The following is a 57,671-nucleotide window of genomic DNA, read 5'->3' on the forward strand; positions in this document are numbered from 1 at the left end:
TAAAGCCAAAAAAAACACTTCCTATTTTTAATCCTTCTGATGTAAATCCGGAATTAGTAGACAGTACGATTCAGTATAAAAGTAAATACCATACCATTGCTGATTTTTCGTTTGTCAACCAAAACGGAAAAACCATCACCCAAAAAGACTATGAAGGAAAAATATATGTGGCTGATTTTTTCTTTACCACTTGCGGCTCCATTTGTCCAAAAATGACCACCAATTTATCGGATATCCAGAAAGTTTTTGCCAATGACCCCAAGGTGAAGTTATTGTCGCATACTGTTTTTCCGGAGACGGACAGCGTTCCGGTTTTGAAGGCTTACGCCAAAAAATATAAGGTAGATGCTTCAAAATGGAATTTAGTCACCGGCGATAAAAAAGAAATTTATGAGATGGCCAGAAAATCGTATTTGGCCGTTAAACTGGGAGAACCAAGCGAATTATACGACATGGTTCACACGGAAAATTTTGTATTGGTAGATACTAAAAAAAGAGTTCGTGGGTTTTATGACGGTACTAACAAAGAAGACATGAAACGATTAATCGACGACATTCATTTTTTGAGTGCCGAATAAGATTAATTGACCTTTAATTTCTTCGCCTTTTCTGATAAATCCCATCCCAATCCATGCATTTTTTTTGTCTTAATTAAGGTTTAAATGTGATATTTATCATTTTTATTTGTATTAAAATGTGTATTTTTGCAATCTTAATTCAATCTAAATAAGGTTTGCAAACAACGATAAATTCTCTCAAAAAAGGCGAAAAGGCCATTATAAAAGACTTTGACATTGATACAGTTCCATTAAAATTATTGGAAATGGGTTGCTTACCGGGCAATCTGGTAGAATTACTTCAAATTGCTCCTTTTGGCGATCCTTTATATTTAAACATCAATGGTTCACACGTTGCTATCCGATTGGAAACTGCCCGTGAGATTGAAGTTGAAATACTAAAAACCAATTTATAATGACCAATCAAAATATCAATGTTGCTTTAATTGGAAATCCTAACACCGGAAAAACCTCTGTTTTTAATCAATTGACGGGTTTGAATCAACAAGTAGGGAATTACCCTGGAATTACCGTTGAAAAAAAGATGGGTTTTTGCAAATTACCCAATAACATCAAGGCTAATATCTTGGATTTACCGGGAACCTACAGCCTAAATGCCAGTTCGATTGATGAAAACGTTGTCATTGAATTATTACTGAATAAAAACGATAAATTATACCCTGATGTAGCCCTTGTAGTTACGGATGTGGAGAATCTAAAACGAAATTTATTACTTTTTACCCAAATAAAAGACCTTGAAATTCCAACCATATTAGTCATCAACATGGCCGATAGAATGAAATTCAAAGGAATTACGCTGGATATTCCGTATCTTGAAGCGCACTTAAAAACAAAAATTGCGCTGATCAGTTCGAGAAAAGGTTTTGGAATTGATGAACTAAAAAAATTGATAGTCAACTACAAATCCCTTTCGAATGAACCCTGCTTGAATGCCTCAAGCATTGATCCGGAATATTTTAATACTTTAAGAAAAACATTTCCCAACCAGCTCTTGTATAAATTATGGCTGGTCATTACTCAAGACGTCAATTTCCTGAATTTAGACCGAAATGAAATCCGAAATTCATTTACTAAATCGCATTCGGATCTAAAGCGTTTGCAACAAAAAGAAACCATAAAACGCTACCAATTCATCAATGACGTCTTGAAAACAGGATTAAAAGTCGATGAGACAATTGCTAAAGATTTTCGCAGCAAACTGGATCGCGTCCTGACTCACAAGATTTGGGGTTATGTGATTTTCTTCATGATTTTGTTTGTTATTTTTCAATCTATTTTCGAATGGTCTAAAATTCCAATGGATTTCATTGACGGTACCTTTGCTACAATAAGCGCTCTTGCTGCCGAGCAATTACCGGCCGGCGTTTTAACCAATCTAATTTCGCAGGGAATAATTCCTGGAATTGGAGGTATTTTGATCTTCATCCCTCAAATTGCTTTCCTATTTATGTTTATTTCAATTCTTGAAGAAAGCGGTTACATGAGCCGAGTTGTTTTCCTGATGGATAAAATTATGCGTAAATTTGGATTATCAGGGAAAAGTGTAGTCCCACTTATTTCCGGTACGGCCTGTGCGATTCCGGCAATTATGGCAACCCGAAACATTGAAAACTGGAAAGAACGATTGATCACCATCCTGGTCACCCCATTCACGACCTGCTCCGCCAGATTACCTGTTTATGCCATAATCATTGCTCTGGTAATTCCGGATACTCGTGTTTTGGGTTTTCTGAACATGCAAGGAATGACCTTGATGCTGTTGTATCTTTTGGGTTTTGGAACGGCTATTTTTTCAGCGTACATATTGAATAAAATCCTTAAAATAAAAGGAAAAACATACTTTGTGGTAGAAATGCCCAATTATAAATTACCGCTTTTCAAAAACGTAGGTATTAATGTGATCGAAAAAACAAAAGCCTTTGTTTTTGGTGCCGGAAAAATCATACTGGCTATTTCTATAGTTTTATGGTTCTTAGCTTCGTACGGACCAGGAGAAAAATTCAATGATGCAGAAACCATTGTCACTGAAAACACCAAAAATAATCCGTTACCTGAAGCTGAATTTGAGAATGCAGTGGCCTCCCAAAAACTGGAAAACTCTTATATCGGAATCATGGGAAAAGCCATTGAACCTGCTATTTCTCCTCTGGGTTACGACTGGAAAATAGGAATTGCCATCATCAGTTCCTTTGCCGCCAGGGAGGTTTTTGTGGGAACATTAGCCACTATTTACAGTGTGGGTGGTAGCGATAATGAAGTTACTATTAAAAATAAAATGGCTGCCGAGATTAATCCGGTTACCGGAGAAAAGGTTTTTAATTTTGCTTCCGGAATATCACTATTACTTTTTTATGCTTTTGCTTTGCAATGCGCCAGTACACTCGCCGTTACTAAAAAAGAAACCAATTCCTGGAAATGGCCGGCAGGACAATTGATCTTTATGTCCGGATTTGCGTATGTTGTTGCTTTAATTGCATACCAAATTTTAAAGTAATCACACACTACAATGGTTTTAAAATCACTCGTATGAGTGTGAGTGAAAAAAGCTAAAATTTAAAAAAATTAAAATGCAGATCTTAGCCTTTTGCCGTGCGATTTGATTACTTATTAAATAACTCCAAGTTGGATAAACAATTTGCGAATTAGCAGCAAAAGAAATTAAGAAGATCAAGCAAAATAGGATAAAGCACTTGGTTATACATGCTTTTAAGACTCATAAATTTAATTCCTTTATGAGAACTAAGTAATAGGAACGATATATTGTCACATATTATAATGTCAAACCTTCAATAAAGACTGAGGTTGAGTTAAAAACAAATACGACATTATTTTAATCTCATTACTTATATGTCAACAAAAGTTAAAATGTCAAATTTTTATTATTTTTAATTTGTCTAAATAAGATTTAGGTTCTACATTTGCAGTGTAGAATTAATCTAAATAAAAATGAAAAATATTATAATTATCGGCTCGCTATTAATTACGTCCGTTTTGTTTGCACAAGAAAAGGAACTTACAAAAACTCAAAAAGATAGTATTGAAAGTTTAAACGAAGTTATTATTACCACCGATGCGATCATTGGAAGTAAATTTAAAGCCAAAAATAAAGCCGGATCAACATATTTTATCTCTCCAAAAGAATTAAAAACCTTTAATTATGATGATGTTTCCAGGATTCTAAGAACCGTTCCCGGCATCAATATTCAGGAAGAAGAAGGGTTTGGACTCCGCCCAAATATTGGTATGAGAGGAACCAGCCCAGATCGTTCGAGTAAAATTACACTAATGGAGGATGGCGTTCTAATAGCACCTGCTCCTTATGCCGCTCCTGCCGCGTATTATTTCCCAACAGTAAACAGAATGCAGTCTTTCGAAATTGTAAAAGGAGGAAGTCAAATACAATACGGTCCTTATACTACCGGCGGCGCCATCAATATGGTTTCTACTCAAATCCCAAATCGTTTCAAAGCCCGAGTTGTAGCCAGCATTGGTAGTTTCAATACCAAAAAAACATACGTAAATATTGGAGATGAACGCAAAAATTTTGGTTACGTTTTAGAATACAACAACCGAAATTCAGACGGATTTAAAAAAATAGACAACAGTTCTAAAAACACCGGTTTTCAGGGAAATGATTATGTTGCTAAATTTAGAATTAATACGGATCTCGATGCCAAAATCTTTCAATCCTTAACCGCTAAAGTCCAGTTTGGCGAAGATTTTGCCAATGAAACTTACCTTGGTTTGACCGAAGACGATTACAACAAGAGTCCTTACAGAAGGTATGCCGGATCAAATGAAGATTATCTTGATACGGAGCACAAACAAATCATGTTGACCCATTTTATTCAACCCTCAAAAAATTTCAACATCACCACAAAGGCCTACAAGAATGATTTTGCCAGAAATTGGTATAAACTTGATGCCTTAAAACTTGGAACTACAAAAGTAGGAATCAATTCTATATTAATTGATCCAATAAAGTATAATGCGGAATATTTAGCTTTAACAGGAGCTAATAACACTGCTGATAATGCTTTATTAGTTAAAGCCAACAATCGGATGTACGAGGCCAAAGGAATCCAATCAGTAGCCAATTATAATTTTGCAACAGGAGCGCTGAAACACGATTTTGATTTTGGATTTCGCTACCACGAAGATTATGAAGATCGCTTTCAATGGGTTGACGGATACGCCATACAAAATGGAGTGATGAATAGAACTTCAAACGGAACTCCAGGCACAGATGCAAATAGGATTACCTACGCCGAAGCAATTGCCGCTCATGTGCTTTATACGATTACCTATGACAAATTTACGTTCTCGCCAGGAGTCCGATATGAAAATATCAATTTAGAATCGATTAATTACGGGAGCAACGATATTACAAGAACCGGGACAAATATCGTAAATGCAAATAACCGTTCTGATGTTTGGATACCGGGAATGGGAATTCTGTATAAAATAAATGAAGATTACAATGTGTTTACGAGTGTTCACAAAGGGTTTTCTCCTCCGGGCGCTAAAGTTGGAGAAGATGCCGAAAACAGTATCAACTCAGAACTGGGTTTTCGCTTTCAAAAAAATGCCTTTTACGGAGAATTGATTGGCTATTACAATGATTTTTCTAATTTACAAGGTTCGGATAACATGTCCGGTGGCGGAACTGGAACTGGAGATTTATTCAATGCAGGTGCTGCAATCGTAAAGGGAATTGAATTTTTGGCCACGTATGAAATCCTGAAAAATTCAGAAAAAGGATATAAACTACCGCTTAGCTTTTCCTATACTCTGACGGATACGAAATTAAATAGTAACTTTAACAGCCCAATATGGGGAAATGTAACACGTGGAGATGAGATTCCGTACATCGCCAAAAATCAATTTGCTCTGACTGCCGCTTTCGAAACAGAAAAATTCAATTTGGCCATCAGTGGAAAATATGTAGATGCGTTTAGAACATTGGCAGGAACGGGAACTATTCCGTCCCAAAACAAAGTAAACAATAATTTTATTGTAGATTTCTCAGCAAGATACCACCTTAGTCAAAAAGTGAGCCTGATGTCGAATATCATTAATTTAATGAATGAAAAGTATGCCGTTTCAAGAGTTCCAGCAGGATTAAGACCTGGAATGCCTTTTAACATCAATTTTGGAATTATGGCACAGTTGTAAAAAACTTTCTCATTAGTTTAACTCAAAAAAGCAACCTCTTTTGGTTGCTTTTTCTTATTTTTACAATATGGATATTCAAGAAATTTTAGCTTTTTTTGCCCTTGGAATAGCACTTGCTTTTTTGATTAAAAAATTCTTCCTCAAAAAGAAAAAATCAGATAAAAATTGTGGCAGTGGTGGTGATTGCGGCTGCCATTAAAATTTTATTTCGTATTTAAACGTTAAAAAAGAGCCCATGTAAAATGTTTGGTAGTAGTCTGAACTATCTTAAAAAACAATAAGTCTGTGCTTTCTTTAAAATATAAAAAAAGTGCGGTACTTTAATAGAATGAATTTTTAGACTCAATATCAACAGTTTACGTTTGTATGTTTTAGAAAATGTTTTCAAATTTGAACTCGTATCTAATTTGACTTTGAACATGATTTTAGTTTTATCCCTACAAAAATTGAAATTATGGTACTATTATGAATTAGTAATCCGTATGCGATTAGACCATCATAATTTTAACAAAAATCTGATATATAAGTTATATATATTTAATCCCAATGAAAATATTTTTCATTTTGCTATAGTGATATGCAGTCATTCAGTAGTGATATAAAAAGTTATTTTAAATACCCAATTTTCACATAGTATTCACTCGGGTTGATTTTGACACCTTCTTTTGGATACGGAAGAACACTATAGTTTTTTATGTTTTTTTGCTTTTTAGGCAAATATTTAGAAAACCACTCTTTATTTTCTTTTTCGTTTTTCATCGAAAAAACCAATATCTTGTTTTCAATTAATTTTGAATCTTTGTAAACAGAAACGACTCCCGAAACTTCCCCTTCCCAAATACAAGTAACCCCTTCCGGACAACGGGAATCGGAAGAAATCGATTTTAGAACCAACTGAAAACCTTTTTGATTGGGACATATTTTCTGATGTATTGTACTGTATTTGACCTTTTGGGATTTTGGGATTTGCGCCAAAACTGCACTGCTGATAATCATACAAAGGAATACTACTGACTTTTTCATAAACGCGGTTTAAAAGATAAAGCTACGCTTCTTTTTAATAACAAATGGCAAAAATTAAAAACCCTATCCCAAAGCCACATCCAGAACCATCATCACTATAAATCCGCCAACAAATCCCAGTGTGGCAATATCGGTATTTTTATCCTGTTGCGTTTCCGGTATCACTTCTTCCACAACTACAAAAATCATTGCGCCTGCGGCAAAAGCCAAAGCGTACGGTAAAATTGGGGTAAAAAACGTGACTGCAAAAGCGCCTAAAACAGCAGCAACAGGTTCTACCAAAGCTGATGATTGTCCGTACATAAAGCTTTTTCTTCTACTCATTCCCATACGACGCAACGGCATGGCCACGGCAATTCCTTCGGGGAAATTCTGAATTCCAATACCAATGGCCAAGGTAACAGCGCCCGCAATGGAAGCCTCCGGAATCCCGGCAGCCACTCCCCCAAAAAGAACCCCTACGGCCAATCCTTCAGGTATATTGTGCAGTGTAATTGCCGAAACCAGTAATGTAGTACGCTGCCAAGGCGATTTAATTCCCTCCGTAACTTTAAAATTAATGTGAAGATGTGGCAATACTTTATCAATCCCAAAAATGAACAAGGCACCAAGAAAAAAACCAAAAGCTGCGGGAATCACTTTTTGAAAACCTTCGCCGCCGGTCATTTCTATAGCTGGAGCCAATAAACTCCAAAAACTTGCAGCAACCATTACGCCCCCGGTAAATCCGAGCATTCCGTCCAGTACCGTCCGGTTCATGGTTTTAAACAAAAAAACAAACGAGGCTCCTAAGGCCGTAAGAAACCAAGTGAATAAACTCGCATACAAAGCGGCTAATATTGGGTCGATACTCGTAAAATAATCTACTACAGATTGAAACATAATTATTTGATGTATATATTACTGGCTATTTTATTTGAAACCGTTATTTCTTTTGTTCCAACCCGAATTCTCAAAGAGGAATCAAAACTTTCCTTTTCGATAATTTCAATTTGGGAACCCAAAGCGATTTCTTGTTTGTCTAAATATTTTAAAAAATCAGAAGATGTATCTTTGACACCCATACAAATCCCGATTTGGTTTTTCTCGAATTCAGAAAGCAGTTGTTTGTCTACTTTTATAATTCTTCCGTTAGCATCCGGAATCGGATCTCCATGTGGATCTTCAGTGGGATTTCCCAGAAAATCATCTAACTTATTGATGAGTTTTTCAGATTTGATGTGTTCCAATTGTTCCGCAAGATCATGCACTTCATCCCATGAAAAATCTAATTTTTCAACTAAAAAAGTTTCCCAAAGCCGGTGCTTTCGAACAATCATTTTAGCGGCTAATTGTCCCTGATCAGTAAGGGAAACACCTTGGTATTTGATGTAGTTGACTAACTCTTTTTCGGCGAGTTTCTTGAGCATATCGGTAACGGATGACGCCTTGATTTCTATTTTTTCGGCAATCGCATTGGTGCTGATATCCACCTCTGAAACAGCCGTAAGGTGGTAAATGGTCTTGAGATAATTTTCTTCTGAAAAGGTCATGCTATGTTTTTTGAATACTCTTTTTAAATTTTAATACAAATCAATTTATTGATTTCTTCTTGAAGACTTCTCACTAAACCAATTAAGTTATTGATACAAATGTAATTAAAAAATTGGTTTTGCAAAATATAATTTTTAGTTTTGCCTAAATTTAATTTAAGCATCGTGAAAAAATTATGTTCATTATTAGTTTTCCTTATGTTTCACTTTGGCTACAGCCAAGAAAAAACAAATCTTTCTGGATTTATTTCATCAGAAAAAAAAGGGGTTTCGGAGGCTCGAGTTTTTTTAATTGGAACAAAATACGCCACCCAAACGGATAGTTTAGGAAATTACAGTATAGCGAATATTGCTGAAGGGAATTACAAAATACAAATTGTTGCAGAAGGTTTTCAAACTTTAAAAAAGAATATAACGGTCAAAATTAATGAAAACACTATTCTGGATTTGGAACTTTCAAATAATGAAAACCAACTTAACGAAGTTGTGGTTTCCGGAACTTTAAAACCCGTAAAAAGACTGGAAAGTCCCGTTCCTGTCGAGGTTTATTCCCCAATATTTTTCAAGAAAAATCCAACGGCCAGTATTTATGAAGCATTACAGAATGTAAATGGTGTTAGACCACAGCTTAATTGTGGCGTTTGCAATACGGGCGACATTCATATTAATGGGCTTGAAGGTCCGTATACTTTAGTTCTAATTGACGGAATGCCCATCGTGAGCAGTTTATCCACGGTGTACGGATTATCTGGAATTCCGAATTCACTGGTCGAACGAATTGAAATCGTAAAAGGTCCCGCTTCGTCTTTATACGGTAGTGAGGCTGTTGGAGGTTTGATTAATATTATTACCAAAAATCCAACAAACGCTCCCCTATTCTCCGCAGATGTGTTTTCTACTTCTTGGTTGGAAACTAATGTTGATTTAGGAGTAAAACTCAATGTTGGACAGAAAGCTACGGCACTTCTAGGTTTAAATTATTTTAGCTACAATCAAAAAATAGACAACGATGGCGACAATTTTACTGATGTTACCCTTTCAGACCGAATTTCGCTTTTTCAAAAATGGACTTTCAACAGAAAAGAAAACCGTTTGTTCACTATTGCGGCGCGTGGGGTTTATGAAGACCGTTTTGGCGGCGATGTGCGTTGGGAGAAAAAACACCGTGGCGGAGACGAGATCTATGGCGAAAGCATTTATACAAAACGAGCGGAACTAATAGGAAGTTACCAATTGCCTTTTCAGGAAAAACTAATGCTTTCCTTTTCAGGAAATGTACATTTTCAAGACAGTCGCTACGGGACAACCAGTTATATTGCCAATCAAAAAATTGGTTTTGTACAACTAACTTGGGACAAGAAAACAGGGAGGAATGATTTACTAACCGGAATTGCTACCCGATACAATTATTACGATGACAATACACCGGCAACATTAAAACAGGGAAATAACAATCCCGAGAAAACCTGGCTGCCGGGAATTTTTGTTCAGGACGAAATTACATTTACCGAAAAACACAAGATACTCTTGGGACTGCGTTACGATTACAACTCGTTTCACGGAAGTATCTTGACGCCAAGAATTGCCTATAAATGGAAATTGAACGATAATAATATTATTCGACTGAACGCCGGAACAGGTTTTAGAGTGGTAAATTTATTTACCGAAGATCATGCTGCCTTGACTGGCGCTCGTGAAATTGTAATCGTAAATAATTTGAAGCCGGAACAATCCATCAATGCTAATTTGAATTATATTAAGAAAATAAATTTTGATAACGGAACCTTTATTGGCATTGAAACTTCCCTTTTTCATACCAGATTTAGCAATAAAATTGTTTCGGATTATGTTACTGATCCCAACCAAATCATCTACGACAACATTAATGGTTATGCGATAAGTCAAGGAATCAGTATGAATGTCGATTTCAATTTTCCTAATGGATTAAAAATTATCACCGGCGCTTCTTTGTTAGACAACAAAAACGTTCAAAATGGCCTAAAAGAAACACCTTTTCTAACCGAAAAATTTACAGCAACTTGGAGTGTTTCCTATAAAATTCAAGCTATCGATTTAAATATTGATTACACCGGAAATCTATACAGCCCTATGCGACTCCCACTTTTAAGCGCTTTAGATCCCCGTGCTCCAGAATCACCTTGGTACAGTTTACAAAACATTCAATTCACCTATTCTGGTTTACCTGATTTTGAAATTTATGTCGGAATTAAAAACCTGTTGAACTTTTTGCCTAAACAAAATAACCCGTTTTTAATTGCAAGAACAAATGATCCTTTTGATAAAAATGTAACCTACGACACAAACGGACAAGCGCAGGCCACTCCCCAAAATCCCTATGGACTAACCTTTGACACTACCTATGTATATGGGCCCAACCAGGGAATCAGAAGCTTTTTCGGACTCCGATATACCTTGAGATAATGAAAAAAAAACTGTATTTACTGGTACTCCTATGCTTTGCGATTCCTTCTGGATTCGCACAGTTGCATTCGGTTTCGTTTGAACAAATTGACAGTTTGCAAAATAACAAAAAGAGAAAAACGATAGTTTTTATTCAAACCGATTGGTGCCAATTTTGCCATGCGATGAAAAACACCACTTTTAAAAACGAGGAAATCATCAAGGAGCTTAACGCTGCTTTTTATTTCATTGATTTCAATGCCGAGGAAAAACGAACGGTTATTTTCAATAAAACTACTTTTCAATATAAGCCGACTGGAAATAATTTTGGAACCCATGAGCTCGCCATCGCATTAGGAACAGTAAATAAGCAACTGAACTTTCCTGTTTTGTGTGTTTTGAACAGTGAAAATGAGATTATTTTTCAGCACAACGGCTACTTAAACCCAAAAGAATTTAAGCTGATTTTAGCCAAACTAAAAGAATAAAATTGTCTATTTTTGGAGAAATGTCAAATTCTCAAATGAAACACTTCGATTACATCTTTACCGGCGCAGGACTATCGGCTTTGATGACCGTATATAAAATGGTGCAATCCGGTTCATTTGCCGATAGCAGTATTTTGTTATTGGATGAAAATACCAAAAAAACCAACGCCAGAACGTGGTGTTTCTGGAAAACTAGTGATTCAGTTTGGGAACAATCTATTTCCAAAAAATGGGATTCGGCTTTGTTTGCCAATGAAAACTTTCGCAGGGATTTAGACTTGCAACCGTACCACTACAATATGGTGAAAGGGTTGGATTTTTACACGCAGGTATTTGATTTGATTTCAAAACAAGAAAACATCACGTTCATCAACCAGAAAGTTTTGGAAATCGAAGAATCTGAAACCATAATTATGGTACAAACCGAAAGCGAATCCTTTTCCTGCTCCAAGTTATTCAACAGCATTTACAACAAAGAAAAAGCAGAAAACCAGACAAAATATCCTGTTTTACAACAGCATTTTATAGGTTGGTTTATCAAAAGCGAACAGCCTGTTTTCAATCCCGAACAAGCTACTTTCATGGATTTTTCGGTGGAACAAAAAGGGAATACCCGCTTTATGTATATGTTGCCCACTTCCAAAACTGAAGCTTTGTTGGAATACACGTTGTTTTCGCACTGCCATTTGAAGACCGAGGAATACGAAAACGAAATCCAGCAATACATCGAAAAACTTGGGATTACAAACTATGAAATCGTCGAAAAAGAGCAAGGTAGTATTCCTATGACGTGTTATCCTTTTTGGAAAGCCAATACGAAAAACGCAATCAATATTGGCACTTCAGGCGGCTGGACGAAAGCCAGTACGGGCTATACTTTTAAAAATTCTGACACCAAATCAACAGAACTGGTTGCCTTTCTACAAAGAGAAACCGATTTTACTAAGTTTCACAAAAGCACTAAATTCTGGTTTTACGATTTACTTCTGTTAGACATCTTAGACCGAAAAAATGAATTGGGTTCTTCTATCTTCTCTTCGATGTTCAAAAAAGGCAATCCAACATTAATTTTTAAATTTCTGGATGAGGAAACTTCACTCAAGGAAGACATTACCGTTATTCTAAAATGTCCCAAAATGCTATTTATAAAAGCTATTTTTCATGTGGCTTCAAAAGCAATTAAATAGAAATCAAACTATAACAAAACTTTATAATTCAACTTCTATACTTGATTGTAAACTTTGTAACTTTGCAATTCAAAATTAGTATTGATTTAAAATAAAAAAATATGTATCCACAAGAAATGGTAAAACCAATGCAAGCCGAATTAACCGCTGCAGGTTTTCAAGATTTACATAGTGCCGAAGCGGTAGAAAACGCAATGAAATTAGAAGGAACAACACTTGTAGTTGTAAATTCGGTTTGTGGTTGTGCTGCCAGAAACGCACGTCCGGGAGCAAAAATGAGTTTGGATGGTGCTAAGAAACCAGACCATTTAATCACTGTTTTTGCAGGAGTTGACAAAGATGCAGTTGATGCTGCAAGACAACACATGTTTCCTTTTCCTCCATCATCGCCAAGTATGGCTTTGTTCAAAAACGGAGAATTAGTGCACATGCTAGAGCGTCATCACATTGAAGGTCGCCCAGCAGAACTAATTGCTGAAAACTTGAAAGACGCATTTAACGAGTATTGTTAATCCCAGTCAAAGCATAGAATATAAAACCACGTTTCGGCGTGGTTTTTTTGTTTATTGATGGTGATTATTATTTGCATTTAAGACAAAGTTGTCACTCTGACTAAGGAAGAGTCCTTATAAATTGCTCAACAGATAAAGATTCTTCGTTCCTCAGAATGACAAAATAAACACAGGAAGGTCAATCCAAAATTGTCCCCCGCTTCCGCACGAATCCTTTCGTGTGGCTTGAAGAGCTAATTACAATTCTGAGAAACTAAACCTTCTATTCACCACAACTACCCTAGCCCAGATGGAAACGGCATCCTGTTGTGGCGGGGTTCGCCACAACAGATATAGTGAACAGCAGGAAAGAGCTCCTAAAAAATTAAATAACCAAGACATTACCGTAAATTAAGCAAGCATTGTTTTTGATTGTGAACCTTAGTTCCTTGAAAACTTTGCCTCTCTTAACCTTTTTGTTTACTTTTGCAAAAAATATATTTCTCAACTTAAAACTGTTTATAGCATGCAACTGTATAACACATTAAGCGCAGAGGAAAGAGCCATCATGATTGATGATGCCGGAAAACAACGTCTTACTTTGTCTTTCTATGCTTATGCGCAAATCTCAAATCCAACACAATTTCGTAACGAATTATTTCTGGCGTGGAACTCACTTGAAGTTTTGGGTCGGATTTATGTAGCCAGTGAGGGAATCAACGCCCAATTATCATTGCCTGCGGATCATTTCTATGCATTCAAAGATTCCATCGAGGTCTACGATTTTATGAAAGGAATCCGATTAAATATTGCCGTAGAACAAGACGATCATTCGTTCTTGAAACTCACCGTAAAAGTCCGTGATAAGATTGTGGCTGACGGTTTAGTCGATGAAACTTTTGATGTGACGAATATTGGAATTCACCTAAAAGCAAGGGAATTCAACGAACTTCTCGAAGATCCAAACACGATTGTAGTCGATATGCGAAATCATTACGAAAGTGAAATTGGACATTTCACCAAAGCTATCAAACCAGATGTGGATACTTTTCGGGAATCATTACCCATTATCGAAGAGCAGCTTACGGAACACAAACAAGACAAAAAACTATTGATGTATTGCACCGGAGGAATTCGCTGCGAAAAAGCCAGTGCTTATTTCAAACATAAAGGTTTTGAAAACGTGTACCAACTTGAAGGCGGAATTATTGAATACACCCGCCAGGTAAAAGCAGAAGGTTTAGAAAGTAAATTCATTGGAAAAAACTTCGTGTTTGATCATCGCTTGGGCGAAAGAATTACAGACGATATTGTTTCGCAATGCCATCAATGTGGCGCACCTTGTGACGTACATACCAATTGCGTGAACGAAGGTTGTCATTTACTTTTTATTCAATGTGACTCTTGCAAGGGAAAAATGGAAAACTGTTGTTCTGCTGAATGTGTAACTATAATTCATTTGCCGGAAGAAGAACAGAAAGCTATTAGACGAGGAATTAAAAACGGAAATAAGATCTTCAAAAAAGGGAAATCAGACGTTTTGACTTTCAAAAATAATCAAGATCCATTAGCAGGAGTTCCGAATCTTAGTGAATTGGCTGAGTCAAAAATTGCTCGCAGAGTAGCTACCGTTCTCAAAAAAGAAATAAAGATCAAAAAACAATACATTGGAAAAGGAACTCACTTTTATCCAAAACCAAGTATTGGTCAGTTTCTAATTGAAGAAAACGAAATCAAAATTGGTGATACGATTCTGATTAAAGGAGCTACAACCGGAGAACAAATAGTAATTATTGAAGAAATGCTGGTGAACGATTTAGCACAAGAAAAAGCAGTTTCTGGAGATACTTGTACTTTTAAATTGCCATTCCGGATTCGATTGTCAGATAAATTATATAAAGTTGTAGATTAGTGGAAATTTAAAACTAATTGTATGCCACATTCCTTTAATAAATTATGGATTCATGCTGTTTGGGCAACCAAAAACAGAGGTGAATTAATTGACTTTTCAATAGAGAAACAAGTATACGACTATATCAGACAAGAATTAATTGAATTGGGATGTCCCGTACGAATCATTAATGGAATGCCAGATCATATTCACGCCTTATTTTTATTAAATCCACAAAAATCAATTGCAGATGTAATAAAACAAATTAAAGGGAGCTCGTCACATTCTATAAATGGAGAAAATTTAATGATTGAAAAATTTGCTTGGCAAACAGGTTATGCCGCTTATTCCGTTAGTGAATCTCAATTAGAATCCGTTTATAATTACATAAAGAATCAAAAGCAACATCATTTAAAGAAAAATTCTCAAGATGAATTTGACGAATTTATAAAATTACATGGGTTAAGCCAAATTTGAAACCGTGGCTATCTTCAAAACACACACAACCATTAAACTATAGCCAACCGTTTCAACGGTTGGAGAAATTCATGAGACAATCTTTGAAAAATAATGTGTTATTCTTTACGTTGCCAACGGTTGAAACCGTGGGCTATATTCTAAACACACACAACCATTAAACTATAGCCAAACGTTTCAACGGTTGGAGACATTCATGAGACAATCTTTGAAAAATAATGTATTGTTCTTTACGTTGCCAACGGTTGAAACCGTAGGCGATGTTCAAAAAACACACAGCCATTAAACTATAGCCAACCGTTTCAACGGTTGGAGACATTCATGAGACAATCTTTGAAAAATAATGTGTTGTTCTTTATGTTACCAGCGGTTGAAACCGTGGGCTATCTTCAAAACACACACAACCATTAAACTACAACCAAACGTTTCAACGGTTGGAGACATTCATGAGACAATCTTTGAAAAATAATGTATTGTTCTTTACGTTGCCAACGGTTGAAACCGTGGGCTATGTTCTAAAAACAAACAGCCATTAAACTATAGCCAACCGTTTCAACGGTTGGAGAAATTCATGGGACAATCTTTGAAAAACAATGTATTGTTCTTTACGTTGCCAACGGTTGAAACCGTGGCTATGTTCTAAACACACACAACCATTAAAATATAGCCAACCGTTTCAACGGTTGGAGAAATTCATGGGACAATCTTTGAAAAAATAGATATAAAACACATCATATCTTTATAAGAAGGGATTCAAAACTAACCCATTACAAACTAATTTGTAATGGGTTTTTTTATTGAAAATTTATGAGGCATTCGTGCTTTTATGCGTTGTGACGTAAAATTAAAAAATACTATCTTTACACATTAAACGTTTTAAAAACATAAGTTGTGCTCGTCGCAACACTATATATAAAATTATGGCATGTACAAGTTGTTCAACTTCTGATGGTGGATCACCTAAAGGTTGTAAAAATAATGGGACTTGCGGCACCGACAGCTGCAATAAATTGACGGTTTTTGATTGGCTTTCTAATATGAGTCTGCCTAATGGTGACGCCCCTTTTGACTGTGTGGAAGTACGCTTCAAAAACGGCAGAAAAGAATTTTACCGCAATACAGAGAAATTAACGTTAAGCATGGGCGATATCGTGGCTACTGTTGCTTCTCCGGGACACGACATAGGAATTGTTACTTTGACAGGAGAATTAGTTAAAATTCAAATGAAGAAAAAAGGAGCCAATCACCTGGGCAACGAAATTCCGAAAATTTATAGAAAAGCATCCCAAAAAGATATTGATATTTGGTCTGCGGCACGGGAAAAAGAAGAGCCAATGAAGGTGCGCGCACGGGAACTGGCGATTGCTCAAAAACTGGAAATGAAGATTTCAGATATCGAATTTCAAGGGGACGGATCAAAAGCTACGTTTTATTACACGGCAAATGACCGAATTGATTTTCGAGCATTAATTAAAGATTTTGCTAAAGAATTCAGTACCCGAATAGAAATGAAACAAGTAGGTTTCCGTCAGGAAGCAGCTCGTTTAGGCGGAATAGGTTCTTGCGGAAGAGAATTGTGTTGTTCGACTTGGCTGACGGATTTTAGAAGTGTAAATACCTCAGCGGCACGGTACCAACAACTATCTTTGAATCCACAAAAACTAGCCGGACAATGCGGAAAATTGAAATGCTGTTTGAATTATGAACTGGATACGTACATGGATGCTTTGAAAGACTTCCCGGATTTTGAAACAAAATTGGTGACGGAAAAAGGAGATGCCATTTGCCAGAAACAAGATATTTTCAAAGGATTAATGTGGTTTGCCTACACCAATAATTTTGCAAATTGGCACGTATTGAAAATTGATCAAGTCCGAGAAATCATCGCTGAAAACAAACTGAAAAATAAAGTTTCTTCGCTAGAAGATTTTGCAATAGAAATCATTGCAGAACCAGAGAAAAACTTCAATAATGCAATGGGACAAGAAAGTTTAACTCGTTTTGATCAACCCAAAACGAAGAAAAAACCAAATAAAAAACGAAAACCGGGCGGTGAAAATGCAATTGTAGCAAACAGCAACAAACCTGCAAACAATACCCGTCAAACTCCAAATGACAAAAAGCCTGTGGAGCCAAGAAAACCTATAATTATTACTAAAAATGTGGATAAAAAATAGCGCTTTACTTCTTTTGGTAGTAATTCTATTCTGGTCGTGTGATAAAAAAAGGGTTTTTGATGACTATCAATCTGTGGGTAGTGCGTGGCATAAAGACAGCATTGTAACGTTCCATTTACCAGAACTAGATTCCACAAAACGCTATAATTTGTTTGTGAATTTGAGAGCGAATAATGCGTATCAATACAACAATTTGTTCTTAATTGTAGCTTTAGAACTACCTAATGGTTTTACAAAAGTAGACACGCTCGAATACCAAATGGCTGATCCGGAGGGATTACTATTAGGGAATGGATTTTCAGACATAAAAGAAAGCAAACTTTTTTATAAGGAAAATGTACGGTTTCGATCCAAATACACCGTTCATATTAAGCAAGCAGTCAGAGAAAACGGCAAAGTTCCCGGCGTGACGGCTTTAGACGGAGTTACAGATGTAGGTTTTAGAATAGAAAAAAAAGAATAAAATAGTATTATGGCTATCAAAAAAAACAACAGTCCCGCTAAAGATAATGACAAAGACATGGCTCATTACAAAAATATTTTTTGGAAAATATTCTTTGTAGGGTTAGGAAGTCTTGCTTTATTTTTCCTGTTTGCTTCCTGGGGAATCTTCGGTTCGATGCCCTCTTTTGAAGATTTAGAAAATCCCGATTCTAATTTAGCGACTGAGATCATATCCGCTGACGGAGTGGTTTTAGGGAAATATTTCGAAAAAAACAGATCTCAATTAAAGTATTCTGACTTGCCAAAAAATTTGGTTCAAGCACTAATCGCAACGGAAGATGCTCGTTTTTATGAGCATTCCGGCATTGACGGAAGAGGTACTTTGAGAGCCATCTCGAGCTTAGGAACCAGCGGAGGAGCCAGTACCTTGACGCAGCAATTAGCCAAACAATTATTTCACGGAGAAGGATCTAAATTCCTGCCTTTTAGAATTGTACAAAAAATAAAAGAATGGATTATTGCCATCCGATTAGAAAGACAATACACTAAAAATGAAATCATTGCCATGTATTGTAATGTATACGATTTTGGAAACAATTCTGTCGGAGTTAGTTCAGCCGCAAAAACGTATTTTTCTAAAGAACCAAAGGACTTAACCATCAGCGAGTCGGCAATATTAGTGGGAATGTTTAAAAATTCTGGTCTTTACAATCCTGTGAGAAATCCACAAGGAGTGATAAACCGAAGAAATGTAGTGCTTCTGCAATTAGAAAAAGGAAAAATAATTTCAAAAGAAGAAAAAGAAAGACTGCAAGCTTTACCAATCACATTAAAGTTCAAATTAGAAACGCACAAAGACGGAACAGCAACCTATTTCAGAGAATATTTAAGAGACTACCTAAAAAAATGGGCGGAGGAAAATAAAAAACCGGATGGTTCAGATTATGACATCTACAAAGATGGTCTAAAAATCTATACTACCATTGATTCCAGAATGCAACTGCATGCTGAAAAAGCAGTAACGGAGCACATGGCCAATCTTCAAGAAGAATTTTTCGAGCAATCCAAAACAAATAAAAATGCGCCATTTGTCAACATCTCTTCTGTAGAAACACAACGCATTTTAAGCCAAGCCATGAAATCCTCGAACAGATGGGCGGTATTAAAATCACTGGAAAAAACGGACGAAGAAATTATAGCATCCTTTAGCATAAAAACTAAAATGAGAGTCTTCTCTTGGAAGGGAGAAAAAGACACTATTATGACGCCATTGGATTCCATTCGGTATTACAAACATTTTTTACAATCCGGACTCATGGCGATGGAACCTCAAACGGGAAATATAAAAGCGTGGGTTGGGGGTATCGATTATAAATATTTTCAATACGATCACGTAGGGCAAGGTGCCAGACAAGTTGGTTCCACTTTCAAGCCTTTTGTTTATGCTACAGCCATAGAGCAATTGAATATGTCACCTTGTGATTCCATTATTGATTCCCCTTTTATGATTAGAAAAGGACGTCATAATGTTACCGAAGATTGGGAACCAAAAAACTCCAACAACAGATACAGCGGAATGGTAACCCTAAAACGAGGATTGGCAAATTCCATCAATATTGTATCCGCAAAATTAATAGACCGAGTAGGTCCGGCAGCTGTAGTCGATTTAGCCCATAAATTAGGCATCAAATCAGAGATTCCGCTTCAGCCTTCCATTGCTTTGGGAGCCGTTGAAATAACCGTCGAAGATATGGTTGCTGCTTACAGCACCTTTGCTAATCAAGGCGTGTATATGAAACCCCAATTTATATCTCGAATCGAAGATAAAGGTGGCGTAATTATTTACGAACCCATCCCTGAATCACATGATGTTTTAAACAAAGACATCGCGTATGCCGTGATCAAATTATTAGAAGGCGTTACGGAAGGCGGGTCCGGAGATCGTTTGCGCACCACCGGCGGCGGAAACGGAGACAAACGCTGGACAGGATATCCCTATCAATTTAAAAATCCTATTGCAGGTAAAACAGGAACTACACAAAACCAATCTGACGGATGGTTTATGGGAATGGTTCCTAATCTTGTAACTGGAGTCTGGGTGGGTTGCGAGGACCGTTCTGCCCGTTTCAAAAGCATAACTTACGGACAAGGTGCCACAGCAGCACTGCCGGTTTGGGGTTATTTTATGAAACTTTGTTACGAAGATCCCGCTCTAAAAGTATCCAAAGCATCCTTTGAAAGACCCGCAAATCTATCCATAAAAGTAGACTGCTACACCGCTCCAAAAGTAATAGACACCACTAATATTGAACAAAATACCGATGAATTTGAATTGTAAAATTTTCATCTGGAGCTAATCCAGCCATCCGCTATATCTTTTAGTCTCCTTAAAGAAGGAGACTAAAAGGATGTCGCTTCTATCTGGGCTAGGCAATTCGTTCTTAAAATTAAATCTTGTTGTTATTAATACTACAAACAGATTGGGTTCTTCTTTAAATTAAAATTCGTCAACTAGCATTCAATTTTATGATTAACAAAAAAGTAAATAACGTTCATGAAGCCCTTCAAGGAATTGAAAACGGGATGACCATCATGCTGGGCGGTTTCGGATTATGCGGTATTCCAGAAAATTCCATCGCCGAATTAGTAAAAAAAGAAACTACGGATTTAACCTGTATCTCAAACAATGCAGGAGTAGATAATTTTGGCCTTGGATTGCTTTTGCAAAAACGCCAAATCAAAAAAATGATTTCTTCTTACGTAGGTGAAAATGCCGAATTTGAGAGTCAAATGCTATCTGGAGAACTCGATGTAGAATTAATCCCGCAAGGAACTCTTGCAGAACGATGTCGTTCGGCACAAGCAGGAATTCCAGCTTTTTTCACCCCTGCCGGTTATGGAACTGAAGTAGCCGAAGGGAAGGAAGCACGGGAATTCAATGGAAAAATGCATCTTATGGAATACGCTTTCAAAGCTGATTTTGCCATCGTAAAAGCATGGAAAGGTGATGAAGCCGGCAACCTAGTTTTCAAAGGAACAGCACGAAACTTTAATCCTTGTATGGCCGGAGCGGCAAAAATAACTATCGCCGAAGTAGAAGAATTATTGCCTGTAGGTAGTTTAGATCCAAACGAAATTCATATTCCAGGAATACTTGTAAATAGAATTTTTCAAGGTGTGAAATATGAAAAAAGAATTGAACAAAGAACCGTGAGAAAAATTTTCTGATTATGGCTTTAGATAAAAATCAAATTGCAAAACGCATTGCAAAAGAATTAAAACACAACTACTATGTGAATCTCGGAATCGGGATTCCAACATTAGTTGCTAATTATGTCCCAGAAGGAATTGACGTCGAATTTCAAAGTGAAAACGGAATTCTCGGTATGGGTCCATTCCCTTTAGAAGGCGATGAAGACGCTGATTTAATCAACGCCGGAAAACAAACCATAACTACTTTGCCTGGAGCAAGTTTCTTCGACTCGTCATTCAGTTTTGGAATGATTCGTGGACAACATGTTGACTTAACAATCCTTGGTGCAATGGAAGTTTCCGAAAATGGTGATATTGCCAACTGGAAAATTCCTGGTAAAATGGTCAAAGGAATGGGTGGCGCAATGGATTTAGTGGCTTCTGCCGAGAATATTATTGTAGCCATGATGCACGTTAACAAAGCTGGCGAATCTAAAATACTTAAAAAATGTACCTTGCCTTTAACAGGTGTTGGCTGTGTTAAAAAAGTCGTTACTGAACTAGCCGTTTTAGAAGTAACGCCGCAAGGTTTCAAATTATTGGAACGCGCACCGGGTGTAACTGTAGCGCATATCATCGCTTCTACGGAAGCTGATTTAATTATTGAAGGCGAAATTCTGGAAATGGTTATTGAGTAGCCCGAGTCTTAAAAACACAAAAAAACCACAATTTAATGAAATTTAGGGCTTTTTGTATTTAGTGATTTAGGTTCTAAAAATTGTATTTCCCTCCAAGGTAAATACTCCTTCCGCTAGCATTAATTCCAGAGGCAAAAGTCCTGTATTGTATATCTAAAACATTTTCAATACCGGAATAAACAGTGAACTGTTCCGTTAAAGATAATGATCCTTTCAAATTATAGGTTTCCCAAGAAGGCATTCCATTTTTTGGAGCATATTGCAAATTATCTTCTCCACTAGGCGAGTAATTGCTCAACTCTTTTTTTCCATTATACAACATATATAAATCCAAATTTACTAGTTTACTTTCATATTTAAAACCTGTTTTTCCATAAAATGGAGCAACATGGTCTAAAGGAAAATTACCCACCGCATTTTGGACTCTACCGTGAGTAAAATTGAAAGTGCCATAAAACAAGAATGATTTTGTGATATAACTTCTTAAGGTAGAGGAAATTCCGCTAATATTTCCTTTTCCTTGATTTTGATTGGCAAGAATGAGACTGTTTTTTCCTTCATAAACAATCGAAGATTGTCCGTTTAACGTAAAAGAACCCGTTATTATTGCATCATACAGTCTTGTGTAATAAAAAATATTTTCAAACTGAAAACGTTTACCTTCCCAAAAAGTAATGCTCAAATCAGCCGTTACTGATTTTTCAGGCCTCAAATCTTTGTTTGGTACAATTAAAGTTCCTGCTGCCGATTCGAATATTTTTGCTAAATCATCAATGTTTGCAACTCGAAATGCAGAAGCTAAATTAAAACCTATTTTTGTGTTTTCGCTGGCATTATTTACAATTCCAACGGCACCGCTATAGGTAAAGTTTTTTTGTGATACGCTAGTATAAGGTAAATTCAGAAAATTGGTTAAAATTTCGCTATTCAAAGTCGTGTAACCAGCCCTAGCACTTACATTACACGAGGCTGTTTTGTTAATGTCATTGCTGTAGGATGCAAAACCTTCGGCTCTAAAAGTATTGTTTTTTCCATCTGGATAACGCGAATCAGTAATGCTTTCAGCATTAGTTAAAATATTTTTTTTATTTCCTAAAGAATTTAAATTATCATAATAAACATCGGCGCCATAAATAAAATCACCATTACCTATTTTTGTTTTAAAATCAGAATTGATGGCAAATATCGAAACTTTTTCAATCCTTGAACTTTGCGTTGGATTGCCGAAATTACGGGTAATTCTACTTTCTTCGATGTTTTGATAACTGGCAACCAAATTCATATCACTGTTTAAGAATACCTTCTTTTTGTCTAATTTATAAGAAGAAATTAACCTTTTTTGTGGACCATAATTCCAAACTGCAGATTTAAATTTTCCGTTTGAACTCAAATCAGTTAGCCTGTCATATCTGGGAATGTTTGATGTGGTAGAAAATTGTAAATTTATACTATGTCGTGTGCTGATATTCTGCTGAAAAATAATTTTTTGCATAAAATCATATTGTTTATATCCAGAAAATTTTTGCACATATTTATCATCATTAGTAACTTTAATGTCAATACCATCTTTGGTTACCACATAAAAAGGTCTTTCTCCAAAAAAATCATTGCTACCATTTTTATGTTTTCCCATTTTTAAATCCCCATAATCATTATAGGAGAATGAAGTTAAGTAACCCCATTTTTGACCCGCAAAGTTGAAATCTAAATGACCTGATTTTCCTTGGTTTGCAGAGTTATAATTTGTTAAAGCAGTTCCGCTAACCTTTTGGTTTTCCGTATCGGAAAGCAATTTTGCAATTTTAGTTTGTAAATAAATGGCTCCGCCAAGCGCATCACTTCCGTGAATAGTAGATGATGGTCCAAAAAGCACGTCTACATTTTCAAGCATATTTTTATCAACAGTAATTATGTTTTGCAAATGTCCAGCTCTGTAAATTAAGTTATTCATTCGGATTCCATCAACGAGTAATAAAATTCTACTGGATTCAAAACCCCTAATAACAGGGCTTCCGCCGCCCTGTTGCGATTTTTGAACTGCTAAAGTCCCCGAATTCCCTAACACATCGGCACTGGACTGGAAGTTATTAAACTCGATTTCTTTTTTAGAAATACTTTCAATTTGTTGCGTAATTTTTCTTTTTGGTTTTGCAAATCGTTGTGTACTTACAACTACTTCATCTAATCCTATTGAATTTATAATGTCTTTTTTAGTTTGGGAAAATCCCGACAAAGAGTAAATACAAACCATTACGATTATTATTTTTTTCATGTTTGTGTAATTAATTTTGTTTAAAATAGATACTTCAAAAAAAAACATGGAGTATCTAATAGTGAATAGATAAAGGATCTAGTTTTTAAATTAAATTGAGTATTATGATTTTTAATTATATCAATTTTAAAATCAATTTTAAAACCAAAATTCACTTTGTTTTTTTGTAAGAGGTGATTAAAGAGAAAGATTCGTTTTTACTTACTTTTAAAATAGCATTTGTAGTAATTTCAATCTCAAAACAAAAATCTCAAATAATCAGTTGTTTTTGATTTTTACAGGGAAATTCAGCGTTTAATTCAGCTTTTAGAAAAACCAAGTCGCCACAAAAATAGCCGTAATCACACAAATCAAATCGACTATAAGCATCGTTCCTAATGCATAACGCGTATTTTTAATATTTACGGAACCAAAATAAACGGCTATCACATAGAAAGTACTTTCGGCACTACATTGAAAAATACTACTCAATCTTGCCGTTAAGGAATCAGCACCAAAAGTATTCATTGAGTCAATCAAAAATCCTCTTGATCCTGCAGAACTAAAGGGACGAAGCAACGCAACTGGTAAGGCATCCGTGATTTGCTTGCTAACACCCATATTTGAGAAAATAAAAGCGATCCAATTGCTAATAATTTCAAATAAACCACTGTTTCTAAATAAAGAAATGGCAACCAACATTCCCAATACATAAGGAAAAATAGTTACTCCAGTTTTCACACCATTGTTTGCTCCTACTACAAAAGAATCAAAAACTGTAGTACTTGCGACCGTAAACTTCTTCTCATTTATAAAGGAGAAAATCAGGGTAAAAGCAATAATTCCAATTAATATTAAAGCAGAAAGATTAGCCGTAAAATAGTTTTTCCCGATTAAATCTAAATGGTTTACATACATCAACAAACCAACAATTGCAGCTATTAAAACCATCAATACAATCACTAGAGAAGCACTTTTGAAATTGATTTTTTGCTTCACTCCAACAATTAGAAATGCTGCAATAGTTCCTATAAAAGAAGTGATAATACAAGGTAACATCACATCCGCCGGATTGCTGGCATTAGCCGCAGCACGATACCCTATAATAGAGGTTGCAATCAAAGTAAGACCCGAAGCATGCAAACACATAAACATAATTTGTGCATCACTGGCCTTGTCTTTATCAGGATTTATTTCTTGCAAGCTCTCCATGGCTTTAAGACCAAAAGGAGTTGCAGCAGAATCTAATCCTAAGAAATTAGCAGCAAAATTTAAGGTCATATAGGAAATGGAAGGATGATTTTTAGGAATACTAGGAAACACTTTTACAAAAACTGGACTCAATGCTTTCGCTAACTTTCCAGAAGCTCCGGAAATGATTAAAAGCTCCATTAATCCACAGAAAAAGGCCAAGTAAGCCATCAACGGAAGGACTAAATCAAGCAAAGTACTTTTGCACGTTGGCAGTAAACCATCTGATTTTTGAACGCCACTGTATATTTTTACGGTTTTGTTTTTATAAACATAAGTCGTATCCGCATTTAGCGTATCACGATTAATTATCATGGTTTGTTCGGGTGCTTTTTTGATGCTGTCTTTAATAAAGGCAGGAAGTTCTTCGGCAAATTTCTCCGAAACCAGAATTGGATCATCTTTCTTTCCGTTCAAAACGTGGTCAATAGTATAACTGTCTCCCGAAAACAAACTAAACACTACAAATACAATTGCTGAAATAAAAATGACTAACCAAAATCTACTCAATACCATAATCTATAATTTTTGTAAATGTAAAAATTTAAAAAGTTTAACCGCAAATTCGCTAATAAAAATAAACCAGGAATAAACATTTCGATTCGCAAAATATCCAATTTGCGAATTGGCGGTAAATTATCACACATGAATTATTTCGTCCTCAATCAATAATTCTTCCCGTCTTAATCTCAAGAAAATCTGCGCCACGGCGATCGTGTCTTTCTCACAATAGGTTACAATACGATCAATATCTTTGTCTACATAAAATACATGTCCTACCTGGCTACCGTCGATATCGCCTTTTGGAGAAGGGATTCCAAGGACTTTACACATCAATTTCAAAGAAGTAAAATGCTTGTAATCGCCAAATTTCCACAATTCCAAGGTATCCAAATGGGGAATTTCCCATGGTTTTTTTCCAAATAAATTCAGTTTGTTTGGAATAGCAATTTGGTTGATAATCATGCGTCGGGCGAGGAACGGAATATCAAATTCCTTAGCATTGTGCCCACACAAAACATGTTGCGGCTGGTTGAAATGAGTATTCAGCAAAGTATTAAAATCTAACAATAGTTTCTTTTCTTCACCAAAAAAAGAAGTCACCCTAAAATTCCGAATATCGCCTTTGATGGTAAAATAACCCACCGAAATACAAACGATTTTCCCAAACTCGGCCCAAATTCCCGCACGATCGTAGAAATCCTCGGGAGTATATTCGTCTTTGCGCTGGTATTGGGTTTTATGTTCCCAAAGATCTTGCATTTCAGAATCTAATGCATTGAAATCTTCGGCTTCCGGAACGGTTTCGATGTCCAGAAACAGAATGTTATTGAGGTTTATTTTTTCTATCATTTGATGACACGCAGCTTACGTGGATTTTTACAGATTTTCTTAAACGAATATACCAAATTTATTCATCAACAACTAAAACAAACTTTGTTGCGTCGTTGGGTTTTCATGTTCCAATAACCATTTTTTTCGCCATAATCCGCCTGCATATCCTGTTAGTGAACCATCTGTTCCAATGACTCTGTGACAGGGCACGACAATCCAAAGCGGATTTTTCCCGTTAGCAGATGCAACGGCTCTAATGGCTTTGACATCACCCAAAATTTTGGATTGTTCGAGATATGTTCTCGTTTTCCCATAAGGAATGTCCAATAAAGATTTCCAGACTTTTTGTTGGAATTCAGTCCCTTTTGGATTTAATTTAAAATCGAAATCGGTTCTCTTGCCTTCAAAATATTCGTTGAGTTGTACAACGGCTTGTTGTAAAACAGCCTGAATTGTATTTGAACACAACCCTTCTTCGGTGACTGAAATTCGTGATATTCCACTTTCATCGCCTATGATTTTGGCAATTCCCAATGGCGTTTTGATGTATGCGGTTTCCATATTTTAAAGATAAAAAAAATACCCACATTGTTCCTAAAGAAGTAATAAAGTTCAGAAATAAATGCACTTAAAGTGTTTTGAGCATAAAAAAACCATTCGCAGAGACGAATGGTTCTTGTATTTTAGCCCCGATAGCAGCGGCATCTCGCGATTTAGAAAAACAAGGCTTTTTATCCGTAGTTTTTATTTATCGGGAATACAGCGGATAGCGGGAGTAGCTCCTGAAAAACACCAGGATTATTTCAAATTGGAATATACGTATGCTTCCAAGGCTTTCAATTCGTCATCCGACATGGCTTTGGTAACCACGAAGTTTGTTTTCATCACTTCATACTGGCTAGGATCAACAATAGGCTCGCCTTCGCCTTTCAAAAACGTTACGATACTTGCGTTTTTATCTTTATAAATCTTAGCAATATCCTGCAGGCTAGGCCCTATAACCTTTTTGTCAACCTGATGGCAGGCCACACAATTTCCTTTCCCTTTGAAAATTTCTTCTCCCAATTGCTCTGGTGTTTGAGCAATTTCTTCGGTAGTGGTTGGGTATAAAGGTTCTTTTTTGGCTTCTTCTTTTTTACAAGAAGCTAAGGCTAAAACGGCAAATAAAAACAATGTCTTTCTCATGTTAATTTCTTTAATTATAGGTGGCTCAGTGGCTAGAATTACCATCCAATATACTTGGGTGGCTGAATTTGATTCAGATTCAAATACACTAAAATTTGTGCTCTGTGATGGGTGACATGGTCTTGCATCAAATTAAGTATTTGCAATTTTGATTTTTGACCCGCAAAAAAAGTAACTTTTTGGGATAATTCAGCATCATTGGTTTTTTGGACAACTCTTTTTGCTGCATCAAAAGAGGTTTTTATCTCTTGGATTATTTGTGCTTTTGAAAGCCCTTTTACGGCTTCTTTTTTCACATATTTCTCTTCCGAAAAATAAGTTGTGCCCAACCAATTCATGTTATCTTGTATGTGAAATAATTGTTCTTTAAAGGACATTTCACGTTCAGCGGGTTTATAATCATATTTATCTTCCGGCATAGCTTCTGCAACGGCCACTAAATAATCTTTGGAATTATCCCATTTCTCTATGAAAGTAGAAACTACTTCCGCTTGTGCAAAAATGCTATTGGAAAGCAATAAAACCACTATTATTAAACATTTTTTCATTTCTATTTGTTAAGAAGTATAGCAGCCTCTTTCGCAAAATAGGTCGAAATCAAACTGGCTCCCGCTCGTTTGATACACATTAATTGCTCCATCATAATTTTATCGTGATCGAGCCAACCTCTTTCGGCAGCGGCTTTGATCATTGCATATTCGCCCGAAACGTGGTAGACTGTTACCGGCACATTTACCGCATTTTTGACTTCGCGAACAATGTCTAAATAGGCAATTCCAGGTTTTACCATGACCATATCAGCGCCTTCTTCAACGTCCCATAACGCTTCTTTGATAGCTTCTATGCGATTGGCATAATCCATTTGGTATGTTTTTTTATCTTTTGGAATTTCAGTGGCGTCAACAGGAGCGCTGTCTAACGCGTCACGGAACGGCCCGTAAAAAGCAGATGCGTATTTTGCCGAATAACTCATAATACCTACGTTATGAAAACCGGCAGTATCCAGACCCTCGCGCAAACGCAATACACGTCCGTCCATCATGTCTGATGGCGCTACAAAATCGGCTCCCGCTTGCGCATGAGAAACAGCCATTTTTACCAAGGCTGCGTTCGTTGCATCATTTGCTACATCTCCATTTGCAATGATTCCGTCATGTCCATAAATAGAATAAGGATCCAAAGCCACATCAGGCATTACAATCATTTCCGGACAAGCGGCTTTGATGGCACGTATGGCATTTTGCATCAATCCGTTTGGATTCCACGCTTCCAGTCCCGTATTGTCTTTTAAATTTTCACTTACTTTTACATAAATATTTACCGCACGAATGCCCAATGCAAATATTTCTTTGACTTCTTCTACTGTTAAATCTATCGAACGACGGAATATACCCGGCATGGAAGAAATTTCTACTTGTACATTTTCGCCTTCAGCTATAAACATAGGAAACATAAAATCCGATGGACTTAAACTCGTTTCACGAACTAAACTCCTTATGGATTCGTTTGTTCTTAATCTTCTGCCTCTGTGTAATGGGAACATATATTTTCGTTTAAAGTTAAACTTTAATTTATTTTTTTAACCATTAAGAAATTAAGGTTCATTAAGGTTTTAAACTTAATTTTCCTTAATTTCTTTATGGTTTAACTATTTAAATCCAATTTTTTGGATTTTCTAAAACGTTGACTAATTTTTCTTCTTCGCTTCCCGCTTCCGGATGATGATCGTACACCCATTGTACATTTGGTGGTAAACTCATCAGGATACTTTCGATTCTTCCGTTGGTTTTTAGTCCAAATAAAGTGCCTTTGTCATGAACCAAATTAAACTCTACATAACGACCGCGACGAATTTCCTGCCACGTTCTATTTTCTGGCGTATAGGGTAAATCTTTTCTTTTTTCTACAATTGGAACATAGGCTTCGAGGAAACTATTGCCGACTTCTGAAACGTAATTGAACCAATCTTTCATACTCCGCTCTGGAGTTTCTTTGCAATAATCGAAAAACAATCCGCCTATTCCTCGTGCTTCATTGCGATGCGCATTCCAGAAATAGGCATCACATTGTTTCTTGTATTTTGAATAAAACTCCGGATTGTGCTTGTCACAAGCAGTTTTACAGGTTTGATGAAAATGGATGGCATCTTCTTCAAACAGATAATAGGGTGTTAAATCTTGTCCACCACCAAACCATTGCTGAATTACATTTCCGTTGTCATCGTACATTTCGAAATAGCGCCAGTTGGCATGAACCGTAGGAACCATTGGATTTTTTGGATGCATTACCAAACTTAATCCACAGGCAAAAAAATCAGCTTCGCCCACATTAAACATTTTTTGCATGGCTTCTGGTAATTTCCCATGAACGGCTGAGATATTAACACCACCTTTTTCGAAAACTTTGCCGTTTTCGATTACACGGGTTCTTCCTCCACCGCCTTCCGGCCGTTCCCAAAGGTCTTCACGGAATTTGGCTTGACCTTCAACCGCTTCCAATCCTTTACAGATTTGGTCTTGAAGGTTTTGTATGTAGGTGTAAAATTGTTGTTTCATTTTAAGTTAAAAGTGTTTAAATTATTTTTTAGTTTTTTTAAACCACTAAATAATAATGCTTTAAAAAAAAAGTGACTAAAAAGCGACTAAAAGTATCTAAATTAATTCCCAATAATACCCAGGTGTACACTTTATCTTCCAAAAAACCTTGTAGTAAAGACTGCAAACTGAACACTAATTACTGTATACTATTTCCCGTACTCCTTCACCGCATCAATAAACGCTTTTGCGTGATCCACAGGAATATTTGGTAAAATTCCGTGACCTAAATTCACGATGTATTTGTCTTTTCCGAATTCGTCAATCATTTCATGTACCATTTTCTTGATAACCGGAATTGGAGATAACAATCTGGAAGGATCAAAATTTCCTTGTAATGTGATGTTTCCGCCAGACAAGTATCTTGCATTTCTTGGAGAACACGTCCAATCTACACCAAGTGCCGAAGCCCTACTTTTTCCCATTTCATTCAATGCAAACCAACATCCTTTTCCGAAAACAATAACTGGTGCATCATCAGCCAAAGCTTCAATGATTTGATTGATATATTTCCAAGAGAATTCTTGATAATCAACTGGAGATAACATTCCGCCCCAAGAGTCAAAAATTTGAACAGCATCCACTCCTGATTTCACTTTTTCTTTCAAATATAAGATCGTGGTATCAGTGATTTTTTGCAATAAAACATGAGCAGCTTCTGGATGTTCGAAACAAAATCCTTTGGCCATATCAAAGCTTTTAGAACCTTTCCCTTCCACCGCGTAACACATAATTGTCCAAGGTGAACCTGCAAAACCAATTAATGGCACCTCATCATTCAACATTTCTTTGGTCAATTTAATAGCATCAAAAACGTACCCTAATGTTTCATGTACATCTGGAACAATTACTTTCTCCACATCTTGAATCGTACGAATTGGATTTGGTAAAAACGGCCCGAAATTTTCTTTCATCAACACTTCAATTCCCATGGCTTGAGGAATTACCAAGATATCCGAAAACAAAATGGCAGCATCTGGAGCAATTCTGCGAATCGGCATCATCGTTATTTCGGCTGCTAATTCCGGAGTCTGACAACGGGTAAAAAAGTCATATTTATCACGCAATGCGATAAATTCCGGCAAAAACCGTCCGGCTTGACGCATCATCCAAACTGGCGGACGTTGTACTGTTTCTCCTTTTAGTGCTCTTAAAAATAGGTCGTTTTTGATCATGTATTTAAATTTTAGCGGATTGCTAGATGCTTTCCGGTGTATAATATTCAATAACTTCCAAAATCACGGCTTCGATAGTTGGTGTTTCGGGAATTACTATGTTTTTAATTTTCTTTGTTTCTAATGCTGCTGCTGTAGTAGTGCCTACGCAAAAACAAACTTCATTCTTGATTTTATTATTTGTCAAATAACTTTCAACGGCAGATGGGCTAAAAAACAGAATTCCGTCAAAATTTTCTTGGTCTGATATTTTAAAAGGCGCTAGTGTTGTTTGATACACTTCGATTTCATTAAAAATTATTTCGGCACTTTTTAATGCTTCAGGCAACGTTTCTTTACGCAAATTTCCGCTCAAAAAAGTATAGCTTTCTTTATTGTAAATTAAAGTGATTATTTCGGCTAATTCAGAGGCATAATCCAAATACACATCAACTGTAAAGCCATGCAATTCCAGTAATTCTTTGGTTTTAATACCTACACAAAAAACAGGTTTAGTCTTTAAAACTTCCCAACCGTTTTGTTCTATCAAACTTAAAACAGCATTTTGGCTGCTAAAAATTAAGTTGTTGTTGATGGTACTGAGTTCGAAAAGGTTGTTTTTTATTTCGATGAAATCTTGTTCCAAAAGATCAAAATTAGCATCAATAAATACTTGCCTTTGTTCTGCCGATAATGTTTTGGTGGATAAAATGCTTGTTTGGCTCATTATTTCTTCAAATTAATTTTAATTGCTGTCATCAATTCTGCTCCGCCATTTTCTAAAATTTCTTTGGCACAATAAAAGCCTAATTTCTTCCATTCCTGCATCGGAACGGTTTTTTCTATTTCGATTTTTTGTTTCCCATCAATTGAAAACAAAACGCCTTTGAATACTATTTCCTCTTCTGTAAATACTGCCAAAGCGCCAATTGGTGCCGTACAACCGCCTTCGAGTGTTTTCAGAAACTGTCTTTCAATGTGTGTACATACCTCGGCATCAATATCATTTAACTCAGAAACGGCCTCTCTGCAAAATTCATCTTTTGCCATCGCAACAATCACCATTGCGCCTTGAGCTGGCGCCGGAATCATCCAATCCAAGTCGATATAATTAGAAGGTTTCAAGTTGATTCTTTCCAAACCTGCTGCCGCAAAAACGGCTCCGTTCCAATCGCTTTCCTGCAATTTCTGCATTCTCGTATTGACGTTTCCACGTAAATCAACTACTTTATGGTTGGGGTATTTATTGAGCCATTGTGCCTGACGACGCAAACTGCCTGTGGCAATTGTTCCTGCTCCATTACGAAAATCAAGGGTTCCTTTGTACACTAGGATATCTAACGTATTGGCTCTTTCCAAAACTGCCGCCTGTACAATTCCTATTGGCAAAGCCGTAGGAACATCTTTCATGGAATGCACTGCAATATCAACCTGACCGTTGATCATGGCAATATCAAGTGTTTTAGTAAAAATGCCTGTGATTCCTAATTCGTAAAGTGGTTTGTCAAGGATAATATCTCCTTGCGATTTTACCGCTATAATTTCGGTTTTATAGCCTAAATCATTTAGTTTTTTTTCGACGGTATGGGCTTGCCAGAGTGCGAGTTCACTGTCTCGGGTTCCTATGCGTATTGTTTTGTTTGCCATTTTTATTTTTTCAAACCAAGAGGAATTAAAGGTTTATTTTAATGAAATTTAATTCCTTAATGGTGTAAATTTTATTTTGTAGTCGCTCCTATTTTGAAAACTTTCTCAATCCAATCGATGCTTTCATCCACCATCGTATCATCATCTTTCAAATGGTTGGCAAAATGTGTAGTTATTTTTTGGATAATTCTGTTGCTGATAATCTCTGCTTGTTCTTCGTTGAAATTTGAAATTTTCTTGCTTTGAAAATCCAATTCGGATGTTTTTATCGCATTCAATTTTGCTTTCAAAGCATTGATAGTAGGGGCAAATTTTCTGCCTTTGGTCCACGTAGTAAATTCTTCTTTGATTTCTTCAATGATGGCTTCAGCAGCGGGAATGTGTTTTTTTCTATTTTCTAAAGTTTCATCTGTTAATTGTGACAAATAATCCATGTGAATCAGCGTAACACCTTCTAATTCCTCGACATTTTCATTTACATTTTTAGGAATTGATAGATCCAAAATCAATATTGGTTTTTTCAAATTCAGAATCGCTTTGTCAATAGTAGGATTCTGTGCGCCGGTAGCTACCACAACAACATCTGCTTTTTGTAGTTCCAAATGCAGTTCCGAATAATCTTTCACAATTAGATTCAGTTTTCCGGCTAGTTTCTCTGCTTTTTCTTTGGTTCTATTGATAAGTGTAATGTGTTCGTTTTTAGTATGTTTTACTAAATTTTCACACGTATTTCTACCAATTTTTCCAGTACCAAACAATAGAATATTTTTGTTCCCAATGTCTTGCACATTGTTAATAATATAACGAACCGCAGCAAAAGAAACCGAAGTAGCTCCAGAACTAATTTCGGTATCGGTTTTTATTTTTTTACTGGCTTGAATCACCGCATTCACCAATCGTTCCATAAAAGCATTGGCTAAGCCCAATGATTTTGATTGTGAAAATGAGTTTCTTATTTGGGCAATAATTTCAAAATCACCCAGAATTTGACTGTCTAAACCCGTTCCTACACGAAACATGTGACTGACGGCTTCTTGATTTTTATAGACAAAACCCACTTTTTGAAAAGCTTCAACTGAGCCTTGACTGTTCTCGCAGATTAATTTGATCAATTGAAACGGATGTTCCGCATAACCGTAAATCTCTGTACGGTTGCAGGTAGAAGTAACTATTAAACTCTCTATTCCTTCATTCTTAGCTTGTTCCAATACCCGCGTTTTTGCTGCGGCATCTAAACTAAACTTTCCTCTAATCTCAGCATCTGCTTTTTTATAGCTTAATCCTACGGAGTAAAAATAATGATGCTTTGATGTGTTATTGTTTTCCATATTTGCACTTTTCCTAAAAGTGAAGCAAAATTATCACTATAGTATTTATAAAAGTAACGCTAGAAGTTCTTTTTGTATCGCTCAGTGATTTTTTAATTCTAAATGGTCAGAATACTGCAAAAAAGGCTACTTTTGTAATGAATTCAAGTTGTTTGAATTGCTTTATTTAAAGTGGTTCTAAATAAAATAACTTGATAAATATCATTTTCATTAAAAAAAAATATCGCTATGGGTTCTCAGGAAATTATAAAAATTGAGGATGATTTCACGCTCATTCGCTTTCAGAATGACAGCAACGATTCTTTTAATGCGCAACGGGAAGTGGGCAGCGGTTTGATTCAGTTTCATTTTGGAATCAAAGGAAAAGCGAAATTCATTTTCAACCAAGGCAATTATGCTTTGGAACTGAAAGAGGAAAAATCATTATTGCTGTACAACCCACAAAAAGAACTGCCTTTAAATCTGGAGTTAGCACCTAATTCTTGGGTAATCTCTGTGATTATTTCTATCAAAAAATTCCATGCTTTATTTTCGACCGAAGCCGATTATATTACTTTTTTAAGCGCAGATAATAAGGACAAAAAATATTATAACGACGGCAATATCAGTCCCTCGATGGCGATTGTTTTATCGCAATTGTTTCATTATAACTTGCATCCTTCCATAAAAAACTTGTATTACAAAGGCAAGGGATACGAATTACTGAGTTTGTATTTCAATAGAACTGAAGATCCAAACGCAGAACAATGTCCATTTCTAATTGATGAGGACAATGTCATGAAAATTAAAAAAGCCAAAGAAATCATCATAGCCAATATGGCTGAGCCACCCGGATTACAAGAATTGGCGGATGAAATAGGATTGAATCTAAAGAAACTAAAAATGGGTTTCAAACAAATTTATGGCGATACCGTTTATGGTTTTCTGTTTGACTACAAAATGGATTTTGCTCGAAAATTACTCGATAGCGGCTCCTATAATGTAAACGAAGTAGGATTGAAAATTGGCTACAGTACCGGAAGCCATTTCATAGCGGCATTTAAGAAAAAATTTGCCACTACGCCAAAAAAATACTTGATGTCGATCAATCCAAATATGTCCTAAACAATTGATTTCATATATTAAACAATAAATAAAAAATAGTTAATCGCAATTTATAAAAAAGTAAGTTTATTTACTTTTGTACCAACAAAAAAAGATAACATGAAAGGTGTATTATTAGTTAATTTAGGTTCTCCGGAAAGTCCAACTCCAAAGGATGTAAAACCGTATTTAGATGAATTTTTAATGGACAAATACGTAATTGACGTTCCGTTTTTGTTGCGAGCATTATTAGTTCGTGGTATAATTTTGCAAACAAGACCTAAAAAATCTGCTGCCGCTTACGCCAAAATATGGTGGGACGAAGGTTCCCCGCTTGTGGTTATCTCCAAAAGAATGCACGCGAAAGTAAAAAAACTGGTTGATATTCCGGTTTCCTTAGCGATGCGTTATGGAAATCCTTCGCTTTTGTCAGGTTTACAAGAACTGCACGACAAAGGCGTAAATGAAGTACTGCTTTTTCCATTGTACCCGCAACATGCAATGGCATCTACCACCACAATAATAGAACTGGCCGAAGAGTACCGTAAAAAGTATTTTCCGGGTATGAAATTCACGATAGTTCCTGCGTTTTACAACAAACCAGATTATCTCAAAAACTTGGCTGATTCCATTAAAGGTCATCTAGAAGGTTTTGACTATGATCATTTATTATTCTCCTACCATGGAATTCCGGAGCGTCATATTCGCAAAACGGATATCACAAAATCACATTGTAAAATTGACGGTTCATGCTGCAACACCCCGTCGCCGGCACATGAGTTTTGTTACCGCCATCAATGTTATGAAACGACCAAACAAGTTGTAAAATTGCTGGGAATTCCAGAAGGAAAATACAGCCAGACTTTTCAATCGCGCTTAGCCGGAGACAAATGGTTGACACCATATACAGACGTTGAAGTAAACAAAATGCCCGAGAAAGGAATCAAAAACCTGGCTGTTGTAACGCCTGCTTTTGTATCGGATTGCTTGGAAACTTTGGAAGAAATTGCCATGGAAGCCAATCATGAATTTAAGGCTCACGGAGGAGAAAATTTTAAAGCAATTCCTTGTTTAAATGATGGTGACGACTGGTGTAAAACCGTAAGTAATTGGATTTCAAGCTGGTCCAATGCTTCATCATCACTTAAACTTGACTCCGAAAAAATTAACGCTTAAATGACTGTTACCGCCGATGAACTAGGAACACAAGACATTAAAAAACTCTTGATAAAACAGGCAGTTCCGTCTTCTATTGGGATTTTATTCATGTCGGTTAATATCTTGATTGATACCATATTTGTTGGACAATGGATTGGTTCTTTGGCCATTGCTGCGGTAACCGTAGTTCTGCCCATCACCTTTTTGATTTCTTCTCTGGGAATGGCGATTGGTGTGGGCGGAGGATCTGTACTTTCCAGAGCATTGGGAGCCAGTCACAAGGAAAAAGCACTTCAAACATTTGGCAACCAAATCATGATGACTTTTTTATTGGCTTCTGTTTTTGTGGTATTTGGTCTTTTTTTTAGTGACGAAATGCTAATGCTTTTTGGCGCGAAAGGAGCCATAATGGAACCCGCAAAAGAATTTTTTATCCCCATAATTATAAGCGTTCCGTTTTTGGCACTTTGCATGATGGGAAACAACGTGATTCGCGCCGAAGGCAAGGCCAAGTTTGCGATGGTCTCCATGATTATTCCTGCATTTGTCAATATTGCATTGGATATTATTTTTATCAAATACTTAGATTTAGGTATGTTTGGCGCTGCTTTGGCTACTGCCATATCCTATTTTACCTGTTTCTTGTTTGTACTTTGGTTTTTTGTTTTCAAAAGTGAACTTCAACTGAAAATGAAGCATTTTAAATTTAAAATGCCCATTGTCAAAGAAATCACTGAGTTGAGTTTTGTGACTTTTTCAAGACAAGGAGTTGTGAGCATTTTAGCCATCATCCTGAATCATACTTTATATACGTATGGCGGCGAACATTCTGTTGCTATTTATGGAATTATCAGTCGAATGCTGATGTTTTCCTTGTTTCCTATCCTGGGAATTACGCAAGGATTTCTGCCAATTGCCGGTTTCAATTACGGTGCAGGAAATTATGAAAGAGTGAAAGAAAGTGTGCAACTATCCATAAAATATGCCGCATTTCTCGCCTCGCTTATTTTTGTGGTTATTCTAATCTTTGCAAAGCCTATCGTTGCTATTTTTACTACAGATCCACTTGTAATCGACCAAACTCCGGAAGCGTTGCGCTGGGTATTTGCAGCTTCGCCAATTATTGCTGTTCAGCTCATTGGTGCGGCTTATTTTCAAGCTGCAGGAAAGGCAAAAAAAGCACTGCTTTTGACGTTAAGTAAACAAGGATTTTTCCTGATTCCGTTAGTGCTCATTCTACCAAATTTTTTAGGTATTTTTGGAGTGTGGTTTGCATTCCCAATTGCAGATATCTTATCAACAATACTAACTGGCTATTTTCTAAAAAAAGAAATGAATACAAAACTGATTCAAACTAACGATGGAATACTATAATTACCTTAAATCTCTGCACCTCATCTTTGTAATTACATGGTTTGCAGGATTGTTTTATATTGTACGCTTGTTCGTGTACCAAATTGAAGCGGCAGATAAACCCTCGCCAGAGAAAGAAATTCTGCAAAAACAATACAAAATAATGACCTATCGCTTGTGGTATATTATCACTTGGCCTTCGGCTGTTTTAGCGAGTATATTTGCCTTTTCATTACTTTATCTGAATCCAAGTTTAATTCAGTTAGATTATATGCAAGTAAAATTTGGCTTTGTTTTTGCACTTTATTTATACCATGGAAAATGCCAACAAATTTACAATCATTTGCAAAATGATGAAATAAAATACAGTTCAAACTTTATGCGGTTGTGGAATGAAGGTGCGACCATAATTTTATTTGCAGTCGTTTTTTTAATCATTGTCAAAGATGCAGTGAACTGGATTTATGGTGTAATTGGAATCTTTTTGTTTTCCATTTTAATTATGTTGGGTTTTAAATTTTACAAACGGATTCGACAAAGAAATCAATCTTAATTATGTTCAAAAGCTTCAAAATAGCAATGCTCTCGTTACGAATCAGAATCTTCCTTTCGATGATTGTGTTGATATTAATAGCGTCTGTTTTATTAGCTTCTATATCCATCATTCAATTTAAAAACGAAGCCAAAGAATACCACCAAGAACGCTTAGAACGCAATGAGAATTCTGTAAAAGAGCACATCAATTATGTACTCTCTACCACTACATATCCTTTAAATTCTGCCAATTTAAGTTTGATTTTTAAAGATAAAATCCATGAATTAGCCCACATTCATAATGCGGAAATAAACATCTATGGTCTGGACGGAAAATTACTAAAGTCTTCTAAAGAGTCTTTTTCTGTGGATATAGTGGCGCCTCCTATTCCAAAATACATTTTAAAACTAGTTCGTTCTTCTATCGAAAAAAGATACGTTGATATTAAAACTATAGATGGCAAAAAGAACCGTTCCGCTTTCAGCCAAATCAAAGATCATAAATTCAAACCACTGGGGATATTGAACTTACCTTATGTAGAAGATGATGGATATTATGAAAACGAATTAAAAAGTTTCCTAATTCGTCTGGGACAGGTGTATGCTTTTATGCTTATTATTGCTTTTGCTGTCGCTTATTTCCTTTCCTCTTACATTACAAAATCATTAAAAACAATATCAGATAAGTTAAGTGGAACGAGTTTAAATCAAAAAAATGAAAAAATTGTTCTGGAAGCAAACAGTAAGGAAATCAACTTATTGATCAATGCCTACAACGGAATGGTGGACAAACTGGAGAAAAGCGCCATTAAACTGGCCCAAAGCGAACGAGAAGAAGCGTGGCGCGAAATGGCCAAACAGGTCGCCCATGAAATCAAAAATCCGCTTACGCCAATGCGATTAACAGTACAGAGTTTTCAACGAAAATTTGATCCAAACGATGCCAATGTAAAACAAAAAATGAACGATTACTCCGAAACTTTAATTCAACAAATTGACACCATGAGTGCCGTTGCCTCTGCGTTTTCAAATTTTGCATCAATGCCGGCACAGCAAAACGAAACCTTGAATGTTGTTGCCGTAGTAGAACTTGCGATGGACATTTTCAATGAAGACTACATTGAATTTCAAAGCGATTCTCCTGAAATTATTTCGAAAATTGACCGTACCCAACTGATCCGGATTATCACGAACCTGGCTAAAAATGCTATTCAGTCTATTCCGGAACAACAAGAAAAAAAATCAGTAGTTCTCCGTATCCATAAAGCAGCAAACAACGTATTAATTACTGTTACCGATAATGGAATTGGAATTCAACTCAAAGATATTGACCGTATATTCGAACCAAAATTTACCACTAAAAGCAGCGGAATGGGTCTTGGTCTTGGAATTATAAAAAACATTATCGAAAATTATAAAGGAACGATTACCTTTGAAACTGAATATGGAAAAGGAACTACTTTTACGGTTTCGCTTCCAATAATTAACACCTAAAAATACAATTATGAACTACGAAAATCTTTTAATTGCAACCGAAAATAACATTGCAACGATTACCATTAATCGTGCTACAAAACTAAATGCGTTGAATGTTGCCACGATTTCTGATTTGAATAAAGCTTTCAAAACATTAGGGAAAAATGATGAAATTCGTGTTATTATTTTAACGGGAAGCGGTGAAAAAGCTTTTGTGGCGGGAGCGGATATCTCTGAATTTGCTGCTTTTTCAGTTGAAGAAGGAACGCAATTGGCCGCTGAAGGACAAGAAAAATTATTTGATTTCATAGAAAATTTAAAAAAACCCGTAATCGCAGCCGTTAATGGTTTTGCATTGGGCGGCGGATTAGAATTAGCCATGGCGTGTCATTTCAGAGTAGCTTCAGAAAATGCAAAAATGGGATTACCTGAAGTTTCGCTGGGTGTAATTCCGGGTTACGGAGGAACGCAACGTTTGCCACAATTGATAGGAAAAGGACGCGCAATGGAAATGATTATGACCGCAGGAATGGTAACAGCGCAAGATGCTTACAGAACGGGACTGGTAAATCACGTAGTCCCTGAAGCTGAACTTTTAGATTACTGTGTGAGTGTAGCCCATAAAATAATCAAGAACTCTCCTTATGCTATCGGCAAAGCCATAAAAGCGGTCAATGCTAATTTTAAAGAAGGAAAAAATGGCTATGAAACCGAAATAAAAGCTTTTGGAAAATGTTTTGGAACCGAAGATTTTAAAGAAGGAACAGCTGCATTTTTAGAGAAAAGAAAAGCAGTGTTTACGGGGAAATAATAACAAAAGAGAACCACGTTGGTTCTCTTTTTAGTTTATAAATGATGTTCCTTTAAAATAATCTTTGCTCAAAAAACAGATTATCTGCTTGACAAGACTTAATTTTGCAATCCTCTTTCGGAATATAACCATCTAAAATTAAACCAATGTCCTTCCAACCTGTATTTGCACTTTTCTGGGAAAATGTAAAAGAAAGCATCCAAAATGGCACTTACGCCAAACTAACACTTGCCAAAACCATTGGTGACACCGAACTGAAAAACATCTACGTTCGTCCCGTTTTATCAGAAAGTAATGTATTCAGCCTTTCCGTTACGGCGCGTTATAAAACCGAAGAAATAGAAAGTTCCCATACGCTCGACGAAGCTTTTATGGTATTAGCGCCTTTTATGAACAATCCATTTTTAACTGCTTTACTGTTTACAACGGAGAACGACATCACTTTTAAACTCAATAAAAAAAGAGTAGGAACTATTATTAAGCAAGCGCCCACTTTTAAAAATGCTTCGGATGTGATTTTGGAAATGAAAGCAAAAGGGATTTCGATTTAAGATTTTTGATTAATCCCGATAACTATCGGGACTGATTTTTGATTTAAAAAACCAGCAATCCAAAAAATATCTGAAATTTAAAAATAGTGGTTAGGGACCAGAATTTAGTAATCAGTTCATGGCTTGGGTGTAAGGCAAGACTGAAATCGATCTTTTTTAATTAAAGTTGCAGTATTTGGACGTCAACAAACTGAATACTAAAACTGAACACTGTTTACTTACTTCTCCCCTTCCCATTCCGCATAAAACTGCGCTAGAAATCCTTCCATATACTGGTGTCTTTCTTGTGCAATTTGTTTTCCCGCCTCGGTATTCATCTTATCTTTCAAAAGCAATAATTTTTCGTAAAAATGATTGAGCGTTGGAGAATCGTTCTTCTTGTATTCTTCCTTGGTCATGTTGAAATTTGGAGCAATTTTAGGGTCGTAGATCGCTCTGTTTTTAAATCCGCCATAATTGAATGTTCTGGCAATTCCAATGGCGCCAATCGCATCTAATCGGTCCGCATCCTGAACCACATCTAGTTCTATGGAGGAGAATTTCTTTTCGAAATTACCGCCTTTGTATGAGATGTTTTCAATGATCTTGACCACATGTACAATGGTATCTGCGTCAACATTTTCTGATTCTAAAAATGATCTCGCTAGTTTTGGCCCTACAGTTTCGTCACCGTCATGAAACTTACTATCGGCAATATCATGCAGCAAAGCACCCAATTGAACCACCGTGGGATCACAAGCTTCTTTTCTAGCAATCAAAACGGAATTTTTAAACACTCTTTCAATATGAAACCAATCGTGTCCGCCTTCGGCATTTTTTAGTTTTTCCTTTACAAAAAGAATCGTTTTTCGAATTAAATCTGCATTTATCATTCTTTATATACTTTTAAAAAAAAAGTTGAATTTCAAAGTTCTGTAACTTCAAAATTCAACTTTTTTATTCTTTATTTTTGCATTCAAAAAGCTATCGTACTAAAGCGGGTTCTACCCATTTGAAAATATGGGATTCTTTCGGAATGACCAATCGCTCAGAAATTCGTGCCATTCTTCCGGGTAATTTCATCAAATAATCCCGGGCTTTTTCTGCTTCATCAGTTAAGCCTGTAATTTTATCAATTTCCCATTTGTCAATTAATTTTTGCATAATGTCTACATAATCCGCTGCAGTGTACACCCCGATTCGTTGTGCCGAATCCGAAAACTGTTCGAAAGCAGTACTTATTTTTTCACCGGATTCTCTTAAGAAATGTGCTGGCATAACGATTTTTGCTTTCATCATATATTGAAACGCAAGCATCATTTCGCTAGGATCCACCTGAAAAATACGAGTTACAAACTCACTGTAAGCATGATGGTGGCGCATCTCATCACCCGCAATCATTTTGCACATTTTAGACAATTTGTTATCCCCATATTTCTTAGCCATTTGCGCTACTCGGTTATGGGAAACATAGGTTGCCAACTCTTGAAAACTAGTATAAACAAAGTTTTTATAAGGGTCTCTTCCGGTTCCTATGTCAAAACCATCGTTGATGAGGTGTTGGGTAGTCATTTCTACTTCACGCATATTCACGCGACCTGATAAATACAGATATTTGTTGAGCATGTCGCCATGACGATTTTCCTCTCCAGTCCATTGTCGGATCCATTTGGACCAACCGTTTCGCTCTACATTATCTATTCCGTCTACGTCCATTAACCAAGATTCGTAGGTCGGTAAGGCTTCTTCAGTAATCGTGTCACCTACTAAAGTTACCCAAAAATCATAGGGTAATTCTTTTGCAATTTCACGCAATTCTTTGACCTCATCAAAAAAAGTATCACTTTGAGAATTAGGCAAAAAATCCGTTGGTTGCCATATTTTTTCTACTGGTATCAGATACTGATCGACAAAGCTATCTACGTTTTTTTCCAAAAACTGCATTACTTCTAATCGAATGTTTTTTATTGACATTATATATAAATTAAATTTTTATTCCTTGAACAACTGCTTTTTCTGTTTTTTCGATCAAATCAGAAAAATTATAATCTTTAACCGCTAATGGCTTATGAACTACAAAGGTAAGGCGATTTCCTAAACCTAAAGGGAAAAACCCATATTTAACAATTATCCAAGAATTGTTTATGCTTATCGGAACTACATAAGCTGAAGGCGCGTATTTGCATAAAATTTTGAATCCGCTTTGCGCAAATTCCTTTGGCTTCCCAGTCTTGCTTCGTGTTCCTTCCGGAAAAATAACTGCGCAACGATTGTGTTTTTCAATATATTCAGACAAATTTTTGATCGCAGGAATTGCTTGCTTGGGATCTCTACGATCAATAAGAGCAGAACCACCATGTCGTAAATTAAACGACACACTGGGAATCCCACTTCCCAATTCTTTTTTACTGACAAATTTACAATGAAATCGGCGAAAAAACCAAATCATAGCAATAATATCGTACATACTTTGATGATTGGACACGAAAATTAACGGAACATTTTTTGGGATGCTTTCCACATTTTCAAACCGGTACGATGTTCCTAACAGTCTTGTGCACAAAATCAGAAAAAAATTTAAATAATCGACACTTATTTTATGGGCTTGATACCCAAAAACGTGAAAGCAAACCCATTGAATTGGGTGAAAAATAACCAAGGTAAGACCAAAACATAAATAATAGATTACGGATATGGGATACGAAATTAGTTTTTCCATGCTTTAAAAATTTGCCGTAAAAGTAAGAAATATATTTTTAGCCCGATTTTAAATCCCAAACAATATATGGACTCAACCTTTAATCGTAACTTTGCCAGTCAAAATCCATGTCCTTTTTTCTATTAAAATGAATTTTACTTACTCAAAAAACGAAAAACTAAAAAGCAAGACCACTATTGGATTATTGTTTACCGAAGGGAAATCAGTATCAAAATATCCGTTGCGATTGGTGTATAAAGCCAGCTCTTTTGGCGATCCAGAATCCCGAAACTTCGGGACGGGAGAAAAAATAAAAATGGGAGTTTCGGTTTCCAAAAAGAATTTCAAGAAAGCCGTAGACCGCAATTATTTCAAACGCGTCCTGCGCGAAACCTACCGGCTGAACAAACACCTTTTGATTGACCATCTGGACCAACCCTATTCCTTTATGTTTTTTTATCAAACTAAAGACAGATTGACGTACGCCGAAATTAATACCAAAACCATTCAATTGTTTGAGAAATTTGTTGCTCAAAACATTAAAAAACCAGTATCCGAAAGCGATTCTATTTCTGAAATATAAACAATTCACCTATCCCAATTAAACAAAATCACCTTTAGATTCAGTCCTGCATCATTATTTCGTGATTTATTGTTATTTTAGTGGTCTCAAATTTAGTTAATTAAACCTATGAGCTTCCTCAAAAAAAAATTCTTAATTCCCCTTGTCGCTTCGGTATTTCTGTTTATTGGAACCAGCTTCAAAGATGATTTTTTTGAAATCGCCAAGCAAATCGAGATATTCACGACCCTTTTCAAGGAATTAAACCGAAATTATGTCGATGAAACGAATCCTGGAGAATTAATGGACAAGGCCATCAAAGGAATGCTGATTAATTTAGACCCATACACCGTATATTTCAACGAGCAGGATGTAGTGCGATTCAAGATAAACAACACTGGAGAATATACCGGAATAGGCGCTTTACTGACTCGAAAAGAAGATAAATTGATCGTTAAAGAGCCCTATAAAAATTTTCCCGCCGACAAAGCTGGCCTTAAAGCCGGTGACGAAATTATTCAAGTGGGCGATATCCTTTTGTCTGATTTTAAAGACGAGGCCTCTCAGCTTTTCAAAGGTACCAAAAACACCAAAATAGACCTCAAATACATCCGACAAGGAAAAGTACAAAGTACCCAGATTATCCTGGACGAAGTCGAAATCAAATCGGTGCCCTTTTTTGCAAAAATAGACGACAAGACCGGCTATATCGTATTATCGCATTTTAATAAAAAAGCGTCCTTGGAAACCAAAGAAGCCTTAGAACAACTCAAAAAAGAAGGTGCCGAACGCATTATACTGGATGTCCGAGACAATCCGGGCGGACTCTTGAATGAAGCCGTGAATATTTGTAATTTATTTGTTCCAAAAAACGAAATTATTGTTACTACAAAATCAAAAATAGAGCAACACAACAGCACATATAAAACAACCAAAGACCCTGTAGATACTGACATTCCTTTGATAATACTTGTTAACGGTCACAGCGCTTCAGCATCCGAAATCGTGGCTGGCGCACTTCAAGATTTAGATCGTGCTGTAGTGGTGGGTAGCCGCAGTTTTGGGAAAGGACTCGTGCAAAGACCGGTAGATTTAACGTATGGTACACAACTAAAAGTAACCATTTCCCGTTATTACACGCCATCCGGAAGATGCATTCAAGCTTTAGATTATTCACGAAAAAACAAAAACGGAATGGTTCTAAAAACAGAGGAGAAAAACTATAATGCCTTTAAAACCAGAAAAGGCAGAACCGTTTATGACGGCGGAGGAATTCAGCCGGATGTAGAACTGGAAGAAACTAAATTAAGTCCGATAGCAAATGCTTTGCTTCACAACGACGGGATTTTTAACTATGCCACGACGTATTATTATAAAAATCCAAATTTAGGAAATCGCATTCCTGTTATTTCTGATGTGGAGTATTTAGAGTTCAAACAGTTCCTAAAAACACAAAAATTCTCCTTTGACACGGAAACGGAATTGGCCTTGAAAAACACTTTGGCTATGGCCAAAAAAGAAAAACTAGAGGAATCTATTCTGGTAGAATATCAACAATTAAGTGTTGCGCTTCAAAAAAGCGAAAATGCCTTATTGGACAAAAACCAAAAAGAAATCAAAAACCTGATGGTCGATGAAATCATTAAACGCTATCAATATCAGGAAGGGCTGTATCAGTATTACATCAAAAATAATTCTGAAATCAAACGGGCCATTACTATTTTGAATTCCAATATGGAGTATCAGTCTATCTTAAAATGAAAAAATCGTTCTCCATAGTGCTATTACTTTTTTCGAGCTACGTATCAGCTCAGTGGCAACCTATAGAAACGGTTTATTTTGAATTTGACAAATTCACACTTTATAACGACCAAATACAAACGATAGTCGATTTTATAAAAAACACAGATACCTCAAAAGTAGAATCGATACAAATTTATGGGTATTGTGATGACCGGGGTGCTAACGATTATAATTATGAATTATCAAAAAACAGAGTAATTACGGTACAAAATATACTTATCCAAAATGGTTTCAGTAAAAACAAAATTGTCATTATTGAAGGCAAAGGCCGCGTGATTCTGAAAAAAGATATGATAGAAAACCTATCCGAAACCCGTTCTAAAAACAGGCGAGTCGACTTGTTTCTTGTCAAGAAAAACAGTTTTGGAAACGGCATTTACAATTCGTTTCAGAAGAAGCATAAAGTAGGCGACCGTATTTATCTGGAAAATATCCTTTTTCCACTTGGCAGCAGCACATTAACGGAGAAATCTAAGAAAGAATTAGACAAGATTGTGGTTCTTTTGCAGCAACAAAAAACGTTGGAATTCGAAATCAGAGGCCACGTTTGTTGCACGCCCAGTTATTACCTGGATGCCATAGATAAGGGAACCCGAGAACGCAAGCTTTCCTTGAACCGTGCAAAAAACGTCTATAAATACTTGATAAATAAAGGCGTAAACAGCCTTAGGATGCATTATATAGGAAACGGAAACAAATTTCCCTTAGGTCAAGGAGAAGCATTAGACCGCAGAGTTGAGTTTCTGATTCTAAAAATTTAGTTCCCCACTTTTCATCTCAATATGCGGAATATCGTCTTCGAGATACATTTCACTGGTTTGCACAAAACCATGACTCTCATAGAATTTCTTTAGGTACAATTGCGCTCCAATAGTGATGTGGCTTTCGCCAAAATGATGCGCTATTCCTGCAATAGATTCCCGCATTAAGTCATGACCCCATTTTCTGTCGCGGTAATTTGAATCAACTGTTACTCGGCCAATTGAGGCATTGTCAAAACTGATTCCTGGTTTGAAAAGTCTGGAATGCGCTACAATTTTACCTTCAAATTCCCCAATAAGATGCAGAGCTAGTTTGTCCTTTCCATCTAGATCGAGATATACACAGTTTTGCTCCACCACGAAAATCTCGCTTCTCAATCTCAGCAGATCGTATAACTCATCCACAGAAAGTTCCTTAAACGACTTTATACTCCATTTTAACATTTTATTTTTTTTAGTTTTTATTAGACTGCAAATAAAAGAAAATAAAACTATTTTTTCAAAACCTCAACTGATTTTATGATGGCTTCTAACTCATGCATTAAGTCTCTTTTTTCTTTGGAGGGCGCATAACAAAAGCCTTCCAAAACTAAAATCCTGTTGTGCTCTGTATCCAGAATAGCATAATTAATAAAAGGGCCTGACATAAAATCGTTTTTCAATTCCCAAGTTCCTTTTGTTTCATACGTTTCCTTTCCGTCCAGACTGATCTTAAAAAAATAAGGCGAATAGCTTTCTCCGGTAATCATTGCAGTATTATTCTCTTTTCCGCTGATGTAAAGATTGCCAATAGAATCCCTCATTTTAATAATATTCGTGATCAGATCTGTATCCTTTTTAGTGATGACATTTATAGGAACTTGATAAATCAACAAACTCGTGTTGCCGCTTATAATTTCATTTTTTAACCATATAAAAAGCGGTTTATGAAGGACGTATTGATATGAAGAAGGAATATTAATCGAAATTTGAAATTTATTCTTGATGATTTTTGGATTAAGAATAGACTGTTTTATAATGCGTTGGTTTTCGGAAATTTCAGTTTCCTTAATAATTTCAATTATTTTTGGCGAATTTTTCGCTATTATTTCTAGAATATCTACACTTGTTTTTCCGGAAATATGAAACACATTTTGGGGTGATGCGTATTGATTTTTTTTAATTTCAAATTTATTTTGCTCTTCTTTTTTGACTACGATAATCGTACGGCTGTCCGTCATAAATCCTTCTAAAATTTTAGTAGGATATTGATTTATCGTAAAAAGAGGTTCCTCCTCAGGCAATCCTATAACGGCGGAGGCAAATTTATTTCGAATACTGTCGCCAATCTCACCATTCCACAACTGGTCGTCTATGATAACTGAAATAGTATTAATTTTTCCTGTTGTAGCACGCGGTTGGGGATCCTTTTTTTGGTTGCAAGAACCCAGCAAAATGGCAGTAAGAAGCAATAAAAGAAGGGCTTTATTCATTGTATTTCAATTATAAAATAAAACCCAAATTTAGATAAGATTATTCTATTATCCGTTAATTTTAAGTTTCATTCCTGGTTTGAGTACTTCCCCGCGAATACCGTTCCATTTTTTCAGGTCAGAAATGGTTACGCCTGGATATTTTTTTGATATACTATACAACGAATCCCCTTTTTTTACATAGTAATCAACGGTTTCTTTCTGGGATAATCCGGAACCATTTATTTTTTTATTAAAGTAACTTATCGTTGCTTTATTTGTATTTATTACAGGTTCCTCTTTGGCGACAATCAAAGAACTCCCTAAAATAATTGTCTGCCCGGAAATTTTATTCCATTGTTTCAGAGTAGACGGAGAGGTGCCAAATTTCTTAGCAATGCGCTCTAAATTATCTCCTTTTTGAACTATATAATACGCCTTGCTTTCAGTAGATGCTACAGCTGCGTTTGCCTCTAATGAGGCGGCAACTTGCTTCTCAGAAAGGGCTTGTATTGGATCTGAATTCTTTATTACTTCATTAGAAACAACCGCTTCGTTGCTACTAATTTTTAGGTTTTTACCATACGCGATAACATTGCTGCTTAGCGCATTCCATTGTCTTAAATCAGCAATGCTAACATTGTATTTACTGGCAATAGCTCCCAGATTATCTCCTTTTTTTACCTTGTAATACTGGGTTGTCTGGGATTGCGCTATTCTTTGATTGCCAGTATCTTCACGTTCTTTTTTGGGTGTTGTTTTTGTGGCAAAATAGGGCTTCTCTCGTTTGCTGGATTCGTATTCTGTATAGGCATAAATCGGATCTTCATTAGAGGCAAAAACAGCAATTTTTTCTTGTGGCAATCTCAAATAATGATTTTGATCATGATAAAAAGGAATTATATCAAGCTTGTAGGAGGGATTTAAAACCTGCAATTGAACTACTGGAACATCAAGTAAATCTGATATTTGCTTGAATGTAATTTGCTTCTTGATCAGGATAGTATCCGTAGTAAAATGCTTTATGGTAGCCCGCTGGGGCACGATTCCGTGTTCCTTATGGTATTCATAAAGATACATGGTTGCTAAGAAAGCAGGTACATATCCTTGGGTTTCTCTGGGAAGATTTTTCCTGATATTCCAATAATTTTGCTGACCACCGGAACGTCTGATAGCTTTGGAAACATTTCCCGGACCAGAGTTATAAGAGGCCAAAACCAAATCCCAATCTCCAAATATTTTGTACATATTGGTCATATATTGCGCTGCTGCCTCGGTAGCTTTTAAGGGATCGCTGCGTTCATCCACATACGAATCAATTTTCAACCCATATTGTTTTCCGGTTTGATACATAAATTGCCACAGTCCAGTTGCTCCCATTTTTGAAACTGCTTTTGGATTTAAAGCAGATTCCACAACGGCTAAATATTTTATCTCCAAGGGAATATTTTGTTTGGCCAAAGCCTCCTCAAACATGGGAAAATAATATTCCGAAGTGGCCATTAATCGTTCAAAAGATTTTTTTCGGTATTTTAAAAATGATTTAATAATGTTTTCCAGACCTTGATTGTACGCAATATTAAACGGCGATTTTGCATTCATTGCCGCCAATCTTTCTTTCAGCAGTGCTGTTGGTAACTCATAATCTACTTTTTCATCTATATTTATATTTTCGATGTCTTCTGTAAGATCATTATATAAATCTAAGTTGGTCATTTCATTCATCCATAAACTGTCTACACAAGATGCCAGATCATATTCAACAAAGGAATTCTTAATGGAATCTAAATAGGATAATTTTGCATCAATTTTTTCAAATGCTTTGTTTTCAGTTGCTTTCTGCGAAAATAAATGAATTGATAACAACAGAAAAAACGATAATGTGGTATTTTTTATAGTCATATTTAAAAGATCAAAGACCTATAATCCAAATGATTAGAAGTCTTATTTTTACAAACTTAAGAGGTTAAAACTAAAATTTTCTTTAAATATTGTTAAAAATATAATTTTTCAGTCCTTGGCACTGAATTTCTAATCGTTTGTGGGTAAAATTACTTTAAAGATCCAATTGTGAAACTTAAAAAAAACCTCAGCGATACATAAGGTATCGCTAAGGTTTTTATACATGTGATAAAACAGCTGTTTGATTTGAATGCTATTTAGATATCAAACGGCTTTTATTTTAATTTTACTGCATTTATTAGTCTAAAATAGCTGCAATTCCGGGTAACACTCTGCCTTCGAGCATTTCCAGCATTGCTCCTCCGCCTGTAGAAACATAACTCACTTTATCTTCCAGCCCAAATTGTTTTACAGCTGCCACTGAATCCCCTCCACCTACAAGAGAGAATGCTCCGTTTGCAGTAGATTCTGCAATAAAGTTGCCCAATGTAATTGTTCCGTTAGCAAAATTTTCCATTTCAAAAACACCCAATGGACCGTTCCAAAGAATCGTTTTAGAATCCATGATTACTTTTTTGAAGTTTTCCAATGATTTTGGTCCAGCATCCAATCCTTGCCACCCGTCAGGAATTGCTTTGACATCCACAATCTGGGTTTGAGCATCATTTGAAAAAGCATTTGCCGCTACAACATCAACCGGAATATGGATTTGAACTCCTTTTTCTTTGGCTAATCTCAAGATTTCCAAAGCCAATTCTTGTTTGTCATCTTCACAAATTGAATCTCCAATTTTACCGCCTAATGCTTTCACAAAAGTAAAAGTCATTCCGCCACCAATAATCATGTGGTCTACTTTATCCAGAATATTCTCGATTACGGTAATTTTAGAAGATACTTTTGATCCACCAAGGACTGCTGTTACTGGTTTTTCGCTGTTTTTTAAAACTTTGTTCAAGCTTTCTATTTCTTTGGCCAATAATAATCCAAAACATTTTTCGCTTGGAAAAAACTGCGCAATAATTGTAGTCGATGCGTGCGCTCTATGCGCTGTACCAAAAGCGTCGTTTACAAAAATATCACCAAGTGACGCCAGTTCTTTTGCAAAAGCAACATCACCCGCTTCTTCTTCGCTGTGAAAACGTAAATTTTCTAACAATAAAACTTCTCCAGCCTGCAATTTTTCAGCTGCAGCTTTCGCCTCTGAACCAATACAGTTTGAAGCGAACTGAACCGAAACTCCAAGAATTTCAGCAGTTGTTTTCAAAATGTGTTTCAAAGAGTATTTTTCTTCCACTCCTTTTGGCCGACCTAAATGCGACATCAAAATCACGCTTCCGCCTTGCGCAAGAATCGCGTCAATAGTAGGTTTTGCAGCTTCAATACGCGTGGCATCCGTTACATTGAACTTTTCGTCCAAAGGCACATTAAAATCAACCCGAATTATGGCTTTTTTATTTGCAAAATTGAAATCACTTATGGTTTTCATCAGTCTGTTTTTTAGTTTATTTTTTTTGAAAGAGTAACAAATATAGAACTTTTAAATTATTAATAAATTAGAGAAAATCATATAAAATCAATTTTTAGCAACGAAATCGATGTAAATTAATAAATAATGCTTTTATTTATCAATTTGTCTAGATATTATTTTAGATAAAGGCCTGTTAAATTTTAAAAATAAAACATAAATTGACACTTCTATAAACTAGCTTCTGCTGAAACTTTGCCTGCTAAAATTTTAGACTACACCATTTTCTGCTATCTTTGCTTCATGCAATTTTCAGAAATTTTAGGACAAGAACACATCAAAAGTCATTTGACAAAAAGTGCTGATTTGGGCAGAATTCCCCACGCACAACTGTTCGTAGGTCCGGAAGGCAGTGGCACTTTACCCATGGCGATTGCGTATGCACAATACATCATTTGCAGCAATCAAAACGGAGAGAATTCCGGTTCAAATGAAGCGTGCAACCTGAAATTTCAGAAAACTTCCCATCCTGATTTGCATTTTATTTACCCGACTGTCAGTACTGAAGAAGTAAAAACAAAACCCAAAAGCATTGATTTCATAACGGAATGGCGACAGTTTATAGAACAAAATCCGTACGGAAGTTTGTTTGATTGGTACCAAATGCTAGGTGTTAAAAACAAGCAAGGAGAAATTAGGGTCGATGATGCGCAGGAAATCTTGAAATCGCTGGCTTTAAAATCTTATGAAGGCGGATACAAAATAATGATTATTTGGATGGCTGATAAATTGAATATCGCTGCTTCTAATAAATTACTGAAATTATTGGAAGAACCTACAGACAGAACGGTTTTTATCCTGATTTCAGAAAATGAAGAAGATATTATTCAAACGATTCGTTCCCGTTGCCAAGTACTACATTTTAATGGTTTGAGTGAAACTGTCATTGCGGAGGCCTTGGTTTCAAAAGAAAATACGGATTCTAAAATAGCTTTAAAAATAGCGCATCAGGCACAAGGAAATTTCAATAAAGCATTGCAATTAATACAACCGGACAGCGAATCAGTTTTTTTTGAAAAATGGTTTGTCGATTGGGTTCGTGCGGCTTTTAGAGCAAAAGGAAACGCCGCTGCCATTCAGGATTTGATCCAGTGGAGCGAGCAAATTGCTGGTTTGGGAAGAGAAACCCAAAAAAAGTTTTTACATTTTTGTATTGATATGTTTCGTCAGGCCTTGTTGCTCAATTACCAAACGCCAAGTTTAGTCTACATGGAACCACAAGTGGAAAAATTCAAACTGGAGAATTTTGCACCTTTTGTAAATGGCAACAACATAAATGATATTTTTAAAGAACTTTCAGAGGCAATGTATCACATTGAACGCAACGGAAACGCTAAAATTATTTTAACCGATTTATCAATAAAACTTACTCGTTTAATTCACAAAAAATAAAAAAATGAACAATATTACTTCTATTTTAATTTTAATTTTCCTGGCCATCACTTTCCTACAGTCCGGATACGACAAATTGTTTTATTGGAAAGATAATGTCGAATGGTTAAAAGGTCATTTCGCTAAAACACCATTAAAAAACCATGTACCTTTAGCACTACTAAATATCTTGATTTTAGAATTAATTTCCGGTATTTTATGTGTGGTGGGTTGCATCGAATTATTCGTAAACAACGGAAGAATTTTTGGTTTTTACGGAGCCGTTTTCTCTTGTATCACGTTGTTGATGTTGCTTTTCGGACAGCGATTGGCCAAAGATTATGATGGAGCCAGAACAATTGTTATTTATTTTATCCCTGCAATATTGGCCGTTTATTGGTTAAACTAGACTTTACAACTTATTATTTTGAACAACTCCTTTTTAAATAAAAAAATGACACCAAAACACCCTTCAGAATCCCTGACGATATTAACTGATTTGGTTTTACCAAGCGAGACCAATCCTTTGAACAATCTTTTTGGTGGCGAATTATTAGCCCGTATGGATCGCGCAGCAAGTATAGCGGCACGCAGACATTCCCGAAGAATTGTAGTTACAGCATCCGTAAATCACGTTGCATTCAACAGAGCCATTCCGTTGGGAAGTGTCGTTACTGTTGAAGCTAAAGTTTCCAGAGCTTTCAAAAGTTCAATGGAAATATTCATTGACATTTGGGTTGAAGACAGAGAATCCGGTAATAAAACCAAAGCCAATGAAGCGATCTATACTTTTGTAGCAGTAGACGATACGGGAAGACCCGTTGAAGTACCCCAAATTGTTCCGGAAACCGAAATAGAAAAACAACGTTTTGAAGCTGCATTGCGACGCAAACAGCTGAGTTTAGTTTTAGCCGGAAAAATGAACCCCCATGATGCAACCGAATTAAAAGCATTGTTCGTGTAAGAAGCAAAATACAACTGACTATTTTTAATTGATAAATAGATTTAAAATATTCTTGAAAGAGAAAATTTTAAATCAAAAAAGAAGTATTTTTACAAAACATATATTCAATATACAAATGAAATTATGGGATAAGTAATCATCCTGTCAGTTTCTTACAGTTATAAACCAATACAAATAGATGAAAGAAAAGGTAAAAGAGAAGATGAGTTCAGAGAAAGAATCTAAATTAAAAGCGCTACAACTTACGCTTGATAAATTAGACAAAACCTACGGAAAAGGGACAGTAATGAAAATGGGCGACAAAGCCATTGAAGAAGTAGAAACTATTTCTTCCGGGTCTTTAGGAATCGATTTGGCATTAGGAGTTGGAGGCTATCCAAGAGGTAGAATTATTGAAATATACGGTCCGGAATCTTCTGGAAAAACCACATTGACGCTTCATGCTATTGCTGAAGCTCAAAAAGCAGGTGGAATTGCAGCTTTTATTGATGCAGAACATGCTTTCGACAGAAACTATGCGGAGAAATTAGGCGTAGATATTGAAAACTTAATCATATCACAACCTGATAATGGAGAACAAGCGTTAGAAATTGCGGAGAACTTGATTCGTTCCGGAGCAATTGACATTGTTGTCATTGACTCGGTTGCAGCTTTGACTCCAAAAAGTGAAATTGAAGGCGAAATGGGAGATTCTAAAATGGGATTACACGCTCGTTTGATGTCTCAAGCATTGCGTAAATTAACGGGAACCATCAGTAAAACAAATTGTACAGTTTTCTTTATTAATCAATTAAGAGAGAAAATTGGTGTGATGTTTGGAAATCCAGAAACTACAACGGGAGGAAATGCATTGAAGTTTTATGCTTCGATTCGTTTGGATATTCGTCGTTCTACTCAAATTAAAGATGGAGATAACGTCCTTGGGAACAGAACCAAAGTAAAAGTGGTGAAAAACAAAGTCGCTCCGCCATTTAAAATCGCGGAATTTGACATCATGTATGGGGAAGGAATTTCAAAAACAGGAGAGATTCTTGATCTTGCTGTTGAGTTTGAAATCATCAAAAAAGCAGGATCTTGGTTCAGTTACGGTGAAACTAAATTAGGACAAGGTCGGGATGCTGTTAAGTCTTTGATTAAAGACAATCCGGAATTAGCGGATGAATTAGAAGAAAAGATTAAAGCCAGAATAAAAGAATTGGCAGAAGCATAAAAAGTAAAACCCGTCTCGTACCTAAAAAACGAGACGGATTTTTTTATTTTTACACGCAACCTTTTGTTGAAATTTTGATCTTTTGCAAAACAGCTTAGAATTCAATTAAGAAACTGAATTGTATAAATTTAAAAAATTAAGAAATGAAAAAAATTGTGCTTTTTATTCTGTTCATTACAACCTTGACCGGATGTTCCATTGATAATGACAATCAAGATTCTTATAGCTTTGAAGTGCTGCCTATAGATAGCTATACATTACCCGAAAAATTCATATTGGGAAATACCTATGAGATAAAATTAAAATATACAAGACCAACCGAATGTCATTTATTTCAAGGGATTTATTATGACAAAAATTTGAATGTAAGAACCATAGGCATTCAAACGGCAGTGAATACTAGTCAAGTTTGTACGCAACAAATACCTTCACCATCAGAGGTTTCTTTTAATTTTTATGTAACCAATACCGGTTCTTATATTTTTAAATTTTATAAAGGAGAGAATGCTAATGGAGAAAATATCTTTGAAGAAGTAGAAGTTCCTGTCGTTATTAATTAATTCTTGAATAAAATTGTGCGGTTAGACCAATAAATTATTGACTGTAAAAAGCTATTAGGAGCTTACTTGATACATTCGAGTAGTTATCCGGATGCCGAAGAAAATTTACAGATTTGAAGCAAATCCATTTTAGCACTAATGTGAGTACCGGCTTTAAATACCGAATTGTAAAATCATTTCAGATTAATTTTGAACCTATGGTAAAGTATCAAATAAATACTTTTTCAAACAACTCTAGAGACTTTAAACCGCTATTTATTGAGTTGTATTCCGGGATCAGTTACAGTTTTTAAAATTTATTTAGAGTCGAAAGCAACTAATTGCTCGTAAATGATTTCGCGTACTTCTTCGCGAATTTGTTTCCTGTCTGCCCCTGTTTTTCCAAAAGTTTCCACATGAGAATGTATTTTTACCCGCATAAATCCTGGACTTCCTCCCCAAAAAGCATATGGAAATCTTTTTTTATTGTCTCCAAAAGTAATGGGAACAATGGGTATTTGATGCTCAATTGCCAATCGGAAAGCACCATCTTTGAAAGTGTCCAGCAAGACTGATTCATCACATGGAACGCCACCTTCTGGAAAAATACAGATACTCAGTCCTTGATTAATTCTTTTTTGAGCGCGATTAAAGACTTCCATTTTACTTTTTGAAGAATTTCTATCCACCAAAATACAGGTTCTTTTATAGAAAAAGCCAAACAACGGAATTTTTGAAAGTTCTTTTTTACCTACAAAAACAAACGGATTTCTTGTCAGGACAAGCATCAGCATAATATCAGCCATGGAGGTATGATTCGCAACAATCATGTAACTTTTTTGGTACTCCATTGCTTGTGTTCTATCTATTTTATAATGAAAACCCATGCCAAAAAGAATGAATTTTGCCCAAATACGAGCCATCTTAAAAAAATAAGGATACCCGTTTTCCGTCAAAATAGACAGCACCAGAAAAGGAAACATCACCAATATAGGAATGGTCATCAAAATATAAAACCATATACGCCATAGCGCCCAGAAAATAATTTTTAATGCTCTCATAAGTTCAAAAGTAAGAAATCAGATGTTATGATACTCAAAAAATATTCTTGCGTTTTTCAACATATAAGTATTATAAGTTCTAATTTACTGCTCAATTATAATATCTTCCTTTAACCATCAAGGTTTTATTGACTTAAATGTCTGATATGGTTAAAAGAAATTACTAACACGATTTAAAGTAACTTGATTTTTATAATTTGCAAATTTGCGGTAAAAAATAAAAAACTTTGCGAACTTTGCGGTAATAGTTAAAAATCATAATGGCAAAAATACTTACAGGCGTTCAAAGTACCGGAACTCCGCATTTAGGAAACTTACTTGGTGCAATCATTCCCGCAATAGCACTATCAAATAAACCGG

56 protein-coding genes (2 of these 56 running past the window's edge) are annotated in these 57,671 nt (G+C 35.9%); 32 read left to right on the top strand and 24 right to left on the bottom strand.

Annotation, left to right across the window (positions count from 1 at the left end):
• The 5 genes from EKL97_RS00680 to EKL97_RS00700 all read left to right on the top strand — a co-directional run.
• A protein-coding gene (locus EKL97_RS00680; protein WP_126567780.1) for an SCO family protein crosses the window boundary here: on the top strand, positions 1-578 show its 3' portion. 88 nt of this gene lie to the left of the window's left edge; the window shows 578 of its 666 coding nt (coding positions 89-666); its start codon lies beyond the left edge, outside the window; its stop codon occupies positions 576-578.
• Between the two features lie 155 nt (positions 579-733).
• Positions 734-973 carry a ferrous iron transport protein A gene (locus EKL97_RS00685; protein ID WP_126457695.1) on the top strand — a complete coding sequence of 80 codons (240 nt, stop codon included), beginning with the start codon at positions 734-736 and terminating at the stop codon, positions 971-973.
• A complete protein-coding gene (feoB, locus tag EKL97_RS00690; RefSeq protein WP_126457696.1) occupies positions 973-3,072 on the top strand; it encodes a ferrous iron transport protein B in 2,100 nt (699 codons plus the stop codon). Before EKL97_RS00685 ends, feoB begins: the two co-directional genes overlap by 1 nt.
• A gap of 452 nt (positions 3,073-3,524) precedes the next feature.
• Positions 3,525-5,753 (top strand): TonB-dependent receptor family protein, encoded by a 2,229-nt coding sequence (locus EKL97_RS00695; protein WP_126552767.1) that lies wholly within the window; start codon positions 3,525-3,527, stop codon positions 5,751-5,753.
• 67 nt (positions 5,754-5,820) lie between these two features.
• Positions 5,821-5,952, top strand: a complete 132-nt coding sequence (locus EKL97_RS00700; protein WP_126457698.1) for a FeoB-associated Cys-rich membrane protein — start codon at positions 5,821-5,823, stop codon at positions 5,950-5,952.
• Positions 5,953-6,359: 407 nt separating this feature from the next.
• Here the strand turns inward: EKL97_RS00700 and EKL97_RS00705 are convergent, their stop codons facing one another.
• From EKL97_RS00705 to EKL97_RS00715, 3 genes are all read right to left on the bottom strand, one after another.
• Entirely contained in the window at positions 6,360-6,776 is a 417-nt protein-coding gene (locus tag EKL97_RS00705; RefSeq protein WP_126457699.1) for a hypothetical protein, read from the bottom strand.
• 63 nt (positions 6,777-6,839) lie between these two features.
• Positions 6,840-7,658: a ZIP family metal transporter gene (locus EKL97_RS00710; RefSeq protein WP_126457700.1), complete on the bottom strand. Its 819-nt coding sequence runs from the start codon at positions 7,656-7,658 to the stop codon at positions 6,840-6,842.
• Positions 7,659-7,660: 2 nt separating this feature from the next.
• Entirely contained in the window at positions 7,661-8,308 is a 648-nt protein-coding gene (locus EKL97_RS00715) for a metal-dependent transcriptional regulator (RefSeq protein WP_126567782.1), read from the bottom strand.
• 198 nt (positions 8,309-8,506) lie between these two features.
• On the opposite strand from EKL97_RS00715, the gene EKL97_RS00720 reads away from it, so the two are divergent.
• The 6 genes from EKL97_RS00720 (at position 8,507) to tnpA (ending at position 15,263) form a co-directional block, all read left to right on the top strand.
• The gene (locus tag EKL97_RS00720) at positions 8,507-10,750 is read left to right on the top strand and encodes a TonB-dependent receptor (protein ID WP_126567937.1); all 2,244 of its coding nucleotides are present in this window, start codon (positions 8,507-8,509) and stop codon (positions 10,748-10,750) included.
• Positions 10,750-11,217, top strand: a complete 468-nt coding sequence (locus tag EKL97_RS00725) for a thioredoxin family protein (protein ID WP_126567783.1) — start codon at positions 10,750-10,752, stop codon at positions 11,215-11,217. The genes EKL97_RS00720 and EKL97_RS00725 overlap by 1 nt, the downstream gene beginning before the upstream one ends.
• Positions 11,218-11,252: 35 nt before the next feature.
• A complete protein-coding gene (locus tag EKL97_RS00730) occupies positions 11,253-12,404 on the top strand; it encodes a lycopene cyclase family protein (protein WP_126567785.1) in 1,152 nt (383 codons plus the stop codon).
• Between the two features lie 101 nt (positions 12,405-12,505).
• On the top strand, positions 12,506-12,916 hold the full coding sequence (locus EKL97_RS00735) for a BrxA/BrxB family bacilliredoxin (protein WP_126567787.1): 411 nt from the start codon (positions 12,506-12,508) through the stop codon (positions 12,914-12,916).
• Positions 12,917-13,421: 505 nt separating this feature from the next.
• The gene (locus EKL97_RS00740) at positions 13,422-14,807 is read left to right on the top strand and encodes a rhodanese-related sulfurtransferase (protein ID WP_126567788.1); all 1,386 of its coding nucleotides are present in this window, start codon (positions 13,422-13,424) and stop codon (positions 14,805-14,807) included.
• Between the two features lie 21 nt (positions 14,808-14,828).
• Positions 14,829-15,263, top strand: coding sequence for an IS200/IS605 family transposase (gene tnpA / locus EKL97_RS00745; protein WP_126563558.1), 435 nt, complete (start codon positions 14,829-14,831; stop codon positions 15,261-15,263).
• A gap of 157 nt (positions 15,264-15,420) precedes the next feature.
• Here tnpA and EKL97_RS15520 read toward each other — a convergent pair whose 3' ends face one another.
• Positions 15,421-15,582: a hypothetical protein gene (locus tag EKL97_RS15520; RefSeq protein WP_156063281.1), complete on the bottom strand. Its 162-nt coding sequence runs from the start codon at positions 15,580-15,582 to the stop codon at positions 15,421-15,423.
• 601 nt (positions 15,583-16,183) lie between these two features.
• Between EKL97_RS15520 and EKL97_RS00750 the strand changes: the two genes are divergently transcribed.
• From EKL97_RS00750 to EKL97_RS00770, 5 genes are all read left to right on the top strand, one after another.
• Positions 16,184-17,440, top strand: a complete 1,257-nt coding sequence (locus EKL97_RS00750; protein WP_126457706.1) for a stage 0 sporulation family protein — start codon at positions 16,184-16,186, stop codon at positions 17,438-17,440.
• Positions 17,424-17,903, top strand: coding sequence for a gliding motility lipoprotein GldH (locus tag EKL97_RS00755; RefSeq protein WP_126457707.1), 480 nt, complete (start codon positions 17,424-17,426; stop codon positions 17,901-17,903). Before EKL97_RS00750 ends, EKL97_RS00755 begins: the two co-directional genes overlap by 17 nt.
• 9 nt (positions 17,904-17,912) lie before the next feature.
• A complete protein-coding gene (locus EKL97_RS00760) occupies positions 17,913-20,222 on the top strand; it encodes a penicillin-binding protein 1A (protein WP_126552781.1) in 2,310 nt (769 codons plus the stop codon).
• A 188-nt stretch (positions 20,223-20,410) separates the two neighbouring features.
• Positions 20,411-21,112: a CoA transferase subunit A gene (locus tag EKL97_RS00765; RefSeq protein WP_126561391.1), complete on the top strand. Its 702-nt coding sequence runs from the start codon at positions 20,411-20,413 to the stop codon at positions 21,110-21,112.
• A 2-nt stretch (positions 21,113-21,114) separates the two neighbouring features.
• Positions 21,115-21,774 (top strand): 3-oxoacid CoA-transferase subunit B, encoded by a 660-nt coding sequence (locus EKL97_RS00770; protein WP_126561390.1) that lies wholly within the window; start codon positions 21,115-21,117, stop codon positions 21,772-21,774.
• A 73-nt stretch (positions 21,775-21,847) separates the two neighbouring features.
• Here EKL97_RS00770 and EKL97_RS00775 read toward each other — a convergent pair whose 3' ends face one another.
• The 12 genes from EKL97_RS00775 to hemA all read right to left on the bottom strand — a co-directional run bounded on the left by EKL97_RS00775 (position 21,848) and on the right by hemA (position 34,519).
• Positions 21,848-24,046 carry a TonB-dependent receptor plug domain-containing protein gene (locus EKL97_RS00775; RefSeq protein WP_126561389.1) on the bottom strand — a complete coding sequence of 733 codons (2,199 nt, stop codon included), beginning with the start codon at positions 24,044-24,046 and terminating at the stop codon, positions 21,848-21,850.
• A gap of 306 nt (positions 24,047-24,352) precedes the next feature.
• Positions 24,353-25,792, bottom strand: coding sequence for a nucleoside recognition domain-containing protein (locus EKL97_RS00780; protein ID WP_126457715.1), 1,440 nt, complete (start codon positions 25,790-25,792; stop codon positions 24,353-24,355).
• Between the two features lie 123 nt (positions 25,793-25,915).
• Complete coding sequence (locus tag EKL97_RS00785; RefSeq protein ID WP_126457716.1) at positions 25,916-26,629, bottom strand: 3'-5' exonuclease; 714 nt, start codon at positions 26,627-26,629, stop codon at positions 25,916-25,918.
• A gap of 72 nt (positions 26,630-26,701) precedes the next feature.
• Positions 26,702-27,172: a methylated-DNA--[protein]-cysteine S-methyltransferase gene (locus EKL97_RS00790; RefSeq protein WP_126457717.1), complete on the bottom strand. Its 471-nt coding sequence runs from the start codon at positions 27,170-27,172 to the stop codon at positions 26,702-26,704.
• Positions 27,173-27,409: 237 nt separating this feature from the next.
• On the bottom strand, positions 27,410-27,796 hold the full coding sequence (locus EKL97_RS00795) for a c-type cytochrome (RefSeq protein WP_126457718.1): 387 nt from the start codon (positions 27,794-27,796) through the stop codon (positions 27,410-27,412).
• A gap of 38 nt (positions 27,797-27,834) precedes the next feature.
• Positions 27,835-28,344, bottom strand: coding sequence for a DinB family protein (locus EKL97_RS00800; RefSeq protein WP_126563552.1), 510 nt, complete (start codon positions 28,342-28,344; stop codon positions 27,835-27,837).
• Between the two features lie 2 nt (positions 28,345-28,346).
• Positions 28,347-29,339, bottom strand: a complete 993-nt coding sequence (gene hemB / locus EKL97_RS00805; protein ID WP_126457720.1) for a porphobilinogen synthase — start codon at positions 29,337-29,339, stop codon at positions 28,347-28,349.
• Between the two features lie 109 nt (positions 29,340-29,448).
• A complete protein-coding gene (gene hemF / locus EKL97_RS00810; protein WP_126567792.1) occupies positions 29,449-30,351 on the bottom strand; it encodes an oxygen-dependent coproporphyrinogen oxidase in 903 nt (300 codons plus the stop codon).
• Positions 30,352-30,539: 188 nt separating this feature from the next.
• Entirely contained in the window at positions 30,540-31,565 is a 1,026-nt protein-coding gene (hemE, locus tag EKL97_RS00815) for a uroporphyrinogen decarboxylase (RefSeq protein WP_126452242.1), read from the bottom strand.
• Between the two features lie 22 nt (positions 31,566-31,587).
• On the bottom strand, positions 31,588-32,271 hold the full coding sequence (locus EKL97_RS00820; RefSeq protein ID WP_126567793.1) for a uroporphyrinogen-III synthase: 684 nt from the start codon (positions 32,269-32,271) through the stop codon (positions 31,588-31,590).
• A complete protein-coding gene (gene hemC / locus EKL97_RS00825; protein WP_126567795.1) occupies positions 32,271-33,191 on the bottom strand; it encodes a hydroxymethylbilane synthase in 921 nt (306 codons plus the stop codon). Before hemC ends, EKL97_RS00820 begins: the two co-directional genes overlap by 1 nt.
• A gap of 71 nt (positions 33,192-33,262) precedes the next feature.
• Positions 33,263-34,519: a glutamyl-tRNA reductase gene (hemA, locus tag EKL97_RS00830; protein ID WP_126452248.1), complete on the bottom strand. Its 1,257-nt coding sequence runs from the start codon at positions 34,517-34,519 to the stop codon at positions 33,263-33,265.
• A 228-nt stretch (positions 34,520-34,747) separates the two neighbouring features.
• On the opposite strand from hemA, the gene EKL97_RS00835 reads away from it, so the two are divergent.
• The 7 genes from EKL97_RS00835 (at position 34,748) to EKL97_RS00865 (ending at position 41,485) form a co-directional block, all read left to right on the top strand.
• Positions 34,748-35,623: a helix-turn-helix domain-containing protein gene (locus EKL97_RS00835; RefSeq protein ID WP_126567797.1), complete on the top strand. Its 876-nt coding sequence runs from the start codon at positions 34,748-34,750 to the stop codon at positions 35,621-35,623.
• 99 nt (positions 35,624-35,722) lie between these two features.
• Positions 35,723-36,778, top strand: a complete 1,056-nt coding sequence (gene hemH / locus EKL97_RS00840; RefSeq protein WP_126567798.1) for a ferrochelatase — start codon at positions 35,723-35,725, stop codon at positions 36,776-36,778.
• A complete protein-coding gene (locus EKL97_RS00845) occupies positions 36,779-38,134 on the top strand; it encodes an MATE family efflux transporter (RefSeq protein ID WP_126561383.1) in 1,356 nt (451 codons plus the stop codon).
• Positions 38,121-38,666 (top strand): CopD family protein, encoded by a 546-nt coding sequence (locus EKL97_RS00850; protein ID WP_126561382.1) that lies wholly within the window; start codon positions 38,121-38,123, stop codon positions 38,664-38,666. The genes EKL97_RS00845 and EKL97_RS00850 overlap by 14 nt, the downstream gene beginning before the upstream one ends.
• A gap of 2 nt (positions 38,667-38,668) precedes the next feature.
• Positions 38,669-40,141 carry a PAS domain-containing sensor histidine kinase gene (locus EKL97_RS00855; RefSeq protein ID WP_370274107.1) on the top strand — a complete coding sequence of 491 codons (1,473 nt, stop codon included), beginning with the start codon at positions 38,669-38,671 and terminating at the stop codon, positions 40,139-40,141.
• A 10-nt stretch (positions 40,142-40,151) separates the two neighbouring features.
• The gene (locus EKL97_RS00860; protein WP_126457729.1) at positions 40,152-40,934 is read left to right on the top strand and encodes an enoyl-CoA hydratase/isomerase family protein; all 783 of its coding nucleotides are present in this window, start codon (positions 40,152-40,154) and stop codon (positions 40,932-40,934) included.
• Positions 40,935-41,080: 146 nt separating this feature from the next.
• Entirely contained in the window at positions 41,081-41,485 is a 405-nt protein-coding gene (locus tag EKL97_RS00865) for a hypothetical protein (RefSeq protein ID WP_126567800.1), read from the top strand.
• 218 nt (positions 41,486-41,703) lie between these two features.
• Here EKL97_RS00865 and EKL97_RS00870 read toward each other — a convergent pair whose 3' ends face one another.
• The 3 genes from EKL97_RS00870 to EKL97_RS00880 form a co-directional block, all read right to left on the bottom strand.
• Positions 41,704-42,357 carry an HD domain-containing protein gene (locus EKL97_RS00870; protein ID WP_126457731.1) on the bottom strand — a complete coding sequence of 218 codons (654 nt, stop codon included), beginning with the start codon at positions 42,355-42,357 and terminating at the stop codon, positions 41,704-41,706.
• Positions 42,358-42,448: 91 nt separating this feature from the next.
• Positions 42,449-43,438: an acyl-ACP desaturase gene (locus EKL97_RS00875; RefSeq protein ID WP_126457732.1), complete on the bottom strand. Its 990-nt coding sequence runs from the start codon at positions 43,436-43,438 to the stop codon at positions 42,449-42,451.
• A gap of 10 nt (positions 43,439-43,448) precedes the next feature.
• Positions 43,449-44,183, bottom strand: a complete 735-nt coding sequence (locus tag EKL97_RS00880) for a lysophospholipid acyltransferase family protein (RefSeq protein ID WP_126457733.1) — start codon at positions 44,181-44,183, stop codon at positions 43,449-43,451.
• A 127-nt stretch (positions 44,184-44,310) separates the two neighbouring features.
• Between EKL97_RS00880 and rnpA the strand changes: the two genes are divergently transcribed.
• The 3 genes from rnpA (at position 44,311) to EKL97_RS00895 (ending at position 47,288) form a co-directional block, all read left to right on the top strand.
• Complete coding sequence (rnpA, locus tag EKL97_RS00885; protein WP_126457734.1) at positions 44,311-44,745, top strand: ribonuclease P protein component; 435 nt, start codon at positions 44,311-44,313, stop codon at positions 44,743-44,745.
• Positions 44,746-44,853: 108 nt separating this feature from the next.
• Complete coding sequence (locus tag EKL97_RS00890; RefSeq protein ID WP_126567802.1) at positions 44,854-46,485, top strand: S41 family peptidase; 1,632 nt, start codon at positions 44,854-44,856, stop codon at positions 46,483-46,485.
• Entirely contained in the window at positions 46,482-47,288 is an 807-nt protein-coding gene (locus EKL97_RS00895; RefSeq protein ID WP_126457736.1) for an OmpA family protein, read from the top strand. Before EKL97_RS00890 ends, EKL97_RS00895 begins: the two co-directional genes overlap by 4 nt.
• Here the strand turns inward: EKL97_RS00895 and EKL97_RS00900 are convergent.
• From EKL97_RS00900 to EKL97_RS00915, 4 genes are all read right to left on the bottom strand, one after another.
• Positions 47,277-47,732, bottom strand: coding sequence for a GNAT family N-acetyltransferase (locus EKL97_RS00900; protein ID WP_126457737.1), 456 nt, complete (start codon positions 47,730-47,732; stop codon positions 47,277-47,279). The two genes, EKL97_RS00895 and EKL97_RS00900, sit on opposite strands and share 12 nt — an antisense overlap.
• 47 nt (positions 47,733-47,779) lie before the next feature.
• The gene (locus EKL97_RS00905; RefSeq protein ID WP_126561378.1) at positions 47,780-48,760 is read right to left on the bottom strand and encodes a DUF4837 family protein; all 981 of its coding nucleotides are present in this window, start codon (positions 48,758-48,760) and stop codon (positions 47,780-47,782) included.
• 48 nt (positions 48,761-48,808) lie between these two features.
• Positions 48,809-50,641: a LysM peptidoglycan-binding domain-containing protein gene (locus tag EKL97_RS00910; protein WP_126567803.1), complete on the bottom strand. Its 1,833-nt coding sequence runs from the start codon at positions 50,639-50,641 to the stop codon at positions 48,809-48,811.
• Between the two features lie 298 nt (positions 50,642-50,939).
• Positions 50,940-52,127 carry a phosphoglycerate kinase gene (locus tag EKL97_RS00915; RefSeq protein ID WP_126561377.1) on the bottom strand — a complete coding sequence of 396 codons (1,188 nt, stop codon included), beginning with the start codon at positions 52,125-52,127 and terminating at the stop codon, positions 50,940-50,942.
• 282 nt (positions 52,128-52,409) lie between these two features.
• Between EKL97_RS00915 and EKL97_RS00920 the strand changes: the two genes are divergently transcribed.
• The 5 genes from EKL97_RS00920 to EKL97_RS00940 all read left to right on the top strand — a co-directional run bounded on the left by EKL97_RS00920 (position 52,410) and on the right by EKL97_RS00940 (position 56,271).
• A complete protein-coding gene (locus tag EKL97_RS00920; RefSeq protein WP_126561376.1) occupies positions 52,410-53,558 on the top strand; it encodes an ATP-binding protein in 1,149 nt (382 codons plus the stop codon).
• 4 nt (positions 53,559-53,562) lie between these two features.
• A complete protein-coding gene (locus tag EKL97_RS00925; protein WP_126457742.1) occupies positions 53,563-53,946 on the top strand; it encodes a DoxX family membrane protein in 384 nt (127 codons plus the stop codon).
• Positions 53,947-53,991: 45 nt separating this feature from the next.
• Positions 53,992-54,501: an acyl-CoA thioesterase gene (locus tag EKL97_RS00930; RefSeq protein ID WP_126452284.1), complete on the top strand. Its 510-nt coding sequence runs from the start codon at positions 53,992-53,994 to the stop codon at positions 54,499-54,501.
• 202 nt (positions 54,502-54,703) lie between these two features.
• Entirely contained in the window at positions 54,704-55,711 is a 1,008-nt protein-coding gene (gene recA, locus EKL97_RS00935; RefSeq protein WP_126452335.1) for a recombinase RecA, read from the top strand.
• Positions 55,712-55,854: 143 nt separating this feature from the next.
• Complete coding sequence (locus tag EKL97_RS00940; RefSeq protein ID WP_126457743.1) at positions 55,855-56,271, top strand: membrane lipoprotein lipid attachment site-containing protein; 417 nt, start codon at positions 55,855-55,857, stop codon at positions 56,269-56,271.
• A gap of 296 nt (positions 56,272-56,567) precedes the next feature.
• Here the strand turns inward: EKL97_RS00940 and EKL97_RS00945 are convergent, their stop codons facing one another.
• Positions 56,568-57,311 (bottom strand): lysophospholipid acyltransferase family protein, encoded by a 744-nt coding sequence (locus EKL97_RS00945; protein ID WP_126563542.1) that lies wholly within the window; start codon positions 57,309-57,311, stop codon positions 56,568-56,570.
• A 260-nt stretch (positions 57,312-57,571) separates the two neighbouring features.
• Between EKL97_RS00945 and trpS the strand changes: the two genes are divergently transcribed.
• Positions 57,572-57,671, top strand: partial view of a tryptophan--tRNA ligase gene (gene trpS, locus EKL97_RS00950; RefSeq protein WP_126457745.1) — the beginning only. Its footprint extends 875 nt past the window's final position; only the first 100 of its 975 coding nucleotides appear in the window; its start codon is at positions 57,572-57,574; the stop codon falls past the right edge of the window.

Source organism: Flavobacterium sp. LS1P28 (assembly GCF_003970335.1).
Lineage (GTDB): Bacteria > Bacteroidota > Bacteroidia > Flavobacteriales > Flavobacteriaceae > Flavobacterium.

Bases quoted from the DNA above. Each gene is read 5' to 3' on its own strand.
- feoB (WP_126457696.1), top strand. From the start codon at position 973: ATGACCAATCAAAATATCAATGTTGCTTTAATTGGAAATCCTAACACC.
- EKL97_RS00695 (WP_126552767.1), top strand. From the start codon at position 3,525: ATGAAAAATATTATAATTATCGGCTCGCTATTAATTACGTCCGTTTTG.
- EKL97_RS00700 (WP_126457698.1), top strand. From the start codon at position 5,821: ATGGATATTCAAGAAATTTTAGCTTTTTTTGCCCTTGGAATAGCACTT.
- EKL97_RS00705 (WP_126457699.1), bottom strand. From the start codon at position 6,776: ATGAAAAAGTCAGTAGTATTCCTTTGTATGATTATCAGCAGTGCAGTT.
- EKL97_RS00710 (WP_126457700.1), bottom strand. From the start codon at position 7,658: ATGTTTCAATCTGTAGTAGATTATTTTACGAGTATCGACCCAATATTA.
- EKL97_RS00715 (WP_126567782.1), bottom strand. From the start codon at position 8,308: ATGACCTTTTCAGAAGAAAATTATCTCAAGACCATTTACCACCTTACG.
- EKL97_RS00720 (WP_126567937.1), top strand. From the start codon at position 8,507: ATGTTTCACTTTGGCTACAGCCAAGAAAAAACAAATCTTTCTGGATTT.
- EKL97_RS00725 (WP_126567783.1), top strand. From the start codon at position 10,750: ATGAAAAAAAAACTGTATTTACTGGTACTCCTATGCTTTGCGATTCCT.
- EKL97_RS00730 (WP_126567785.1), top strand. From the start codon at position 11,253: ATGAAACACTTCGATTACATCTTTACCGGCGCAGGACTATCGGCTTTG.
- EKL97_RS00735 (WP_126567787.1), top strand. From the start codon at position 12,506: ATGTATCCACAAGAAATGGTAAAACCAATGCAAGCCGAATTAACCGCT.
- EKL97_RS00740 (WP_126567788.1), top strand. From the start codon at position 13,422: ATGCAACTGTATAACACATTAAGCGCAGAGGAAAGAGCCATCATGATT.
- tnpA (WP_126563558.1), top strand. From the start codon at position 14,829: ATGCCACATTCCTTTAATAAATTATGGATTCATGCTGTTTGGGCAACC.
- EKL97_RS15520 (WP_156063281.1), bottom strand. From the start codon at position 15,582: ATGTCTCCAACCGTTGAAACGGTTGGCTATAGTTTAATGGCTGTGTGT.
- EKL97_RS00750 (WP_126457706.1), top strand. From the start codon at position 16,184: ATGGCATGTACAAGTTGTTCAACTTCTGATGGTGGATCACCTAAAGGT.
- EKL97_RS00755 (WP_126457707.1), top strand. From the start codon at position 17,424: ATGTGGATAAAAAATAGCGCTTTACTTCTTTTGGTAGTAATTCTATTC.
- EKL97_RS00760 (WP_126552781.1), top strand. From the start codon at position 17,913: ATGGCTATCAAAAAAAACAACAGTCCCGCTAAAGATAATGACAAAGAC.
- EKL97_RS00765 (WP_126561391.1), top strand. From the start codon at position 20,411: ATGATTAACAAAAAAGTAAATAACGTTCATGAAGCCCTTCAAGGAATT.
- EKL97_RS00770 (WP_126561390.1), top strand. From the start codon at position 21,115: ATGGCTTTAGATAAAAATCAAATTGCAAAACGCATTGCAAAAGAATTA.
- EKL97_RS00775 (WP_126561389.1), bottom strand. From the start codon at position 24,046: ATGAAAAAAATAATAATCGTAATGGTTTGTATTTACTCTTTGTCGGGA.
- EKL97_RS00780 (WP_126457715.1), bottom strand. From the start codon at position 25,792: ATGGTATTGAGTAGATTTTGGTTAGTCATTTTTATTTCAGCAATTGTA.
- EKL97_RS00785 (WP_126457716.1), bottom strand. From the start codon at position 26,629: ATGATAGAAAAAATAAACCTCAATAACATTCTGTTTCTGGACATCGAA.
- EKL97_RS00790 (WP_126457717.1), bottom strand. From the start codon at position 27,172: ATGGAAACCGCATACATCAAAACGCCATTGGGAATTGCCAAAATCATA.
- EKL97_RS00795 (WP_126457718.1), bottom strand. From the start codon at position 27,796: ATGAGAAAGACATTGTTTTTATTTGCCGTTTTAGCCTTAGCTTCTTGT.
- EKL97_RS00800 (WP_126563552.1), bottom strand. From the start codon at position 28,344: ATGAAAAAATGTTTAATAATAGTGGTTTTATTGCTTTCCAATAGCATT.
- hemB (WP_126457720.1), bottom strand. From the start codon at position 29,339: ATGTTCCCATTACACAGAGGCAGAAGATTAAGAACAAACGAATCCATA.
- hemF (WP_126567792.1), bottom strand. From the start codon at position 30,351: ATGAAACAACAATTTTACACCTACATACAAAACCTTCAAGACCAAATC.
- hemE (WP_126452242.1), bottom strand. From the start codon at position 31,565: ATGATCAAAAACGACCTATTTTTAAGAGCACTAAAAGGAGAAACAGTA.
- EKL97_RS00820 (WP_126567793.1), bottom strand. From the start codon at position 32,271: ATGAGCCAAACAAGCATTTTATCCACCAAAACATTATCGGCAGAACAA.
- hemC (WP_126567795.1), bottom strand. From the start codon at position 33,191: ATGGCAAACAAAACAATACGCATAGGAACCCGAGACAGTGAACTCGCA.
- hemA (WP_126452248.1), bottom strand. From the start codon at position 34,519: ATGGAAAACAATAACACATCAAAGCATCATTATTTTTACTCCGTAGGA.
- EKL97_RS00835 (WP_126567797.1), top strand. From the start codon at position 34,748: ATGGGTTCTCAGGAAATTATAAAAATTGAGGATGATTTCACGCTCATT.
- hemH (WP_126567798.1), top strand. From the start codon at position 35,723: ATGAAAGGTGTATTATTAGTTAATTTAGGTTCTCCGGAAAGTCCAACT.
- EKL97_RS00845 (WP_126561383.1), top strand. From the start codon at position 36,779: ATGACTGTTACCGCCGATGAACTAGGAACACAAGACATTAAAAAACTC.
- EKL97_RS00850 (WP_126561382.1), top strand. From the start codon at position 38,121: ATGGAATACTATAATTACCTTAAATCTCTGCACCTCATCTTTGTAATT.
- EKL97_RS00855 (WP_370274107.1), top strand. From the start codon at position 38,669: ATGTTCAAAAGCTTCAAAATAGCAATGCTCTCGTTACGAATCAGAATC.
- EKL97_RS00860 (WP_126457729.1), top strand. From the start codon at position 40,152: ATGAACTACGAAAATCTTTTAATTGCAACCGAAAATAACATTGCAACG.
- EKL97_RS00865 (WP_126567800.1), top strand. From the start codon at position 41,081: ATGTCCTTCCAACCTGTATTTGCACTTTTCTGGGAAAATGTAAAAGAA.
- EKL97_RS00870 (WP_126457731.1), bottom strand. From the start codon at position 42,357: ATGATAAATGCAGATTTAATTCGAAAAACGATTCTTTTTGTAAAGGAA.
- EKL97_RS00875 (WP_126457732.1), bottom strand. From the start codon at position 43,438: ATGTCAATAAAAAACATTCGATTAGAAGTAATGCAGTTTTTGGAAAAA.
- EKL97_RS00880 (WP_126457733.1), bottom strand. From the start codon at position 44,183: ATGGAAAAACTAATTTCGTATCCCATATCCGTAATCTATTATTTATGT.
- rnpA (WP_126457734.1), top strand. From the start codon at position 44,311: ATGAATTTTACTTACTCAAAAAACGAAAAACTAAAAAGCAAGACCACT.
- EKL97_RS00890 (WP_126567802.1), top strand. From the start codon at position 44,854: ATGAGCTTCCTCAAAAAAAAATTCTTAATTCCCCTTGTCGCTTCGGTA.
- EKL97_RS00895 (WP_126457736.1), top strand. From the start codon at position 46,482: ATGAAAAAATCGTTCTCCATAGTGCTATTACTTTTTTCGAGCTACGTA.
- EKL97_RS00900 (WP_126457737.1), bottom strand. From the start codon at position 47,732: ATGTTAAAATGGAGTATAAAGTCGTTTAAGGAACTTTCTGTGGATGAG.
- EKL97_RS00905 (WP_126561378.1), bottom strand. From the start codon at position 48,760: ATGAATAAAGCCCTTCTTTTATTGCTTCTTACTGCCATTTTGCTGGGT.
- EKL97_RS00910 (WP_126567803.1), bottom strand. From the start codon at position 50,641: ATGACTATAAAAAATACCACATTATCGTTTTTTCTGTTGTTATCAATT.
- EKL97_RS00915 (WP_126561377.1), bottom strand. From the start codon at position 52,127: ATGAAAACCATAAGTGATTTCAATTTTGCAAATAAAAAAGCCATAATT.
- EKL97_RS00920 (WP_126561376.1), top strand. From the start codon at position 52,410: ATGCAATTTTCAGAAATTTTAGGACAAGAACACATCAAAAGTCATTTG.
- EKL97_RS00925 (WP_126457742.1), top strand. From the start codon at position 53,563: ATGAACAATATTACTTCTATTTTAATTTTAATTTTCCTGGCCATCACT.
- EKL97_RS00930 (WP_126452284.1), top strand. From the start codon at position 53,992: ATGACACCAAAACACCCTTCAGAATCCCTGACGATATTAACTGATTTG.
- recA (WP_126452335.1), top strand. From the start codon at position 54,704: ATGAGTTCAGAGAAAGAATCTAAATTAAAAGCGCTACAACTTACGCTT.
- EKL97_RS00940 (WP_126457743.1), top strand. From the start codon at position 55,855: ATGAAAAAAATTGTGCTTTTTATTCTGTTCATTACAACCTTGACCGGA.
- EKL97_RS00945 (WP_126563542.1), bottom strand. From the start codon at position 57,311: ATGAGAGCATTAAAAATTATTTTCTGGGCGCTATGGCGTATATGGTTT.